Genomic DNA, 57,671 nt, shown 5'->3' on the forward strand with positions numbered 1-57,671 from the left:
GGCGCGCGAGCTGCACTGGCACACGCCGTTCACGCAGGTGCTCGACTGGTCCAACCCCCCGTTCGCGGAGTGGTTCGCCGACGGCGAGCTCAACGTGGCCTACAACTGCCTCGACCGGCACGTCGAGGCCGGGAACGGCGATCGCATCGCGCTGCGGTGGGAAGGCGAACCCGGCGACCAGCGCAACGTCACCTACGCGGAGCTCACCGACGAGGTCAAGCGCCTCTCCAACGTGCTCCTCGACCTCGGCGTCGAGCGCGGGGACCGCGTCGCGCTCTACCTGCCGATGATCCCCGAGGCCATCGCCTCCATGCTCGCCGTCGCCCGTATCGGCGCCGTGCACTCGGTCGTCTTCGGCGGCTTCTCGGCCGACAGCCTCCGCGCACGCATCGACGACGCCGGCGCGAAGGTCGTCATCACCGCCGACGGCGGCTGGCGGAAGGGGAAGGTCTCCCCCCTCAAGCCCGCGGTCGACCAGGCCCTCTCCGACCGCAACGGCTCCGGCATCCAGGAAACGGTCGAGCACGTGCTCGTCGTCAAGCGCGGCGAGAACGAGGTCGAGTGGAACGCCGACCGCGACATCTGGTGGCACGACGCCGTTCCGCAGGCCTCCGCCGAGCACGATGCCGAGGCGTTCCCCGCCGAGACACCGCTGTTCATCCTCTACACCTCGGGCACGACGGGGAAGCCGAAGGGCATCCTGCACACCTCCGGCGGCTACCTCACGCAGGCCGCGTTCACGAACCGGGTCGTTCACGACGTGCACCCCGAAACCGACGTCTACTGGTGCACCGCCGACATCGGCTGGATCACCGGGCACACGTACGTGACGTATGGTCCACTCGCCAACGGCGCGACTCAGCTGCTGTACGAGGGCACGCCCGACACGCCTCACCCGGGTCGCTGGTGGGAACTCATCCAGAACCACGGCGTGACCGTCTTCTACACCGCCCCGACGGCGATCCGGTCGTTCATGAAGATCGGGCGAGACGTGCCGCAGAGCTTCGACCTGTCGTCGCTGCGCCTGCTCGGCTCGGTCGGTGAGCCCATCAACCCCGAGGCGTGGGTCTGGTACCGCGAGATCATCGGCGCCGACGAGACGCCCATTGTCGACACGTGGTGGCAGACCGAGACGGGCGCGATCATGATCTCGGCGCTGCCCGGGGTCACCGAGACCAAGCCGGGGTCGGCGCAGGTGCCCCTGCCCGGCATCTCGATCGCTGTCGTGGACGATGCCGGCGAACCCGTCGGCAACGGCAGCGGGGGGCTGCTCGTGGTCACCGAGCCCTGGCCCAGCATGCTGCGCGGAATCTGGGGCGATCCGGACCGTTACCGCGAGACCTACTGGGAGAAGTTCGCCGAGAAGGGCTACTACTTCGCCGGCGACGGGGCCCGCCTCGACGACGACGGCGACGTGTGGTTGCTCGGCCGGGTCGACGACGTCATGAACGTGTCGGGGCACCGTCTCTCGACCGCCGAGATCGAGTCGGCCCTGGTCGGGCACGAGGGCGTGGCCGAGGCGGCCGTCGTCGGCGCATCGGACGAGACCACGGGCCAGGCGGTGGTCGCTTTCGTGATCGTCAAGAGCCGCTACCTGAAGCAGAACCCCGTCGAGGGCCTCGGCGACGAACTGCGCAAGTGGGTCGGAGAGCAGATCGGCCCCATCGCGCGCCCGCGCGACGTCTACATCGTCGGGGAGCTGCCGAAGACCCGCTCCGGCAAGATCATGCGTCGCCTGCTGCGTGACGTCGCGGAGGGACGCGAGGTGGGCGACACCACGACCCTCGCCGACACCGCCGTCATGAGCGTCATCAGCGCCCAGGTGAAGTGACACTCCCCGGCCGGGGATGCCGCGTCCGCGGTGTCCCCGGCCGGCCCTTCCTCCGAGGCGGCGCCCCCGGGCCCCCGCGCGTCGCGCGTCAGACCACCCGGCGCGCGCGACGGCGTCGCATCCCTGCATCCACCCTCGCGACCGCCACCGCCCATCCCCCGCGCACGGCCGGGAACACCCCCGCCGCCCAGACGAGGGATGCCACCGCGTCGCCGAGGTAGTGCACGCCCTCGATCACGACGGCGGCGGTCATGCCCGCGACGAGGACAGCGCCCATCGCGATCACGAGCGAACGCCACCGGGTCCCCCATGCCAGACACACGCATGCGGCGACGAAGGCCGCGGTGAAGGCGACGTGACCGCTCGGGAAGGAGGCGTCGGCGGCCCGTCCGATGGTCGCCATCGCCGCCTCGCTCATCCCCGGTCGCGGACGGCCGACTACGACCTTGACCGCCTCGGCCGAGCCCCACGTCGCCGCGACCGCTCCCAGGAAGACGACGGCCGGCCGCCACGAGCGGGTCAGACCGACCACCGCGGCCGTCGCCGCGAGCATGATGATCGCCGCGGGCATCGGCTTGAGGGCGAGATAGAACGCCTCCGCGGTCGACCGGAGCGCACCCTCTCGGAGGTGGTGGAGGGCCGCCGACGCGGCGACATCGATCTCGGTCAGGCGCAGCAGGAAGCCGACCAGGACCAGGCCGACGATGGTCGCGACGGCGACCGCCGCCTGCCGCCGCAGGCGTGCGGGAGGGTGCGTCAGCACGGAACCGGTCACCGCGAAAGGAGGAGTCACGAGGGCGATCGTCCTCCTCGCTCCTTCTGAATCAGCCGAGTCACCCGTGGTGCCGGACCCGCCTCGCCGCACCGAAGCGGCCGCAGGAACGCCGGAGGGCCGTGGACGTCATCCGCGTCCACGGCCCTCCACGATCACGTCGTCAGGCGACGGTGAAGATCACCTCGACCTCGACCGGGCTGTCCAGCGGCAACACGGGCACGCCGACGGCCGATCGCGCGTGCGCGCCGGTCTCGCCGAACACCTCGCCGAGGAACTCGCTCGCTCCGTTGATGACTCCCGGCTGCCCGGTGAAGTCGGGGACGGATGCCACGAACCCGGTCAGCTTCAGGACGCCGGTGAGGTTGTCGACACCGCCGACGAGGGCTGCCGCGGCCGCGATGGCATTGAGCGCGCACTGTCGGGCGTAGCCCTTGGCATCCATCGGGGTCACCAGACCCTCGGATTCGCCGACCTTGCCGGTCGCCGGCAGCGCGCCCTGCACCATGGGCAGCTGACCCGAGGTGTAGACGAGGTCGCCGTGGCGCTTCGCGGGGATGTACGACGCCACCGGCGGGACGACCGAAGGGACCTCGACGCCCAGAGCGGCCAACCGCTGGCTGACGCTCACTGCTGCCCCTCGAACTGACGCGCTGCCGCCTCGGCGGCACCCAGACCGGCGTTGGCGCTTCCGCCGCCGACGGGGCGCTTGAAGTAGGCGACGAGACCGCCCTCGGGGCCGGTCACCACCTGCACGAGCTCCCAGCCCTGCTTGCCCCAGTTGTTCAGGATCGCGGCGGTGTTGTGGATCAGCAGCGGCGTGGTGAGGTATTCCCACGTGGTCATGTGACGGCTCCCCGGCGGTCGCCGCGCGCGTGGATCTCGCGCGCGGAATCGGATACGTGCGCGCGCGAGCGCACGCCTTCGAGGCATCGCCCAGCAACGTCGCTTAGCATCAACCCTATGCCCGAGAACAAACGAACGGCTAGCGGTGCCCTCGGCGGCATCGTCGGCCTCGTCGGCCTGAGCGCGGTCGCCGGACTCCTCGTCACCGCCGCCGTGACGCCGGCCATCGCCGTCTCCGGCGCGGCCGCGTCGAGCGCGATCACGATCTTCGACAAGATGCCGAGCTACCTGCAGCCCGACGAGCTCATGCAGCCGACGACGCTGATGGCCGGCGACCAGGTGCTGGCGAAGTTCTTCGACCAGAACCGCTCCCCCGTCACCTTCGACCAGGTCAACCCCGTCATGTACGACGCGATCCTGTCGTCGGAAGACCCCCGCTACTACCAGCACGGCGGTGTCGACCTCATCGGAACGACGCGTGCCCTGCTCAGCAACGCCTCGGGCGGCGAGACCCAGGGCGGATCCTCGATCAGCCAGCAGTACGTGAAGAACGTGCTGGTCCAGCGCTGCGAGCGCGACGCGAAGGCCGTCGAGGCGACCGACACCACGCCCGCCATGACGCGCGACGAGGCCCTGCAGAAGTGCGCTCTCGAGGCGATCCAGTCCGACGGCGCCGCGGGCTACCAGCGCAAGCTCCAGGAGATGCGCTACGCCGTGCAGCTCGAGAAGGAGTACACGAAGGACCAGATCCTTCTGGGCTACCTCAACATCGCCAACTTCGGCGGTGTCACCTACGGCATCGACGCCGCGGCCAAGCGCTACTTCAACGTCCCGGCCTCGCAGCTGAACGTCGGGCAGGCCGCGGTGCTCGCGGGCATGGTGCAGAACCCCAACCGGTTCCGTATCGACATCCCCGAGGGCTCGATCAACGACGGCACGACCGCGTGGAACAAGGCGCCCGACGGGTCGATCGACGACGTCGACCAGGGCACCATCCAGGCGCTGTACACGCTCCGCGACAACGGCGAGATCACGCAGGAGCAGCTCGTCAACGCCGCCGACGGCTACAGCGAGACGAAGGGCCGTCAGCTCTACGTGCTCAGCCGCATGGAGGCGGACGGCAAGATCACGCACGAGCAGTACGTGCAGTTCGCGATCGAGCCGATCACCCCGCAGATCACCTCGACCGACCAGGGCTGCGTCGTCTCCGCTGCGCCCTACTTCTGCCAGTACGTCGTCGCGACGATCCTCAACGACCCCGCCTTCGGAACCGAGACCGACGATCGCGTGCGGGCTCTCCGTCAGGACGGTCTGACCATCCAGACCACCCTCGACTGGCGTGTTCAGGATGCCGCGCAGCAGGCGATGAACGACAACGCGCCCGCCATGTACGCCAACATGGACTTCGGTTCGACGGCGGTCAGCCTCGAGGCCGGCACCGGCCGCGTCCTCGCGATCGCGCAGAACACGAAGTTCACCCAGGACCCGGCCCAGGCCGAAGCCGACCCGTCGTACAACTCGATCGTGTTCGCCGGCGACAGCACCTACGGCGGCTCCGACGGCTTCAACGCCGGATCGACATTCAAGTTGTTCACCCTGGTCGATTGGGTCGAGAAGGGGAAGTCGCTCAACGAGAACCTCAACGGTCGTCTGGGCCCCGTGCCGAACATGACGAACTCGTGCACCGGCGACTGGATCAACTTCAACAAGAAGGACATCATCCAGAACTTCGGGAACAGTCAGGGATACGTGGGTACACCGCTTCGCTTCACGCGGGACTCGCTCAACACCGGGTACCTCGCGATGGCCTCCGAGCTCGACCTCTGCGACATCGCCAAGACGGCGAAGAAGCTCGGCGTCACGCGCGGCAACGGCACCGACATCGACATGGCGGTCGCGAACAACGTCATCGGCAACGACCCGGTGTCGCCTCTCGCGATGGCGGGTGCCTACGCCACGGTCGCCAACGGCGGCACGCACTGCCAGCCCAAGGTGATCGACAAGGTCACCGACAGCGACGGCGCCGAGCGGCAGGCCCCTGTGCGCGAGTGCTCGCCCGCCCTCACCTCCGACGTCGCCGCCTCGGTCGGCTACGCCCTGCAGGGCGTCATGGCCAGTGGCGGTACGGGCTCCTCGGCGAACCCGTACGACGGCACCCCCGTGCTCGGCAAGACGGGTACGCACGAGGGCTGGAACACCTGGATGATCGAGTCGTCGACCAAGGTCACCACGGCGGTCTGGGTCGGCAACTGGCGCGGTATCGAGACGCTGTTCGGAAAGTACTGGAACGGACAGCAGCTCTCCGACATGCGCTACTCGATCGCCCGGGCGACCCAGAGCGCGGCCGACGAGTTCTACGGCGGCGACCGCTTCCCCGACCCGCCCTCGAACGCCCTGCGCACGCAGCAGCGCGATCTGCCGAACGTCGTGGGTCAGTCCATCGACAGCGCTCGCTCGACGCTCGAGAACGCGGGCTTCCGCGTCTCGGTCGGCGACCCGGTGGACGCCGATTTCGGTAACGACCGTGTCGCGGCGCAGAACCCCGGCGGCGGATCCGCCCCGGCCGGTTCCGTGATCACGCTCAGCCCCGGCAACGGCCAGGGCGGAACCGTGCCCGACGTGGCCGGCCAACCGGTGAGTTCCGCCCGCGCGGCGATGCTCTCGGCGGGCTACGGCACTGTCTCCATCGGTTCGTGCTCGAAGGACGAGAAGGCGCCCGCAGAGGGACAGGTCGTCTCGACCAACCCCGCCGGCGGCTCCTCCGCGAACAAGAGCACCAACATCGCCCTCACGATCGTCGCCAAGGACTGCCCCTCGTGACCGGTCCGGTGATGAAGGCCGCCCTCGCGCCCCTCGGGGTCGCGGGGGCGGCCGCCGTCGGGGCAGCCGTGTGGGGAATGGGTGTCGAGCGGTACCTCTTCACGGTGCGCTACCACGCCCTGCGCGTGCTCCCCAAGGGTGCGGAGCCGCTCCGCATCCTGCACGTGTCCGACGCGCACATGGCGCCGTGGCAGCACCGCAAGCAGGAGTGGATGGCACGACTCGCGGAGCTCTCGCCCGATCTCGTCGTCAACACCGGCGACAACCTCGGACACCGCGACGGTCTGACCGGTATCCGCGCGGCCCTCGCCCCTCTCCGCGGTGTCGCGGGCCTCGTCGTGCACGGCTCGAACGACTTCCAGGAGCCCGCTCCTCGCAATCCGCTCCGTTACTTCCTGGGCCCCTCGGGCAACCTCCCCGCCCACAAGCACCTCGACGTCGACGCCCTCGATCGGTTCTTCACCGACGATCTCGGCTGGAGCATTCTGGATGACACCGCTGTGTCGGTCGAGGTGAAGGGCCTGCGGGTCACCGCCTTCGGCGTGAACGATGCCCACCGGAAGTGGGACAAGCCCGAGCTCATCCCGCCGGTGCTGGCAGCGCTTCCCGCCGCCGACCTCACGCTGGGGGTCATGCACGCGCCCTATCGCCGAACCCTGGACACCTTCGTCGAGTTCGGCGCCGACGTGCTGTTGGCCGGGCACACGCACGGCGGTCAGGTGAGGATCCCCTTCAGCAGCAAGGCCCTCGTCTCCAACTGCGATCTCCCCCTCGATCAGGCGCGCGGTCTGAGCGAGTGGACCGCGGCGGGGCGTACCGTCCCGCTCAACGTCAGCGCCGGCCTCGGACACTCGATCTACGCCCCGGTGCGCTTCGCCTGTCGACCGGAGGCGAGCCTGCTCACGCTGCTGCCGCGCTGACCTTTCCTCCCCACCCGGAGAAGGGATCGATCCGTCCACGGATCGGTCCCTTTCTCGTGCGCACGGGCGGGGGATTCCCAGACGATCGAACTCCTCGATCGAAGGGAATCCCTCATGAACCATCCGCCTCCGTCGTTTCGTCGTCTGCCGGCCGCACTCGCCCTCCTCGCGGTCCTCCTCGGCAGCCTCGCCGTCGCACCCGCCGCTCAGGCCGCCGAGCGCGGCACGGGCTTCGGCACCTGGGCGCCGCTCTCACGCACCGGCTGGCACGGATCCATGCGCGTCGGAGATGTGCACACGTACTGCATTCATCCGGGCCTGCCCGTGGCCACCGACGCGACGACCGATCACGGCACATCGAGCGACGTCAACGGTCTCTCGCCGCAGCAGCTCGCGTCGATCAACCATCTCGTGACCACCTATGGCCAGACCGACGACCCCGTGCAGGCCGCGAGCGTCGGCTGGGCCGTGAAGGCGATCGTCGACCGGCAGACCACTCTTCACTCGTGGGGGTACGAGGGAGACGACCTGCCCGGCGCCATCGACTGGATCATGCGCCGCGCCAGCCCCGAGAACAGCGGTGCGATCCAGGAGCGGACGATGCGGTACCTCGCCGAGGCCGAGGCCGTGCCCGTTCCCCGCGTCGGTGGCACCCTCGCGCTCGGGACCGACGAGGCGGACCCGACCCGTGGTTCCCTCACCGTCGACGTCGATCCCGCCGCGACGGGCACGGTGCGGCTCGAGAACGCGGTCTTCGCCGACACGGGAACCTCCGTTCACGAGAACGTCCACGGCGGTGAGGTCCACCCGATCATCGCCCCCGCCTCGTCCTCCGACGATGGGCGTCCCTACACCGTTCACGCGACGGGTTCCTTCACCGTCCCGGCGGCAGCCGTCCGCTTCTACTCCACCCCCGGTCAGCAGGAATCCGCGGGACCGGCAGATCCCGAGCGGTTCGACCTCTCGGCGGCGGATGCCACGCCGCGACCGGTGCAGTTCTCGCCACGCCTCGAGACGACCGCGCAGGTCGCGGAAGGGCGGTTCGTCGACGAGGTCACGGTGTCGTCCCCCGAGGGGGTCTGGCCTCGGCGCGGCGACGGGTCGTTCGTGCCGATCACCGCGACGGCCGATATCTATCGCACCGGCGCCTGGCCCGCCGAAGCCGCTGAGGTTCCCGCCCATCTCACCCCCGTCTCGCACCTCAGCCTGACGACCGACCCCGCGCTGGGCGCCGGCACCTACACGGTGCGAAGCGCCGAGCTGCCCGGCCCCGGCGTGTACACCGCCGTTTGGAGGATCGATCGGGAGGCGCAGGATGCCGCCGTCTCGCCGCACCTCCCTCGGGGCTATGTCTGGGTGGAGCGTTTCGCCTCCCCCACCCAGACGGAGCAGGTCGCACCGCCCGCGCCGCCCACGGCGTCAACCGCTCCGACTCCCCCGCCCGCCGGGACCCCGCCGCTCCCCCCGTCGGCCCCGGCCCCGCTCGCCTCCCTCGCCGCCACGGGGACGCCCGCGACGGCGCTCCCTGGCGCGATAGGGGTCATGACGACGGCAGGGGGACTCGCGGCCGTCGCCTGGGCGTTCGCGCGCCGGCGTCGCACCCTGCGCCCCTGACGACACCGGGCGGCGGTCCGCCGGGGGCGAGCCGCCGCCCGCCCGTCGCTCGCTCGCCGATCGCGGCGGGCGAGCGACCGGCCCGCAGAGAGCGGCGCGCCCGAAGGTCCGCGTGGTTCGGAGCATGGCCCGCGGCAGGGTAGACTTTTCAAGTTGCAACGGGGTGTGGCGCAGCTTGGTAGCGCGCGTCGTTCGGGACGACGAGGCCGCAGGTTCAAATCCTGTCACCCCGACCATCGCATCATTGAGAAGGGCTCCCGCCCAGCGGGGGCCCTTCTTCTTTCTCTCACGACGGGGCCTGCGGGGTACCGGTGCTGCGAGTCCGTCGCAGCTGGACCCTGGTCCCGTATGGAGAGGCGCGTTCACCCGCCGCCTGAGTCCCGACGCCGCCTGAGCGCAAACGCCGCCGGAGCGTCCACGCCACCCGGCCGAGACGCGCCACTCGGCCGACACGCGCCATCCTCTCGATAGGCGCCGCGCTGCCGAAATGCGCGTGTCGACGTTCAGCGCAGTGATCGGATGCGGCGCAGTGTCCCCATGCGGAATTGTTCCGCAGCGCAGCGCAGTCTCCACATGCAGCGCTGTACCGAAATGCAGCGCAGTCTCCACATGCAGCGCTGTACCGAAATGCAGCGCAGTCTCCACATGCAGCCCTGTTCCGAAATGCAGCGCTGTTCCGACGCGCGGCGCACTACCGACAAGCGACGCACGACCCGAAGCTCCGCTCGCACGAAAAAAACGCCCCCGGACCTTCCGAAACGGGAAGGCGCCGGGGGCGCTCACTCAGGGATGCTCAGCGCACGGAGCGACGCACCTTGCGGTAGCCGAGGGCACCGAAGCCACCCAGCATGAGGGCGAAAGCGCCCCACGCGAGGGGAGCGACGTCACCCATACCGGTGTTGGCGAGGCCGCCACCGTTGCCGCCGCCGGGGTTGCCACCGGGAGCAGGGGTGCCGCTGGGCGAGGGAGCCGGAGCGGGAGCGGCGGTGACCGAGAAGCTCACCGAAGCGGAGCTCGACACACCGTCGACCGTCTGCGTGGCGACCACGGCGTAGTCACCGGCGGCCAGAGCGTCCTTGAGCACGACCGACCACTTGCCGTCCTTGACGACCGTCTCGCCGACCTTCGCGTCGTTGATGGTCACCGTGATGTCGGCGCCCGTCAGACCCGTGCCCGAGATGGCGGTGGGAACCGCGGCGCCGCTGTACGACTCGCCGTCCTGGATGCCGGTGATCACCGGAGCCGACGGGGCGACGGTGAACTCCACCGTGGCTGCTGCCGACGTCTGGCCGTCACGCGCCTGGGTGGCGGTGACCGAGTACTGGCCGATGCCCAGGTCGGTCTCGACCGACCAGGAGCCGTCTTCGGCGACCTTGGCGGAGCCCTTGACGTCGCCCGTGAGGGTCACCGTGGCGCCGGCGAGGCCGGTGCCCGAGATCGCCGTGAGCTCGTTCTCGACCGTGGAGCCGTTGGCCGGCGTCGTGATGACCGGAGCCTCGGCCTTGACCTCGACGGAGGCGTCGACCGTGGTTGAGGTGTTGTACCCGCTGACCGAGGTGAGCGAGAAGGAGTAGGTACCGAGCTTGTCGGGAGCGGGGAAGCTCCAGTTGCCCGAACCGTCGACCGTGACCTCGAAGGAGTCCCCGGAGGACGGCTTGACCTTCAGCGTGGTGCCCACCTGAGCGGTACCCGAGATGACGCCTCCGACGCCCACCGAGCCGCCGTCAGCGGGGGTGGTGAGGGCGGGAGCGTCGATCTTGAGGGCGACGGTGTAGCCGTCGGTCTGCGCGAGGCCGGCCTGGAGGTCGGCGGCCCACAGGAAGTCACCATCCTGGCTGCCGCCAGACACGACACCCACCGCGGTGCCGCCCTGGAAGACGGCTCCGCCCGAATCGCCCTCGTTCACGATGCGCGAGTCGCTCTCGATCGCGAAACCATAGACCCATCGGAAGGTCAGGTCACGCTTCGAGACCTTGGACCAGCCCTGGACAGCAGTCACCGTGCCGGTCGTGAGCCCGGTGGTGCGGCCCGACTTGGAGGCGGGCTGGCCGACCTGAGCCGAACCCACGGCCCTGACGTCGGTCGTCGACTTCGAGAGGTCATCGCTGGATGCCGTGGTCCAGTCGGTGATCTCGGGGTGCAGCTTGAGGGAGTCGTTGGTGATATCGATCGTCGCGATGTCGACCGACGTCACGTCGCCCTCGGAACCTTCGGTGCTGCCGGGGCCACCGAACTGCGTGAACGCGAGCGTTCCGAGCTCGTCCGTCACGTCTACGGTGGGGCTATCCGGTGCCCCGCCGCCGGCAGGGTCACTGGAAGGGCGCGTCAAGAAACTCGCGGAGTACAGGCCGTCTTCATTGCAGTGACCGGCGGTGATGACTGCCGGATCGCCCTGCGGGCTCCAACCCGTGAACCCGATAGAGCAGGAACCTCCGGGGCCCGGATTCGCGGGGTTCGTCGAGAAATACCCGGCACCGGCGACGATGTCCGTCTCGGCGAGCGCCTTGATGGGACTGTCGATGACCTTCACCTTGACGTTCGACTTCGACTCGACGAAGGTCTTCGCGTCTCCCTCGAGAGCGGCTTCCTCGGCCGTGGTGTAAACGACGACATTGCCGTTCCCGTCCTTCGCGACGGCCTGGACCTGCTCGTCGCTGCTCAGCAGCTGCTTGGCCGTGGCGTCGAATTCGGGGCCCGACGTGGGCGCGACCGACTGGTCGTCACCGGCGAAGGCGACCGCGGGGGCCAGCAAGCCGGACGCGGTGAGCGCGAGAGCGGCGGACGCACCGGCCCACCCCATACGCTTCATGTTTCGTGTCATCGTCTCATCTCGTGTCGTTAGTGGAAAAACGCACCCATGAGGAGGGCAGGAACCAGTGACAGGGCCCCCACCCATCTCTCAGCGTCGCCGCTTACCTTACGACAACCTGAGCGTTGGATAAGAATGTTTTTCGCATTCCGTCAGAGATGAGGAGATTCTCATGATCCGCAGGTGGAAGGCCGTTTCGGCAATTGCATTCATCGGCATTGGAATGATCGCTCGGGGCGGGAGCTCCGAACCCCCGTTCACCGGCGACCGGTGGGTCGGCGGTGGCACCGAGCACCTCACCCTTCGTGACGGCGAGGTGCGCGGAAGCGACGGATGCAACGGCATCCTGGGTAGCTACACCGACGACGGTGCACGACTGTCCTTCTCGCTCGGCATCGCGACGCTCAAGGCGTGCCCGGGTGTCGACACCTGGCTGCGCGGCATCCGATCGGCGGAGATCACGGGCGACACGATGATCGTCTTCAACCGGCACGGCGAGAAGATCGGCACCCTCGCGCGCGAGGAGTGACCGCCCTCCTCACCCGACGACACCCCGCGGGCAGCGCGCAGCACCCCCGGTAGAATCGGTCTCTCCCGCGCGGTATCCCGAGGATGCCGATCGACATCCGTCCGCGTGCCGCGCGCGACCATCACCTTCCCTAGGAGCCCCGTGTCCGACACCTCGCCCCGCCTCGTCGCCTTCGACCTCGATGACACCCTCGCCCCGTCGAAGTCGGCCATCGATCCGCGGATCGGCGAACTCCTGCTCGCCCTCGCCGCGCGCGTCGAGGTGGCGATCATCTCCGGCGGACAGCTGCAGCAGTTCCGCACGCAGGTCGTCGAGCGCCTGCCCGAGGCGGATCCGCAGCTTCTGGCCCGGTTCCACCTCATGCCCACCTGCGGCACGCAGTACTACCGCCTGACGCCCGACGGCATCGAGACCGTCTACGCCCATTCGCTGACCGACGACGAGAAGCAGCGCGCCCTCTCGGCCGTGCGCGAAGAGGCCGAACGCCTCGGGCTCTGGGAGGCCGAGCCGTGGGGCGACATCCTCGAAGACCGCGGTTCGCAGATCACATTCTCCGCCCTCGGCCAGTCGGCCCCGCTCGAGGCGAAGATGGCGTGGGATCCGACGGGCGAGAAGAAGAACAGCCTGCGCGAGGCGGTGGCCGCGCGCATCCCCGACCTCGAGGTGCGCTCGGGCGGCTCGACCTCGGTGGACATCACCCACCGCGGCATCGACAAGGCCTACGGCATGGGCAAGCTCGCCGACACCACGGGCATCCCGCTCGACGACATGCTCTTCGTCGGCGACCGGCTCGACCCCGACGGCAATGACTACCCGGTGCTCGCGATGGGCGTCGACTGCCACGCAGTGCATGGCTGGGAGGACACCGCCGGCTTCCTCGAGCAGCTCATCCCCACCCTCCCGGAGAAGGACCAGTCCTGACCTGCCGAGTTCGTCCACGTCCGGACGGGCGCGGCCGAACGAGAGGCGCGCGAGCCGAGAGCCGAGGGCGCTCGAACGACAGGAGCATCGACGCGCCCCCGAGCCCCCGCTCGCCTCAGAGGATCTTCCCGATCGGTTCGCGCTTTTCGGCCTGGAACCGGTCCTCGGTCCGGCCGTAGGCCCAGTATCCCGAGAGCGACACCTGCTCGCGTCGGAGCCCCCATCGGGTGAAGACGATGTCGCGAAGGGCCTTCATCGCCTCGCGTTCCCCGTGCGCGAAGACCTGGCCGCGCCCATCGAGTGGATGCCATGCCCCCACCGTCTCGGCCAGCACCGGCGTCGAACCGGCCGGGGCCTCGCCCCGGTGCACCCAGGTCACGGCCACGCCGGCGGGAACCGTGAGGGGCACATGCTCGTCGGCGCTCTGCACCTCGAGGAACGCCGCGCCGACGGCATCCGGGGCGAGGGATTCCAGCGCGGCCGCGATCGCCGGCAGTGCCGACTCATCGCCGGCGAAAAGGTGCCAGTCGGCCGACGGGTCGGGCGCGTATCCGCCCCCGGGTGACGAGACCACGAGGCGGTCGCCGGGCTGAGCGTGCGCCGCCCAGGGACCCGCGAGTCCCTCCTCACCGTGGACGACGAAGTCGATGCTCAGCTCGTCGCCGTCGACCGCGCGCACGGTGTAGGTGCGCGTCACCGGCAGGTCGTCCGCGGGAAGGGTTTCCCGAAGCACCGCCAGGTCGTAGGGCGGCTCGAGGCCCAGCTCGGGCTTCGCGAACGTGATCTTCACGTATGCGTCGGTGTGGGGACTGTCGCGGAACGCCGTCAGGTCGGTTCCCCGAGCGCGCACGCGTACCAGGTGAGGGCTGAGCCGCTGCGTGGCGACGACGTGGAGCACGTGCTGCGGGCGCGGCGGGCGCGCGGGGCGATCGGTCACGAGGTTCCTCTCACAAGGTGGCCGACGCCCGCACGGCTGCGCGCACGGCGTTACCGACCGCGTCGTCGGCGGTGTCGGAGGGGCTCAGGGCCTGTGCCACCTCGGTGTAGTAATCGGTGATGTGTGCGCGCACGCGCTCTCGCGCGCTGTCGGCATCTCCGCGGGACACGGCGTCGACGATGTGCCGATGCTCCGCTCGGAGCCGGTCGGAGGTCGCCGTCCACGAGTCCAGGCGAGCGGCTCCCGCCTGCGTGTAGGCCTCGATCGAGCTGCGGAGCCCTGCCATCATCGCCGACACGACGGCGTTGCCGGACGCCTCCGCCAGTGCTTGGTGGAAGCGCGCGTCCAGGGCGAGGAACTCGACGGGGTCGAGGGACTCGGCATCCATCGCCTCGAGGATGCCGGCGATCTCGGTCAAGTCGGCGTCGGAGCGCGCGAGCCGCTCGGCGACGTCGCACTCGAGCACGACGCGGGTGCGCACCACGTCGCTCAGGGGGAAGCCGTTCGCCGCCACCTGCAGGCGCAGGAAGGCCGCCAGGCCCCCGCGAGGGGTCGTGACGATCATCGCCCCGGCAGAGGGACCCGAGCCGGTCGCGGTGCGCACGACACCGAGCACCTCGAGCACCCGTACGGCTTCGCGCACGCTCGAGCGGCCGACGCCCAGCTGAGCGGCCAGTTCACGCTCGGGCGTCAGGCGGTCGCCCGGGCCGAGTCGGCCGTCGCGGAGGTCGCCCTCGATCCGCTCGAGCACGACCTGCCAGGCGCGCGGTGCACTGTCCGGCATGAGGCTCCCCCTTCGCCCGGCGCAACGATGTGGCCGGACCACATCACCCTACGCGCGCGGGATCACTCCGGGGCGGACGTCGCGTATCCGGCGGGGTTCGTCGTCTGCCAGTTCCAGTAGTCGCGGCAGGCGTCGTCGATCGTGAACCGCGTGCGCCACTTCAGCACCTCGGCGGCCTTCGCCGGGTCGCAGTAGGTCGCCGCGACATCGCCCGGGCGGCGCGCGAGGAACTTCTTGGGCAGCTCGCGGCCGACGGCCTTCTCGAACGAGGCGACGAGCTCGAGGACGCTCACCGGACGCCCCGTGCCGAGATTGAACACCTGATGCCCGGGCTGCGCCTGCTCGAGAGCGGCGACGTGCCCCTCCGCGAGGTCGACGACGTGGATGTAGTCGCGCAGGCCGGTTCCGTCGGGAGTGTCGTAGTCGTCGCCGAAGACGCCGATCTCGTCCAGGGTGCCGATCGCGACACGCGAGACGAAGGGCATGAGGTTGTTCGGGATGCCGGCCGGGTCTTCGCCGATGAGACCCGACGCGTGGGCACCCACGGGGTTGAAGTAGCGCAGGACCGTGACGTTGAGCTCGGGGTTCACCCGGGCCACGTCCGCCAGCACGACCTCGTTCATGCGCTTCGACTTGCTGTAGGCGTTCGACAGGTCGATGCTCGTCGTCGACTCCTCCGTGAACGGCAGGTCGGCCGGGTCGGAGTAGACCGTGCCCGTGCTCGAGAAGACGAACGATCGGATGCCGCGGGCGATGCCGACCTTCAGCAGCGCGAACGTGGTGTCGAGGTTGTTGGAGTAGTAGGCCAGCGGCTTCTGGGTGCTCTCCCCCACGGCCTTGAACGCCGCGAGATGGATGATCGCGTCGATCGGGCCGTGTTCGTCGAAGACGGCGGTGACGACGGACTCGTCGGCGGCGTCGCCGACGACCAGGGGCGCAGGCTTGCCGGTGATGCGCTCGACCCGCTCCGCGGCGACGGCGTGCGTGCCGGACAGGTCGTCGAGAAGGACGACGTCGTGGCCGGCCTCGAGGAGGGCGACGGCCGTGTGGGTTCCGATGTAACCGGCACCGCCGGCGAGGAGGACGCGCATGCCTCCAGGCTATCGGTCGACGCCGACACCGCCGTCCGCGCCCGCGGCAAGCAGGGCTGCGCAGAGCGCCGAGACGGCACCGCGCGGACAACTCGGCGACGTCCCGCGACCGAGGTGTCAGCCTGATGCCGTCTCGCGGTCCGGATGCCGCGGAGGCGCCTCAGCGGCCGTCGAGCCGCCCGCCGGACTCCCGCAGGTAGCAGGCCGCGCACATCGACTCGTAGGTGACCTCTCCGGCGATCTGGCCCTCGTCGATCGCGACCTGGTCGCCGTCGAAGACGAAGCGGCCGCCGACGAGGCGGGCGTTGAAGATCGCTTTGCGCCCGCAGCGGCAGATCGTCTTGAGCTCCTCCAGGCTGTGCGCGATCTCCATCAGGCGCGCGGATCCGGGGAACGCCTCGGTGCGGAAGTCGGTGCGGATGCCGTACGCCAGCACGGGGATGCCGTCGAGCACGGCGATGCGCAAGAGGTCGTCGACCTGGCCCGCGGTGAAGAACTGGGCCTCGTCGACCAGCAGACAGGCGACCGGGGCGTGGCCCGCCGTCGCATGGAACGTCGTACGCAGATCGTCGTCGGAACCGACGAGGAAGTCGACCGGTCGGGTGACGCCCAGGCGGCTGTCGATCTGGTCGGCGCCCTTGGTGTCGATCTCGGGCTTGGCCAGCAGCACGCGCTGGCCGCGCTCCTCGTAGTTGTACGCCGCCTGCAGCAGCGCGGTGGACTTCCCGGAGTTCATCGCGCCGTAGCGGAAGTACAGCTTCGCCACGCGGGACTCAGGGGTTGATCGCGAGGGCGCGAGCCGTGGCATCCAACTCTTTGCGAGCGGCCTCGGGGTGCGTGTTGAGCGACTCGCCGTAGCTGGGGATGAGGTCGCGCAGGCGCGGCTCCCACTGCGGCATGCGCTCGGGGAAGCAGGTCTTGATCAAGCCCAGCATGATCGACACGGCCGTCGACGCGCCCGGAGAGGCACCGAGGAGACCAGCGATCGAGTGGTCGGCCGACGTGACGACCTCGGTGCCGAACTGCAGCACCCCGCCCTTCTGCTTGTCGCGCTTCATGACCTGGGCGCGCTGACCGGCGTCGAGCAGCTCCCAGTCCTCGTCCTTGGCCGTCGGCATGAAGTCGCGGAGGCTGTCGACCTTCTTCGAGTGCGTCTTCAGCAGCTCGCTCACGAGGTACTTGATGAGACCCGGATTGTCGACGGCGACCTTGAGCATCGGACCGATGTTGTGCGGGCGCACCTGCGTGACGATGTCGAGCATCGACCCGTTCTTGAGGAACTTCGGGCTGAAGGTGGCGAACGGGCCGAACAGCAGCGACGACTCGCCGTCGATGACGCGGGTGTCGAGGTGCGGCACCGACATGGGCGGGGCGCCGACCGAAGCCTGCGAGTAGACCTTCGCGCGGTGCTTCGAGACGATGTCGGGGTTGGAGGTCTTCAGCCACTGTCCGCCGATCGGGAAGACGCCGTAGCCCTTGATCTCGGGGATGCCGGAGCGCTGCAGAAGCTTCAGCGCCCACCCGCCCGCGCCGACGAACACGAACTTCGCGTTGATCGAGCCGGGGGTTCCGCCGATCACGTGGCGGTACGAGACCTCCCAGGAGCCGTCCTTCTGCTTCTTCAGCTTCTTGACGTCGTGGTTGGTGACGACCTCGACGCCCTTCTCGCGGAGGTTCGCGAAGAGCTGTCGCGTGAGGGAGCCGAAGTCGACGTCGGTGCCGGCGGGCACGCGCGTCGCCGCGAACGGCTCGCCCTTGCGGCGCTTCTGCATGAGCAGCGGCGCCCACTGGTTGATGACGCGGGAGTCCTCGCTGTACTCGATGCCGGCGAACAGCGGCTGCTGCTTGAGGACCTCGTAGCGCTTACGGAGGAAGGCGACGTCCTTCTCACCGCGGACGAAGGTCATGTGCGGGGTGGCGTTGATGAACGTCGACGGCTCGTCGAGCACGCCCTCGGCCACGAGCGAGGCCCACAGCTGACGGCTCTGCTGGAACTGCTCGTTGATCGCCACCGCCTTGGCGGGGTCGATCGAGCCGTCCTTGCCCTCGGGGGTGTAGTTCAGCTCGCAGAGCGCCGCGTGACCGGTGCCGGCGTTGTTCCACGCGTTGGAGCTCTCCTGCGCGACGTCGCTGAGTCGCTCCAGCACCGCGATCTTCAGATCGGGCTGGAGGTCCTTCAGCAGCGTGCCGAGGGTGGCGGACATGATGCCGCCACCGATGAGGAGAACATCGACGTTTTCAGTCACCCGTCGATTCTAGGTGCGGGCCGTGAGGTGTCTCGACATCGAGAGATCGGTCGGTTCGATGTCGAGACAACCCCGCGCCCGCGGCATCCGGATGCCGGAATCAGACGGTCGCGGCCCGCTTCTGCGCGACGATCTCGGCGATCTGCACCGCGTTCAGCGCCGCGCCCTTGCGCAGGTTGTCGTTGCTGATGAACAGCACGAGGCCCTTGCCCTCGGGGGCCGACTGATCGGCGCGGATGCGGCCGACGTAGCTGGGGTCGGTGCCCGCGGCCTGCAGCGGCGTCGGGACCTCTTCGAGCGTCACGCCGGGGGCGTCGGCGAGGAGCTCCCGCGCGCGCTCGGGCGAGAGGTCGCGGGCGAACTCCGCGTTGATGCTGAGCGAGTGGCCCGTGAAGACGGGGACGCGCACGCAGGTCCCGGCCACGCGGAGGTCGGGGAGCTCGAGGATCTTGCGGCTCTCGTTGCGCAGCTTCTTCTCCTCGTCGGTCTCGTTGAGGCCGTCGTCGACGAGGTTGCCGGCGAAGGGGATGACGTCGAAGGCGATCGGGGCGACGTACTTCTCGGGCTCGGGGAAGTCGAGCGCCGAACCGTCGCGCACGAGCCGTTCGACGTCACCCTGCGCGAGGACGCCCTCGACCTGGCCGAGGAGCTCCCGCGCGCCGGCGAGACCGGAGCCGGAGACGGCCTGGTAGGTGCTGACGATCAGACGCTCGAGCCCCGCTTCGGTGTCGAGCACCTTGAGCACCGGCATCGCGGCCATCGTCGTGCAGTTCGGGTTGGCGACGATGCCTTTGACGGCCTGATCGATCGCGTGCGGGTTGACCTCGCTCACGACGAGGGGGACCTCGGGGTCCATGCGCCACGCGCTGGAGTTGTCGATGACCAGGGCGCCCGCCTCGGCGAAGCGGGGGGCGTGGGCGCGCGAACCGGTGGCGCCGGCGGAGAAGAGCGCGACCTCGACGCCGGAGGGGTCGGCCGTGGCGACGTCCTCGACGACGACCGAGTGGCCGCCGAACTCGACCGCGGTGCCCGCCGAACGGGCCGTGGCGAACAGGCGCAGCTCGCGAATCGGGAACGACCGTTCGGCGAGGATCTCGAGCATGACGGTGCCGACCTGGCCGGTGGCGCCGACGACGGCGAGGGAGATTCCGGAATCGGAGATGCGGGTCATGCGGGTACCTCGGTGGTTCGGGTGATGGATGCCGCGGAAGCGGCGTTCGGGTCAGGGTAGCGCGCGCCGCGGTGGGACGACCGACGGCCGGGAGCCCTCGCAGGAACTTTGACGGCTACGCGTCGATGAACGGCCGGATCCCGTCGGCGAGAGCGGAGACGACCGGAAAACTCCTGCCGCACGTTCGGACGCCGAGGCGGCGTCCGGCCCGAGTCGGGGAGGGTGGCTCAGCGACCGGTGCCGGCGTGGACGGTCGCCTCGGCGTCGCCGTCGAGACCGTACGCAGTGTGCACGAGGCGCGCGGCCTCGGCGAGGTCGACGCCGCGAACGACCACCGAGATCCGGATCTCGGAGGTCGAGATCATCTCGATGTTGACGCCGGCCATGCTGAGCGCCTCGAAGAGCGTCGCCGAGACGCCCGAGTGCGTGCGCATTCCCGCACCGACGACCGAGAGCTTGCCGATCTGGTCGTCGTGCACGAGGCTCTCGAACCCGACCTCGGACTGCTCGCCGGCGAGCGCCTTGAGCGCCGTCGTGGCATCGGTCTTGGGGAGAGTGAACGAGATGTCGGTGCGGCCGGTGGCGGCAGCCGACACGTTCTGCACGATCATGTCGACGTTGGCGCCGGACTTGGCGACGATCTTGAAGATGTCGGCGGCCTTGCCGGGCACGTCGGGCACGCCGATGACGGTGATCTTCGCCTGGCTGAGATCGGTGGCGACGCCGGCGACGATGGGCTCTTCCATGGCTCCTCTTTCGGGGACGAGTGCGGAGGTCTTCGAGGCGTCGAGCACCCAGGTGCCCTCGCTCGCGCTGAATGTGGAACGCGCGTGGATCAGCACGCCGTGACGGCGGGCGTACTCGACCGCGCGGATGTAGAGCACCTTGGCGCCGTTGGCCGCGAGCTCGAGCATCTCCTCGCTGCCGACCCGGCCGAGCTTGCGCGCGAGCGGGACGACGCGGGGGTCAGCGGTGAAGATGCCGTCGACGTCGCTGTAGATCTCGCACACATCCGCCTCGAGCGCCGCGGCGAGCGCGACGGCGGTCGTGTCGGAGCCGCCGCGGCCGAGCGTGGTGATGTCGCGGGTGTCGCGGTTGAAGCCCTGGAAACCGGCAACGATGACGATCGCGCCCTCGTCGAGGGCCTCGCGCAGGCGCACCGGCGTCACGTCGACGATGCGGGCGGCCCCGTGCGTGGCATCCGTGATCATGCCCGCCTGGCTGCCGGTGAAGGAACGGGCCTCGAAGCCCATCGAGTGGATCGCCATGGCCAGCAGCGCCATCGAGATGCGCTCACCGCTGGAGAGCAGCATGTCGAGTTCGCGGGGAGCGGGGATCGGGGCGACCTGACCTGCGAGGTCGAGCAGTTCGTCGGTGGTGTCGCCCATGGCGCTGACCGCGACGACGACCTCGTGACCCGCACGACGGGTATCGACGATGCGCTTGGCGACGCGCTTGATGCTCTCGGCGTCGGCGACGGACGAACCGCCGTACTTCTGGACGATCAGAGCCATGAAAAGAACTCCTGGAGGGGTCGTGCGTCGGGATGTCACGGCGCCGGCGCTCGAGCCGCGCCCGTGGATCATCCTAGAGGCGCGTGCATAACCGCTCCGCCATGCGTCTTCGCGGACTCCGCGAGGGCGGCGCGGATAGGATCGACGGGTTCCACCCCTCCCCCCTCCTGGAGCGATCGGATGCCGCCCACCCCCGGCCGCTGGCTGTCGTCGCTGCGACGACTCGTGCACACCGACGATGCGACGTCGCTCGACACCACGCTGCTGCCCGTCATCGACGAGGCGCTCGCCTCGCGCATCCTCGATCTCGCGATCCGCATCGGCGAGACCATGCTCGTCGTCGGAGCTCCGGCGAACGAGGTGACGCTGACCATCGTGCGCGTATGCGGCGCGTACGGACTCGACCCCGTCCACGTCGACGTCACCTACAACTCCATCACCATCGCGCACAGCCGCCCAGGCGCCTCCCACCCCACGACCCTTCTGCGCGTCGTGCGAGGGTCGGTCCCCGACCACGCGAAGCTGCAGCGCCTGCAAGCACTCGTCACCGAGATCACCGGCGGCCTCGCCCTCGACGACGCGATCGCCCGTTGCCGGGCGATCCGACGGCTACCGTTCCGCTATCGCCCCGCGATCGTGATCGCCTCCCAAGCCACCCTCGCCGCCGGGGTCGCGATCATGTTCGGGGCCAACTGGCTCGCGCTGGTGCTGTCGTTCATCGCCGCCGCACTGGCCGCGACGACGCAGTACGTCATGGCCCGTGCGCGCGTACCGTACTTCTTCGCGCAGATCGCCGGCGGGTTCGTGCTCACCGTGGTCGCCGCGCTCTCCCCTCTGCTGCAGTACACCGGCATCGAGGCGGCCGCCGCGATCAGACCGTCGGTGATCGTGGCATCCGGGATCGTGCTCATGCTCGCCGGTCTCACGGTCGTAGGAGCAGCGCAGGATGCGATCGACGGCTTCGCGCTGACCGCGACCGGGCGCATCCTCGAGCTGACGACGCAGACGCTGGGCGTGGTGCTCGGGATCCTCGCGGGCCTCGAGACGGTGCGGGTGATCGGACTGGGGATGTCACCGCCGTCGAACGCCCTCCCCCTCGGACCGGTCGTGTTCCAGTTCGTGGGCGCCGCGGTGATCGCCGTCGCCGTCGCGGTCTTCAACGGCGCGGGGGCGCGCATCATCGTCGTCAGCGCCGCGTTGAGCCTGGTCGCGTGGGCCGGTTACGTCGCCGCGACCGGACTCGGTTTCGAGGTCGCGGCCGCGAGCGGCGTGGGCGCGTTCATCGGCAGCTTCGTCGGCATCGTCGTGGCCTACCGGCTGCACGTGCCCTCGGTCGCCATCACCACCGCGGCGATCCTGCCGCTCGTGCCCGGAGCCGCGGTCTTCCGCGGTCTGCTGGGCATCGTGGAGTCGGGCGACGACCCCGCCGTGCTGATGACCGGTGTCACCACCCTCGCGGGCGCGGCGACGATCGGCATCGCCCTGGCGGTGGGCGCGTCGCTCGGCATCTACCTCGGGCAGCCGGTGCGGGCGACGTTGTCGAGCGTGACGCGGGTGCGGGCGCGGGCGCGGGGATAGAGCTCTCGCGGCGGGTTCGTCTCGGGTGGGGGCACGCTCCCGTCTGGTGCGCGTCTCACCGCGCGGAGCTCAGAGGGTGCGGCGTCCCTCGAACGCGCGCCCGAGCGTCACCTCGTCGGCGTACTCCAGGTCGCCGCCGACCGGCAGGCCCGACGCGAGTCGCGTGACACGGATCTCGAGGGTGTGCAGCAAACGGCTCAGGTAGGTCGCCGTCGCTTCGCCCTCGAGGTTGGGGTTGGTGGCGAGGATCACCTCTTGCACGGTCCCGTCGGCGAGGCGCTGCATGAGCTGCGTGACGCGCAGATCGTCGGGGCCGATGCCCGCGATCGGGCTGATGGCCCCACCGAGCACGTGGTACAGACCGCGGAACTCGCGCGTGCGTTCGATCGCCGCGACGTCTTTGGCGTCTTCGACGACGCAGATGAGGGTCGCGTTGCGACGCGGGTCGCGGCAGATCGAGCAGCGCTCCTGTTCGGAGACGTTGCCGCAGATCTCGCAGAACTTGACCTTGTCGCGGATCTCGCCGAGGAGCGTCGACAACCGCGAGACATCGAACGACGGCGACTGCAGGATGTGGAAGGCGATGCGCTGCGCCGACTTCGGGCCGATCCCGGGCAGGCGCCCGAACTCGTCGATCAGATCTTGGACGATGCCGTCGTACATCAGCTGAACCTCGTCGGGGGCTCGTAGGGTTCGTCACGCACGTAGGTGGCGCCGAGCATCTGCCGCACCACCGCTTCACCGTAGCGCTGCACACCCCCGCGGAGCGGTGCCATCCGGGGCACGACGACGGGCGGCAGCGGCGCCTCGGTCTCGTCGGCGGGCGGGATCACGTCGTCGTCGTCGACCTCGTCGGGCGCCGGGACGGACGGCGCGACCTCGCGCGGCGGCAAGACCGCACCGGAATGCGGGGCGGTCTGTGCCGGCTCGATCACGGCGTCGTCGGGTTCATCGTCGACGGCCAGAGCGGTGGGGGCACCGTCCGACGACGGGATGGGGGCGACCGCCCATTCCGTCACCGACGACGCGTAGGGCGCCGAGGTGGAGGCCGAGCGCGAACCGGATGCCGGGGGAACCGGCCCTCGCGAACTCGCCGGTCCGGACGACGGCGCGTCGGCCGGGCGCCGAGGTGATCCACCGGACCCCCCGTCGCCGTCGAGGCGGGCGAGGTACTTCACGCGCACGCCCAGGACCGCCTGGATCGCCTGACGCAGATCTTCGCTCGGGCCGCCCTCGGGGGTACGGGTCTTGAACGCCGTGAGATCCGCCGTGGTGCGGAAGGCCAGGGTGAGCACGTCGGCGTCGAACGCGGCGACGGTGGCCGTGGACACCACCAACCACGACGACCTGCTGGCGACTTCGAGCTGGCCGAGCACCTCGGGCCAGGCGTCTCGCACGTGTCCCAGTTCGATCGGGCCGACGGGGATGGCGGGCGGGGTCGGGGCGACCGGCTCGAGGGGCGTCGGGTCGTCGGCGGGGGCGTCCGCACCCGTCGTCGCGGACGACGTCGAGGGAGCGGATGCCGCACCGGCGGGCGCGGAAGGAGCGATCGGCTCCGCCGCCGCGGGGCCGTCGGAGCGTTCGCTCGAAGGGCTCGGTGTGCTCGTCGGCGTGGGGCCGGCGGGCGCAGGCTCGACGGTGGCGGGAGTCGCCTCGGTCGGGGTGCGCGCCTCGGACGGGCGAGCGGGCGGGGTCGGTGTGTCCGAGGGGGCGCTCGACGCGGCCTCGCCGGCCGGGGCCTCGCTGGTCCGCGCGTCGCCGGTCGGGGGCTCGCTGGTCGGCGTTGCGGGGCTCGGCGGTACGCCGTCCTCCGTCGGGACGGAAGCGCTCCTCGCCGAGGAAGGGCTCGACGCGACGTCTGGGCCCTGGGGCGGTGCACCCTCCGCCACAGAGCTCGATGCGCCGGGGGCCGACGTCGTCGGCCTCTCGGAGCCGGGCATAGGGGCGGTGTCGAAGGGGTGGGCGTCGCCGTCGTCGTCGAAGGGCGGCGGGGCATCGTCGTCGGTGAACGGCGGTGGCGCATCGTCGTCGGCGGGGAGCGGGGACCCGGGTCGGGCCGACGACCCGGACGCGTTCTGCGGGCCGGCGGAGCCCGGCTGAGCGATGCGCGAGGTCGTCGCCGCGGACGAGGGGGCATCCGCCTGCGATCGGGACGAGGACGCGCCGGGGTCGGCGATGCCGGGAGCGGCCACCGGCGTCGACACGGGCCGCGCGGGACCGGGGGACGCGACGGTCGGCGCGACGCCCGGTGATGCCACGGTCGGTGCCGCTGCAGGCGACCCCGTCGGCGCGGCGCCCGGTGATGCCACAGCGGGCGCGGCCGCGCCGGGCGAGGCCACGGGCGGTGCAGCGACGCCGGGGGCGGCGATGCGGGGCGCACCCGGCGACGCGATGGCGGGCGATGCGATCGACGGCGATGCGACCGGGGGCGATCCGGCCGCGGGGGCGGCGATGCGCGGCGCGCCCGGCGCCGACCCCCCGTCGCGCGAGGCGGCGACGCCGGGCGCGGCGATGTCGGCGGCGGGCGAGGCCGGGCGCCCCGTCGCGGGAGCGACGGGGGCGGAGGCTCCCGCGTGCGCGACGTCGAGGTCGTGGGCGGTCGCCGGGGCGGTGCCCTGCGGGACGCCGGCGTGGGTGAGCACACGGGCCACGAGCAGCTCGAGCTGCAGACGCGGAGAGGTGGCCCCCGTCATCTCGTCGAGCGCGGCGACGACGAGGTCGGCCGTCCGCGACAGGCGGTGCACACCGAAGGCGGTGGACTGCCGGGCCATGCGCTCGAGTTCGTCGTCGGGGACGCCGCGCAGCACGGCCGAGGCTCCCGCGCCGGTGGCGGCCACCACGATCAGGTCGCGAAGCCGTTCGAGCAGGTCGTCGACGAAGCGGCGCGGGTCTTGACCGGTCTGCACGACGCGGTCGACCGCGGCGAACGCCCCTCCCCCGTCGCCCGCGGCGAACGCGTCGACGACCTCGTCGAGGAGCTCGGAGTGGGTGTAGCCCAGCAGCGCCACGGCCCGCTCGTAACGCACGAGCACATGCCCCGCGGCATCCGCGTCGCTGCCGGCGATGAGCTGGTCGAGCAGTGACAGCGTGTCGCGCGGAGACCCTCCCCCGGCGCGCACGACGAGGGGCAGGACTCCGGCCTCGACGCCGACGCCCTCGCTCTCGCAGAGCTCCTGCACGTACTCGAGCATGGCCGCGGGCGGGACGAGACGGAACGGGTAGTGGTGGGTGCGCGAGCGGATGGTGCCGAGCACCTTCTCGGGCTCGGTGGTGGCGAAGATGAACTTCACGTGCGCCGGGGGCTCTTCGACGAGCTTGAGCAGGGCGTTGAAGCCCTGCTGGGTGACCATGTGGGCCTCGTCGAGGATGAAGATCTTGAAGCGGTCGCGGGCGGGCGCGAAGATCGCGCGCTCACGCAGATCGCGGGCGTCGTCGACGCCGTTGTGGCTGGCCGCGTCGATCTCGACCACGTCGAGCGACCCGCCGCCGCCGCGGCCGAGCTCGACGCAGCTGTCGCACACGCCGCACGGGGTGTCGGTGGGGCCGGCTGCGCAGTTGAGGCAGCGGGCGAGGATGCGGGCGGACGTGGTCTTACCGCAGCCGCGCGGACCCGAGAACAGATAGGCGTGGCCCACGCGGTCACTGCGCAGGGCGGTCATGAGCGGCTCGGTCACCTGCGACTGCCCGATCATCTCGCCGAACGCCTCGGGGCGGTATCGGCGGTACAGGGCTGTCGTCACCCCACCAGCCTACGGCGTCCCTCCGACATCGCTTCCGTGACCGGCTCCGACCGGGTCGCCGCCGCCCGAGCTCGCCGATGTCGAACCCCGCGCGAGCCCCCGACGCGCTCCCGAACAGGGGATGCCACCGGGACAGGCCGATCTCCCGGCATCCGCCCTGTTCTCGGCGGTTCCCCTGTTCTCGACGACCCACGCACCCCCGCAACGACGAACGCGGCGACACCCCGGGAGGGATGCCGCCGCGTTCGAGCAGGATCAGAAGCCGCCGTCGAGGCCCACCGCGATGGGCGACTCGTCGTCGCTCACGAGCGGGATCGCCGCGGTCACGATCGGCACCGACGCCGACAGCAGCGTGCCGTCCTCGCGCACGGATCCCTCGAGCTGGCGGATCGAGGGGCGCCCCGGACGCACCGGACCCTGGCCGTGCAGCGCCACGCGCACGGTCTCGCCCGGCGCCACCGTGTAGTCGACGTCGCGCACCGCGAACGCGACGGGGCCGCCCTCTCCCCCGGCCCGCAGCGTCAGCGCGGTGGCGGTGAGGGTGACGTCGAGGCGGGTGCCGTGCCAGTGCAGCACGTACGACAGCTCGGGCCAGTCGGCGGGCAGGCGCGGATCGAAGGTCAGGCGGCCGAAGTGGTCGCGCATGCCGCCGAAACCGCTCACGAGCGCCGTCCACACGCCGCCGGCCGATGCGACGTGCACGCCGTCGGAGGCGTTGTGGTGCAGGTCGCCGAGGTCGACGAACGCGGCCTGACGGAAGTACTCCAGCGCGAGGTCCTGATAGCCCACCTCGGCGGCCAGGATCGACTGCACGACGGCCGACAGCGTGGAGTCGCCCGTGGTCAGCGGGTCGTAGTACTCGAAGTCCGCGAGCTTCTCGGCATCCGTGAAGTGGTTGCCCTGCAGGAACAGCGCGAGCACCACGTCGGCCTGCTTCAGCACCTGGTACCGGTAGATCACCAGCGGGTGGAAGTGCAGCAGCAGGGGGCGCTGGTCGGGCGGGGTGTTCTCGAGGTCCCAGATCTCGCGCTCGAGGAACACGGCGTCCTGGGGATGGATGCCGAGGGCCTCGCTGAACGGGATGTGCATGGCCTCGGCCGCCTTCTCCCAGCCCTCGGGCTCCGAGGGGTCGAGATTCATGCGGTCGGCCATGTGGGCGTAGGCGTCGGGGTCGTGCTCGGCGAGGTCGCGCACCGTGCGCGCGGCGAAGCGCAGGTTGAAGCGCGCCATGACGTTGGTGAACAGGTTGTCGTTCACGACCGTCGTGTACTCGTCGGGCCCCGTCACGCCGTGGATGTGGAACGAGTCGTGCTCGCCGTCGGCGGCGGCGTCGCTGGAGCGCCAGAAGCCGAGCGTCGACCACAGGCGCGCCGTGTCGACGGCGATGTCCACGCCCTCGCGGGCGAGGAACTCCTCATCGCCCGTCGCCCGGACGTACTTGGCGAGCGCGAAGGCGACGTCGGCGTTGATGTGGTACTGCGCGGTGCCGGCGGCGTAATACGCCGATGCCTCCTCGCCGTTGATCGTGCGCCACGGGAACAGGGCGCCCGCCTCGTTGAGCTGGTGCGCGCGCTTGCGGGACGCGGGGAGCATGAGGTACCTCATGCGCAGGGCGTTGCGCGCCCACAGCGGCGACGTGTACGCGAGGAACGGCAGGACGTAGACCTCGGTGTCCCAGAAGTAGTGGCCGCTGTAGCCCGACCCCGTGACGCCCTTCGCGGGCACGCCCTGCCCGTCGGCGCGGGCGGCGGCCTGCGCCAACTGGAACAGGCACCAGCGGGTCGCCTGCTGCAGGTCGCCATGACCGCCGATGCGCACGTCGGAGCGATCCCAGAAGTCGGCGTACCAGGCGATCTGCTGCTCGACGAGGCGGTCGATGCCCGTCTCGACCGCCCGGTCGAGGGTGCGGCGGCAGCGGTCGAGGAGCTCGCCCGTGGGCACACCGCGCGAGGTGTGGTAGCTCACCAGCTTGGTGATGGTGGTCGGAACGCCGGCCCGCGCGTGCACGCGGTAGACGTTCTTCGCGATGTCGGGCTCGATGAGACGCCGCGAGGTGTACTCGTTCTGCGTGTCGACGAGGTGGTCGGCGATGACGGCGAGGGTCATGCCCGATTCGCTGACCTCGTAGCTCAGCGCCGAGCGTTCGCCGTCCTGCCAGTACTCGCGCGGCTGCAGCACGCGGTCGCTGAGCTTCTCGGTCTTACGCGGGTCGAATCCGGACTGCGTGGATGCCATCGGCGAGCCGCCGTAGATGCCCTCGCCGTCCTGGCGGTTGAGCAGCTGGCTGCTGACCGTGACGGGCGCGTCGGAGTCGAGGACGGTGACGGTCAGACGCAGCACGGCGAGGTGCTTCTCATCGAACGACACGAACCGCTCGTCCTGGATGCGCACGCGCTTACCCGAGGGCGTCACCCACAGGATGTCGCGACGGAGGATGCCCTGGCGCATGTCGAGCACGCGCTCGTACTCGCGCACGTCGGCGACGTCGAGCGAGAGCGGCTCGTCGTCGACGTAGACGCGCATGACCTTGGCATCCGGTGCGTTGATGATCGTCTGGCCGACCTCCGCGAAGCCGTACGCCTGCTCGGCGTGACGGATCGGGAAGGTCTCGTGGAAGCCGTTGATGAACGTGCCCTGCTCGAGGGCGAAGCGCCCCTCGATGGAGTTACCGCGCAGGCCCAGGTAACCGTTGCCGACGGCGAAGAGGGTCTCGGTGACCCCCACGTCGTCGAGGGAGAACTGGGTCTCGACGAGTCGCCACTCGTCGATGGGGAAGCGATCGCGATCGATCATCGGGCGGGCCTTCCGGTGGCGGGTTCGGGTCGGCACGAGCGGACGGCATGCCGCTCGGGCGGGTGAGGTTCGGGGGCACCGTCCGCAGACGGAGCGAGGGACGCCGCGCGCAGGCGACGGCTCAGTCTACGAACGCGGCGAGGTCCTCGACGACCACCGTCGCGCCGGCGGTGGAGAGGTCGTCGGCGCCGACGCCGCGGTCCACGCCGACCACCACGCCGTAGCCGGCCGCGACGGCCGAGCGCACGCCGCTCAGCGCGTCTTCGACCGCGACCGATCGCGCGGGATCGACGCCCAGCATGCGGGCGGCCTCGGCGAACACGTCGGGGGCGGGCTTGGATGCCAGATGGTCGCGCTCGGCGACCACGCCGTCCATCACGACGGGGAACCGGTCGCGCAGCCCCGCGGCCTCGAGCACCTCGACGGCGTTCTTCGAGCTCGACACGACCGCGATCGGGGTGCCGGCGGCCTGGAGCACGTCGAGGAGGGCGACGGACCCCGGATAGGGACGGATGCCCTCGCTGCGGAGGATGCGGGAGAACACCTCGTTCTTGCGGTTGCCGACGCCGCACACGGTGTCTTCGCGGGGGTCGTCCGACGGGTCACCCCACGGCACCTCGACGTCGCGGCTGCGCAACAGGCTCGCGACCCCGTCGTAGCGCTTCTTTCCGTCGACGTATTCGAAGTAATCGCGGTCGGTGTAGGCCGGTTCGATCTTCCACGCCGCGAACAGCTCGTCGAACATCGTCTTCCACGCGCGCATGTGCACCTCGGCGGTGGGGGTGAGAACCCCGTCGAGGTCGAACAGCACGCCGTCGAACGAGGTGAGGTCGGGCAGGTCGGGGCTGTCGGTCACGGCGTGCTCCAGATCGGGGTGCGGTGGCGCGGGCGCCCGGAGCGCCGCCCCTCCAGCGTAGTGGCGGGGCGACGCGGCGAGGGGCTATCGCGCGGTGACCGAGAGGGCGCGTCCGCCGATCCACACCTGGGACGGATGCCAGTCGGCATCCCACTGCACGAGATCGGCCGCCGCCCCCTCGGCGACGTGACCGATGTCGGTGCGCCCCAGCGAGCGCGCGGCGTTCTCTGTGCAGGCCGACAGGACGGCGGCGGGGTCGAGCCCCGCGGCGATCATGCGGCACACGCCCTCATCCAGCACGATGCCGGCACCGGCGATCGTGCCGTCTCGTCGCCGGCCGAGCCCGTGGGCGTCGTTGGCGACCGGCTGACCGCCGAAGTCGCACCACCGGTCGGTCTCGAGCCCCGCGGTGACGATCGCGTCGGTGACGCCGACCGTGCGTCGAGCGGCGGAGGCGAGCACGAGCGAGACCACGCTGGGGTCGAGGTGCTGCCCGTCGATGATCGTGCCGACGAAGAAGCGATCGTCGGAGAGCACCGCGCCGGGGACCCCGGGTTCACGCGGTTTGAGGGGGCGCTGGGCGTTGAAGACGTGGGTCGTCATCGTGGCGCCGGCGTCGCCCGCCGCGTGCACCTGCGCGGCGGTGGCGTCGCTGTGCCCGACCGCGACCACGTAGCCCTCCCCGGCGAGACGGTGGACGGCTTCGAGCGCGCCGGGGAGCTCCGGGGCGAGGGTGACGGTGCGCAGCGCGGCGCGGGCCGCGGGGCGCTCGAGCAGGGTGTCGAGGTGCTCGCGGGCGGGGGCGAGCATGAGGTCGGCGCGGTGCGCGCCCTTACGGGCGGGCGAGAGGAACGGGCCCTCGAGGTGCGCGCCTAGGACACGGGCGACGGGTTCGTCGGCGAACCGCTCCTTCGCCCGTCCGACGCGCTCGAGGGCGGCGACGGTGTCGGGCAGGGGCGCGGTGATGACGGTCGGCTCGATCCCGGTGACCCCGCGCGCGGCGAGCCCGGCGAGGAGAGTTCGCCACCCCGCCTCGTCGGCGGCCGCCACGTCGACTCCGAACGAGCCGTTGACCTGGAGGTCGAGCATGCCCGCCGTCACGACGCCGTCGACGACGTCGTGATCGACGCTCTCGTCCCCCGTCGCCGGGCGGATGCGGGTGATCCGCCCCGCGGCGATCTCGAGGACGACGGGGCCCACGAACGATCCCCCGATCAGCGCCCGCGCGGCACGCAGGCGCATCACAGCCCCTGCCCCGCCGGCTTCCCGGCGTAGGTGGTGCGGTAGTAGTCGACGAAGGCGAGCTGGCTCGCGGCATCCTCGTCGACGACGACCGTCGCGTGGGGATGCAGCTGCAGCACCGAGGCCGGCCACCGCGCCGACACGGGTCCCTCGACCGCCTCGCGCACCGCTTGCGCCTTGCCGCGGCCGAAGCCGAGCATGATCGCGTGACGGCTGTCGAGGATCGTCGCCAGCCCCTGCGTGAGGCAATGGGTGGGGACCTGATCGATGTCGCCGTCGAAGAACCGGGCGTTGTCCTGCCGTGTGCGGGGGGTGAGGGTCTTCAGTCGCGTCCGACTCGCGAGGCTCGACATCGGCATGTTGAAGGCGAGGTGACCGTCGGTTCCGATCCCGAGGATCTGCAGATCGATGCCTCCCGCGTCGCGGATGCGCTGCTCGTACGCGGGACCGGCCTCCAGCGGCGGGACCTCGAGGTCGCCCGGGCCGAGGATCGCGTCGGGGGCGAAGTCGACGTGCTGCTCGAGCTCGGTGCGGATGAACTCGCGGTACCGCTCGGGGTGACCGGCGGGCAGCCCGACGTACTCGTCGAGCAGGAACGCCCGCACCCGCGCGAAGCTCAGGTCCCCGTCCCGGTGACGGCGCGCGAGCTCGCGGTACACCGGAAGGGGCGTCGAGCCCGTGGCGAGGCCGAGCACCGCCGACGCAGTGGCGTGCAGCAGGGCGGTGTAGGCGTCGGCGACGACGCGGGCGGCATCCTCGGAGGTGGGGACGACGACGACCTCCATCACCGTCCCCCTCTCGCTCGGGCGCCGAGGGCGCGGCATCCGTTCGTCATCACAGCACCTCGAGGATGTCGTTCTTGAGCATCTCGGCGCGGGGGCCGAAGACGGCCTGCACGTTGTCGCCGACCTCGAGCACCCCGGCGGCGCCGAGCTGCTTCAGTCGTGCGTGGTCGACGAGTGTGCGGTCGGCGACCTCCATGCGCAGGCGTGTGATGCAGGCGTCGACGTGCTTGAGGTTGGCGCGGCCTCCGAAGGCGTCGATGAGCTGCTCGGCGGTGGACCCGGTGGGAGCCGGGGCGGGCGCAGCGGCTGCGGCAGTGTCGGTGGCGGTGGCGACGGCCGGCGCGGACGGGGCGATCGGCGTTCCGGCGGCGGGGTCGGCGTCGGCGTCGACCGCGGGGGCGTCGCTCGTCGGGGCGGACAGGTCTTCGCGGCCCGGGGTGCGCAGGTTCCACTTCTTGATGACGAGGCGGAACAGGAGGTAGTAGACGCCGAAGTAGATCACGCCCATCACCACCAACAGCCAGATGTTGTTCGCCGCCGGCGCCGTGCCGTACAGGAGCAGGTCGAACAGTCCCGCGGAGAACGAGAAACCGAGGTGGATGTCGAGCAGGTAGGCGACGGCGAGCGAGATGCCGGTGAGCACCGCGTGCACCACGTAGAGCGGGAACGCGACGAACATGAACGCGAACTCGAGCGGTTCGGTGATCCCGGTCAGGAACGCCGTGAGGCCGGCGGCGCCCAGGATGCCGATCGCGGCCTTGCGCTGCGCGGGATTGGCCAGGTGGATCATGGCGAGCGCGGCGGCGGGGAGACCGAACATCAGGACAGGGTAGAAGCCCGAGGTCAACGCACCCGCGGTGGGATCGCCCGCGGCGAAGCGGGTGAGCTCACCGGTGACGACGCTGCCGTCGCCCTTCGTGTACGAGCCCTGCAGGAACCACACGTAGGAGTTGAGGATGTGGTGCAGCCCCACGGGGATGAGCATGCGGTTGGCGAATCCGTAGACGAAGGCGCCGATCGCGCCCGTGCCGCCGATGAAGGCCCCGAGGCCCGTCAGGCCGGTGTCGAAGATCGGATAGAAGTAGCTGAGCCCGAACCCGACGACGAGGCTCGCGAGCGAGACGACGATGGGAACGAACCGGCGCCCACCGAAGAATCCCAGGTAGGACGGCAGTTGAATGGTGTGGTACCGGTCGAACAGCCACGCCGTGAGCAGGCCGATGACGATGCCGCCGAACACGCTGTAGTTGATCTGCACCTGATCGCCCGCGGCCGTCGTCTGCCCGGCGAGCACCACCGGCGACATCGCCTTGAACACGTTCGCGAGCACGAGGTATCCGACGACGGCCGCGAGCGCCGTCGATCCGTCGGCCTTCTTCGCGAAGCCGATCGCGACACCGACCGCGAACAGCAGCGCGAGGTTGTCGAACAGCGCACCGCCGGCCGCGCTCATGGCCTGGAAGAAGGGGCCGATGACCGGCAGGTCGATCTGGCCCAGCAGGTCGGGCTGACCGAGACGGAGCAGGATGCCGGCGGCCGGCAGCACCGCGATGGGCAGCATGAGGCTCTTGCCCAGGCGCTGCATCTGCGCGAAGCCCGGGATTCCACGGCGGCGCGCGGTGGGGACGGTGGTGGCCATGACGGTTCTCTCTCGACGGTGACGGAACGGATCAGACGGACAGAAGGGGGGTACCGGGGGTGATCTCGGCGCCCTCGGCGGCGTGCAGGGACACGTCGTCGGCGGAGCGCTCGAGGACGACCACGGGGACGACGCTGGCGAGGCCCGCCGCGCGGATCGCCGGCACGTCGTAGGCGATGACCGGGGTGCCCGCCGCAACCCGATCGCCCTTGGCGGCATAGGCCGTGAAGCCCTCGCCCTTGAGCTGGACCGTGTCGAGCCCGAGGTGCACGAGCACGCCCACCCCCTCGTCGGTCACGACGACGAACGCGTGCGGGAAGACCTGCAGCAGCGTGCCCTCGACCGGCGAGACGACGTCGACGATCTCGAGAGGCGGCTCGACCGCGACGCCCGGACCCATCGCCCCCTGGGCGAACAGCTGATCGGGTACGTCGGCGAGCGGCAGGACGACTCCGACGAGCGGGGACAGGATGACGGTCACGGGGACTCCTCGGGGGCGGCGGTTCGACGGTACGCACCAGCGACCGTCGCTTAGGTTGGGGAAGATCAGATCGTCTTCGCCCGCGCCGACCACGTGGCTCGTACTGGTACGTACCAGTGAAGCTACTGGTCGCCGTCGGGCGTGTCAACACCGAAAGTCGACGCCGTCATGCCCCGTCTCCGCGATGCCGACACCCCGCCCGCCGTCACCGCCGGCCCCATTCCCAAGCACGCCCAGTTGCGCGCGATCCTGCTGTCGGACATCGGCAGCACGTGGCCGGCCCACGCGGCCATCCCGTCGGAACGCGAGCTGTCGACCCGCCACGGGGTGAGCAGGGCGACCGTGCGCGAGGCGCTGCGGCAACTGATCGACGAGCAGAAGCTGTACACGGTGCAGGGGAAGGGCACCTTCGTCGCCGGCGAGCGCGTGCAGTCCCAACTGCACCTCGCGTCGTTCACGGAGGACATGCGTCGACGGGGCATGGTCGCCACGACCCTCGTCCGCCGCGCCGAGAGGGCGATTCCGCCCCTCGACGTGCGCGCAGCCCTCGGCCTCGATGAGGACGAAGAAGCCTGGTCGATCGAGCGTCTGCGCCTGGCCAACGGCATCCCGATGGCCCTCGAGACCGGCTGGTACTCACCGCGTCTCGCCGACGACCTCGGCGAGCAGGACCTCGGCACGTCGATCTACGGCCTGTTGGCCGAGAGGTACGGCGTCCGCATCGACGCCGCCGAGCAGACGGTGTGGACGGAAGCGGTCGAGGATGACGTCGCGACGGCGCTCGCGGTGCCTCCCGGGTCGCCGGTCCTGGTGTTCCGGCGCACGTCGCGCTCCGGCGGTCGCGCCGTCGAGCACGTCACGTCGTGGTACCGCGGGGATCGCTACCAGGTGCACATGGCGCTGGCCGGAGGCTGAGTCGACCTCAGGCCGTGACCGACAGCGTCTGCCGGGCGATCTCGAGCTCCTCGTCGGTCGGTACGACGAGCACCTCGACGAGCGAGGCATCGGTGGAGATGCGACGGATGCCGCGCTCGCGCGCCGCGTTGCGCGCGGGGTCGATCTCGACGCCGGCGAAACCGAGGGTGGCCATCGCCTCCGCGCGGACCGCGGGGGCGTTCTCCCCCACCCCCGCCGTGAACGAGATGACATCGACCCCGCCGAGCTGGGCGAGGTAGGCCCCTGCGTAGGCGCGCAGGCGGTGGATGTAGACGTCGAAGGCGAGCCGCGCCGCCGGGTCGCCGGCATCCCGTCGCTGCTGGATGTCGCGCATGTCGGAGACGCCGGCGATGCCGAGAAGGCCGGACCGCTTGTTCAGCAGCGTGTCGAGATCGGCAATGGACATCTCGGCGCGACGGGCGAGCTGGAGGAGCACGGCCGGGTCGAGATCGCCCGAGCGCGTTCCCATGACGAGACCCTCGAGGGGGGTGAGCCCCATCGAGGTGTCGACCGAGCGGCCACCCTCGATCGCGGCCACGGACGCACCGTTGCCGAGGTGGAAGACGATCTGCTTCAGCTCACCGAGGGGGCGCCCGACGAAGGCGGCGGCGGCCTCGCTGACGAACTTGTGGCTCGTGCCGTGGAAGCCGTAGCGACGGATGCGGTGCGCCTCGGCGACCTCGCGATCGATGGCGTAGGTGTACGCCTCGGGAGCGAGGGACTGATGGAACGCGGTGTCGAAGACCGCGACGTGCGGCACGGTCGGAAACGCCTTCTTGGCGGCGACGATGCCGGCGAGGTTCGCGGGGTTGTGGAGCGGCGCGAGCACCGACAGCTCGTCGATGTTGATCTCGACGAGGGGGGTGACCACGGTCGGCGCGAAGAACCGCGCGCCGCCGTGGACGACGCGATGGCCGACCGCGACCGGCGGGTGCTCGTCGAGCGAGGGTCCGTGCGCGGCGAAGGCCTCGAGCATGACGGCGAAGCCGGCGGTGTGGTCGGGGATCTCGCGCTCGATGGTCGAGGTCGCGTCGGTGACCGTGGGCGCCGGGCCCTCGGGCGAGGCGAGGGCCGCCGCCTTCACCGTGTGCCGCGCGACCCCGGTCGACTCCCCGATGCGCTCGACGAGGCCGCTCGCCAGGACTTCTTCGCGCGCCATGTCGAGCAGCTGGTACTTGAACGACGACGATCCGCTGTTGACGACGAGCACGACGCTCATTCGGGGCTCCCCTGGGCCTGGATCGCGGTGATCGCGATGGTATTGACGATGTCGTCGACGAGCGCTCCGCGCGACAGGTCGTTGATGGGCTTGTTCAGCCCCTGCAGGACCGGTCCGATCGCGACGGCGCCGGCCGAACGCTGCACCGCCTTGTAGGTGTTGTTGCCCGTGTTGAGGTCGGGGAAGACGAACACCGTGGCGCGTCCGGCGACCTCCGATCCCGGCATTTTGGCGCGTGCCACGGCCGCGTCGGCGGCGGCGTCGTATTGGATGGGTCCCTCGACGAGGAGCTCCGGAGCGCGCTCGCGCACCAGGGCGGTCGCCGCGCGCACCTTCTCGACGTCGGCACCGGTGCCGGACTCCCCCGTCGAGTACGACAGCATCGCCACGCGCGGGGCGATGCCGAACTGCTCGGCCGTGGCCGCCGACGACACGGCGATGTCGGCGAGCTGCTCACTGGTCGGATCGGGGATGACGGCGCAGTCGCCGTACACGAGCACGCGATCGGCGAGCGCCATGAGGAACACGCTCGACACCACCGAGACGCCCGGGGCGGTCTTGATGATCTCGAACGCCGGACGGATGGTGTGCGCCGTCGTGTGCGCAGCACCCGAGACCATGCCGTCGGCCAGGCCCAGGTGCACCATCAGGGTGCCGAAGTACGACACGTCGGTCACGGTGTCGGCGGCCTGCGCGTAGGTGACGCCCTTGTGCGCCCGGAGCCGGGCGTACTCGGTGGCGAACTTGTCGACGTGCACGGCGTCGAAGGGGCTGAGCACCTCGGCATCGCGGATGTCGATACCCAGCTCGATCGCGCGCCCGCGCACCTCGATCGGCTCGCCGAGGATCGTCAGGTCGGCGATGCCGCGCGAGAGGACGGTGGCCGCCGCCCGCAGGACGCGGTCGTCGGTGCCCTCGGGCAGCACGATGCGGCGCTTGTCGGCGCGGGCCCGGTCGACGAGGCCGTACTCGAACATGAGCGGGGTGACGACGCTCGGGCGGGCGACGCCGAGCTCGCGCGTGAGCAGCTCGGTGTCGACGTGGCGCTCGAACAGTGCGAGTGCGGTGTCGTAGCGGTGCTGGGAGTCGGCGGCCAGGCGACCGCGCGTGTTCATGATGCGCACGGCGGTGTCGTACGTGCCGAGGTCGGTGGCGATGATCGGCAGCGGCGAGCCGAGGCCGTCGATGAGTCGCACGATCGAGTCGGGCAACTCGAACCCGCCGTTGAGCACGATGCCCGCCAGCGACGGGAAAGTGCCCGACGCGTTGGCGAGCAGCGCCGCGAGCAGCACCTCGGTGCGGTCGGCCGGGATCACCACGACCGCGGACTCCTTCAGTCGCGGCAGCACGTTGACCATCGACATGCCCGCCACGACCACGCCCAGCACCTCGCGCGTGAGCAGCGCCGGGTCGCCCTTGATGAGCTCGCCCTCGACCGAGCGCAGGACGCCGCGGACCGACGGCGCGATGAGGAAGCGGTCTTCCGGAAGCGCCCACACGGGAACGGTGCGGTCCTCTCCGGCGACCGGAGCGGCGTCGACGACCTGGCGAACGGATGCCACGATCTCGTCGAGGTGGTCGGCATCGGCGCGGTTGGCGATCACGGCGAAGAGCGCCGCACGCTCGTGCTGCAGCTCTGAGATGGCGAGGGAGGCGATCTGACCGACCTCCTGCGGGGTGCGCGCGACCGACAGACCGAGGGTCTCGCTGTGCCCCTGCTGCGCGCGGCCACCGAGAACGAGAAGCACCGGGGCACCGAGGTTGGCGGCGATGCGCGCGTTGTAGGCGAGCTCGGCGGGGCTGCCGACGTCGGTGTAGTCGCTGCCGATGATGACCACGGCGTCGCACTGCGCCTCGACCGCCTTGTAGCGCTCGACGATGCGCGCCAGCGCCGCATCGGCGTCGTCGCGCACGTCGTCGTAGGTGACGCCGACGCAGTCGTCGTACGCCAGGTCGACGCTGTCATGGTCGAGCAGCATCTCGAGCACGTAGTCGCGTTCGGCCGTCGAGCGCGCGATGGGGCGGAACACCCCCGCGCGCGGCGTGACGCGGCTGAGGGCGTCGAGGACGCCCAGAGCCACGGAGGATTTGCCCGAATGACCTTCGGCCGACGTGATGTAGATGCTCTGCGTCACGCGTCCAGCCTAGAGCGGGCCCCCGACACCGCTTCGGGGTTGCTTCGGCGTCGAGTCATCAGGACGACCCGGCAGCACTATCGTTCCGAATCATGAACGATGCGCGTCCCGGCACCACCGTCCCCGACCACCGCGGTCGCACCGGCCTGCACCTGACCGGTCTCGGCCTCGACCGCAACCCGCGCGTGGCCGTCGAAGACGTCGAGCTGCTCGCTGCGGGCTGGCACGTGCTGCGCGCGACCACGTTCCGCTACCGCGGCGACGACGGCACCTGGAGCACGCAGACGCGCGAGACCTACGATCGCGGCAACGGCGCGACGGTCCTGCTCTACGACCCGGCCCGGCGGACCGTGCTGCTCACCCGGCAGTTCCGCTACCCCGTGTACGTCAACGACCACCCCGACGGCATGCTGATCGAGACCGCGGCGGGGCTGCTCGACGACGATGACCCGGTGACCGCGATCCGCCGGGAAGCTGAGGAGGAGACCGGGGTGCGGGTCGACGAGGTCGAGCCGGTCTTCGAGGTGTACATGAGCCCCGGATCGGTCACCGAGCGTCTGCACTTCTTCTCCGCCGCTTACGACGGCTCCGCGCGCCACGGCGATCGCGGGGGCCTCGCCGAAGAGGACGAGGAGATCGAGATCCTCGAGTACGACATCGACGACGCCCTGTCGATGATCCGCGACGGGTCGATCCAGGATGCCAAGACGATCATGCTCCTGCAGTGGGCGGTGCTGGACGGGCCGTTCTCCCCCGGCCGCTGACGCGCCGGTGCGATCACGGTCGCGGGGCGCCGTCAATCTTGGCGAAATCTGGGAGGACCGGTTCTCCCGTCGACTGCGTCGGCGCTCCCGCTCCGGCACGGGCGGCCCGTTCCGCCCCGGACCGGAGGATCACGCCGCATGCTCACCGCCCTGAATCCCTTCGACGCGGCATCCGTGCTGCAGGCCTTCGGGCCCTTCGTCCTCGCCGGGATCGCCCTCCTCGTCTTCATCGAGTCGGGGGTGCTCTTCCCCTTCCTTCCGGGCGATTCCCTGCTGGTGACGGCGGCGATCCTCAGCGACCCTCTCGGCATCGCTCCGTGGCAGGTGGCTGTCGTCGCGTCGCTCGCCGCACTCGCGGGTGATCAGGTCGGATTCTGGCTCGGCCGACGCTTCGGCCGGCGACTGTTCCGCGACGACGCGCGCCTGCTCACGACGGCACGTCTGGCCGAAGCCGAGGCCTTCTTCGCGCGCTGGGGCGGCCTCTCGCTCGTGGTCGGCCGGTTCGTCCCCATCGTGCGCACCTACGTGCCCCTCGTCGCGGGCGCTGCCGACATGCCCTATCGCCGGTTCCTGCTGTGGAACGCCGTCGGCGCCATCGGCTGGTCGTGCGCGATGACCCTGGTGGGGGTGCTGCTGGGCGGCATCCCGTTCATCGCCCACAACATCGACGTGCTCGTCATCGTGATCGTCGCGGTGTCGGTCCTGCCCGTGGTCATCGCGGCGGTGCGGCGACGTCGAGCGGGCGGCGGGACCGGGCGGTCGGTGGAGGGCCGCCGCTGAACCGTCGGAGAGTGACCACCCGTTTCCGGGCAAAGAAAAGACCCTCCGCGCACCCGGTAGAGCCTGGTTACCCTTGCTACGTTTCCGTCCTGGGGGAGTTGGCCTGGATGCCGCCACGCGGAGAGCCGAGTACAGCTTACCCGACCGGCGGGGCCGCTCTCGCCCGCGACCCCTCCCGCAGACGACGACGCGGCCGGGGTGCTTATCGCACCCCGGCCGCGTGTCGGTCGGATGTCAGCGCGACAACCGCACCGTGACGAGCTGGAACGGACGCAGCTCGAGATCCAAGACGCCGCCCTGCACAGTGGTCACCGCTGCGGCGTCCACGACACGCTCCAGCAGGTCGGTCTCGCTCACGCGGGCGACGTCGAAGCCGGCCTCGAGGCGCGCCTGCGTGCGCTCTCCCAGCGCTTCGTAGAGACGGACGACCACGTCGCCCGATCCGTCCTGGGCGAGCTTGACGGCCTCGACGACGACGCCGGGAGCATCGATCGCCACCAGGGGTGCCACGGAGTCCTCCCCGGCATCGGTCACCACCCGCGCGGGCAGGTTGGTGCGGTAGCCCTCGGCGACGGCGTCGAGCACGTCGGCCCCCACGACGATGCCCACCTCGAGGTGGTGCGCGCCCTGGTCCTGCCCCGGGTCGGGGAACATCGCCGACCGGATGATCGACAGGCGCACGAGCGAGAAGGTCCCCCCGCCGTCGCGCTCGTGGCGGGTGATGTCGTGGCCGTAGGTGGAGTCGTTGGTCACGGCGACGCCGAAGTCGGGCTCCGCGACCCGCACCCAGCGGTGCGCGGCGGTCTCGAAACGTGCCGAGTCCCACGACGTGTTCGTGTGGGTCGGGCGCACGATGTGTCCGAACTGGATCTCGGATGCCGCCCGGTCGGTGTGCACGTCGACGGGGACGCCCAGCTTGAGCAGCTTCTGCTGCTCGTGCCAGTCGACGTCGAGCGACAGCCGCACGGTGCGCGCGCCCGCGGCGAGCGCGACGCGCGTGACGATCGTGGACTCGCCGATCGAGCGCTCCACGACGACCGCGTCTCCGTCGACACGCACGGCATCCGCGGTGTCGAGGGGTGTCGCGTGCCGGCGGTAGGTCTCGTCGATGTCCCACGCGTCCCACTGGGTGGGGGTGTCGCGGAAGACCTCGAACAGCCCCGCCACCTGGCCCGCCGGCACGACCTCGCGCCCCGACACCACGTCGACGAGCGAGATGAGAAGTCCTCGGGCGTCGATCACCGCGTGGACGATGCCGTTGTCGAGCACGAAGCCCGAGCCCTCGGCGCGCGGGGTGACGTCGCGCGCACCCGGTGCGGCGGCGATGCCCAGCGCCGGCGCACCGGCGCGGGCGTGCGGCGCGGCGTTGACCAGCAGCGTGCGGTCGCCCTCGCCGACGAGCGCGCGGAGGCTGTCGGCGATGATCTGCTCGAGCTCGGTGGCGATCGCTTCGTAGTTGCGCTCGGCATCCCGGTGCACCCACGCGATCGAGGTGCCGGGGAGGATGTCGTGGAACTGCTGCAGCAGCACCAGGCGCCACAGGCGCTGGAACGCGTCGGCCGGGTAGGCGGCGCCCGTCCGCACGGTCGCGGTGGCCGCCCACAGCTCCGCCTCGCGCAGCAGGTGCTCGCTGCGACGGTTGCCCTGCTTCGTGCGCAGCTGGCTGGTGTAGGTGCCCCGGTGGAACTCGAGGTACAGCTCCCCCGCCCACACGGCCGGGTCGGCGTACTCCGCCTCGGCGGTCTCGAAGAACTCCCGCGGCGTGGAGTGCTTCACGACCGGCGCGCCCTCGAGGGAGTGCGTGCGGGCGATGGTCGCGGTCATCTCACGCGTGGGCCCGCCGCCGCCGTCGCCGAAGCCGTACGGCAGGAGCGAGGTGCGGGCCCGGCCCTTGTCGGCGAAGTTGCGCTCGGCGTGGGCGAGGTCGGCCGCGGTGACCTCGGAGTTGTACTTGTCGACCGGCGGGAAGTGCGTGAAGATGCGCGATCCGTCGATGCCCTCCCAGCGGAAGGTGTGGTGCGGGATGCGATTGGTCTCGTTCCACGAGATCTTCTGCGTCAGGAACCACCGGGCGCCGGCGGCCTTCATGATCTGCGGCAGCGCGCCGCTGTAGCCGAACGAGTCGGGCAGCCACACCTCTTCGGTGTCGATGCCGAACTCCTCGAGGAAGAACGACTTGCCCTCCACGAACTGGCGGACCATGGCCTCGCCGCCGACCATGTTCGTGTCGGATTCGACCCACATGCCACCCACCGGGACGAAGCGTCCCTCGGCGACGCGCGCCTTCAGCCGCTCCCAGAGCGCCGGGTAGTGCTCCTTCATCCACGCGAACTGCTGCGCCGATGACGACGCGAAGACGAACTCGGGGTCTTCGTCCATGAGCGACAGCACGTTGCTGAACGTGCGCGAGACCTTGCGCGCGGTCTCTCGCACCGGCCACAGCCACGCCGAGTCGATGTGGGCATGACCGACCGCGTGCAGCACGTGGGCACTGGATGCCGCGGGCGCGGCCATCAGCGGGGCGAGGACGTCGCGGCCGGCCTGTGCCGTCCCCGCGACGTCTTCGGGATCGACCGCGTCGATCGCGGCATCCATCGCCTCGACCAGGGTCGCGCGGCGCGCGGAGGTCGCGTCGAGCTCGGCGATGAGGCCGTGGAGCAGACGGAAGTCCTGCAGCAGGTTCCACACCGCGAGGTCGCGGAGGCCGATCGACATCTCGCGGAGCACATAGAGAGGAGCCTCGCCCGCGGTCGCGGGGTCGCCGACCGGGGTGGGCTCGAAGGTGAAGAGGCTGCCGACATCGGGATTGGATGCCGCCTCGACGAGCACGTCGACACGACCGTCGGCGTCGACCGCGGCCGGGCTGGCGTTGTTGAACGGCGAGACGCCCTTGATGGGCGCTCCCTCGCGGTTCCAGACGAGCGCCTCGCACTGGAAGCCGCTCTGACCGGCGGTGAAGCCGAGGTCGATGACGAGCTCGGCGACGGTGCCCTCGGGCAGGGCGCCCGCGGCGTCACGCCACGCAGCGGGGATCTCCCCCGACACGGCGAACCAGGTGGTCCCCCACGCGCGGCCCCACGGCGTCCCGATCGCGAACGGGCGGTAGGCGGCATCCCGCGCCTCGGCGAAGGTCACGGGCTCGCCCGGGGCCTCCCACGCCTGGATGTCGAGGGGCTGGCGGGCGCGGTAGACGGCGGGGGCGAGACGCTCCCGGGCGAAGCGTTCGATGCGCATCTCGATGAGCGCGGTGCGGTCGTGCATGGGATGTGTTCCTTGTCTGGGGGGACGGGTCAGCCCTTGACCGCGCCGGCGAGGGCCGACGGGCCGCCGAGTCCGCGCTGTACGAGCACGTACAGGCCGAGGACCGGGAGGGAGTAGACGATCGAATAGGCCGCGAGCTGGCCGTAGGCCACCGCTCCGAACGACCCGAAGAAGTTGAAGATGCTGACCGCGGCCGGCTGATAGTCGGGGCTGAGCAGCAGCACGAAGGGGACGAAGAAGTTCCCCCACGCCTGGATGAACGTGAAGATGAACACCACCGCGATACCGGGACGCATGAGCGGCAGGACGATCTGCACGAGTGTGCGCATCGATCCCGCGCCGTCCATCCACGCCGCGTGCTCGAGCTCGACGGGGACGCCGTCCATGAAGTTCTTCATCATCCAGATCGCGATCGGCAGGGCGCTCGCGGTGAGGAAGAGGATCGTGCCGCCGACGGAGTCGATGAGGTTCAGCTGGACGAACAGGCTGTAGACCGGCACCATGATCGCCGTGATCGGCAGACACGTTCCGAACAGCACCGCGTAGAGGAAGGGCTTTCCGACGCGCATCTTGTAGCGGGACAGCGGGTAGGCCGCGAGAGAGGCGAGCACCACGGTCGCGATCGCGGTGCCGCCCGCGAGCAGCACGCTGTTCCAGAGCGGGAGGAACAGCAGGTCGGGCTTCATCACCGCGGCGAAGTTGTCGAGGGTGATGACCTCGGGCATCTTGATCGCGAGGGTCGGCTGCGCGTCGAGGGACGCGGTGACCAGCCACACCAGCGGCACCACGAACAGGAAGCCGATGACGATCATGAGCGTGTTCGACAGCACGCTCAGCGCGCGCGTGCGCGGAGACGAGAGCGAGGCCTTCGTGCGCGTCGGGGAGGGCGCGGCCGACCGGGCGCGGCGGCCCGTGACCTCGGGGAGGGTGGTGGTGGCGCTCATGACGAGACCTCCTCGCGCAGGGCGCGGACGTAGAAGAACGAGAAGACGGCGCCGATGACGAGCATGATCGTGGCGATCGCGGTGCCGTAGCCGAGCTCGCCGAACTTCAGCCCCTGCTGGTACGCGAGGATCGGCAGCGTCGTGCTCTTGTTGCCGGGGCCGCCGCCGGTCATGACGAAGATGAGTGTGAACACCGACAGCGTCTGCAGGGTCACGATCATGGAGTTCGTGCCGATGGTGGAGCGGATCATCGGGATGGTGACGTGGATGAGGCGCTTGAAACCGCTGGCTCCGTCCATCTCCGCCGCCTCGGTGATCTCGGGCGGCACATCGGCCAGCGCGGCCGAGTAGACCATCATCGAGAAGGCCGTGCCGCGCCAGATGTTGGCGAAGATCACCATGAGCACCGGCAGGGTGAACAGCCAGCTGACGGGCTCGACGCCGAAGACGGCGAGGACGGCATTCAATGTTCCGTTGTCGCGGAAGAACGCGTATGCGGCGAACGCCGCGACGATTTCGGGGAGAACCCACGCGGTGACGACGATCGTGCCGACCACGGCCGTCACGATGCGGTTGCCGGAGCGCATCATCAGCGCCAGGGCCAGGCCCAGGACGTTCTGTCCGATCACGGCCGAGAAGAACACGAAGACGATCGTGTTGATCACCGCGACGGGGAAGTCGGGGGCCTTGAACAACTGGACGTAGTTGTCGAAGCCGACGAAGTCGCTCGCGACGGCCGTCGATCCCGACAGCGTCGCGTTCGTGAGCGAGCCCCACAGCGACACCACGATGGGGCCGAGCAGGAACACGGCCAGCAGCAGGGCTGCCGGCAGGAGAGGGAGCGCCCGGGCCGACGACCGGAGGCCGCGCGTCTTCACGCGCGACCCCCGGCCGGTTCCGGTCGCCCCGGGGGTAGCCAGGGCGGTCACGATCAGCCCTGCTGGGTGTTGTCTTCGCCCACGATGCCGATGACGGCCTGGTCGTAGGCGGCGGCCGCGTCGTCCACGCTCGACTGACCGGTCATGACGGCTTCCATCGCGACCTGGATCTGGTTCGAGATCTTGTCGTAGTCCTCGGTCGCCGGGCGGAAGTGGGTGGTGTCGACGAAGCTCGAGAAGGTCTCGAAGCTCGGGTTGGCGTCGAGGTACTCGCTGGACTGGGCGACGTCCGCGCGCACGGCGATCTGGCTGTTGTCGATGCCGTAGGCGGTGGCGTTGTCCTTATTCACGGCGGTGGAGAGGAAGTCCCACGCGGCGTCGGCGTTCTTGGTGTTCTTACCGATCGCGAGGGTCCATCCCCCCGACATGCTGGTGGTGCCGGGCGCCTGGCCGTCCTGCGTCGGCATGGCGGCGATGCCGAGGGCGTCGCTCCACTCGGGCCACGCGGCGGTGCCGCCGTCGACCCACGCGGCCGACTGCCACGAGCCGTCGAGAGCGATGGCGAGCTTCGACGAGGGCAGCCAGTCGGCGGTCACGCTGGTGAAGATGTTGGGGTCGAGCGCCTGCTGCAGCGACGGTCCGAGGCCGCCCTGGTAGACGTCGCTGACGAACTGCAGCGAGTCCTTGAAGCCCTGGCTGCCGACGACCCACTTCTTGCTGTCGGTGTCGTAGAGGGTGTCCTCGGTGCCGTACATGAGCATCTCGAGCCCCTGCATGGATGCCGCCTCGCCGGCGGTCTTGCCCGAGTAGACGTTGATCGGGATGACGTCGGGGTTGGAGGCCTTGACCTTCTCGGCGGCCGAGAGGATGTCGGCCCAGGTCTTGGGCTGCCACGGCACGGAGATGCCGGCGGCCTCGAAGAGGGCCTTGTTGTACCAGAGGCCGCGGGTGTCGGTGCCGAGCGAGACGCCGTAGGACTTTCCGTCGGGGCCGAGACCGGCCTGCTTCGCGCCCTCGGCGAACTGCGACCAGTCGTCCCACTTCGCGAGGTAGTCGTCGAGCGGCAGGAGGTAGCCGGCCGCGGCGTCGGACTGGATCTTGAACGTGTCTTCGTACTGCACGTCGGGAGCGGTGCTGGCCGACTTGTTCATCAGCGCGAGCTTCGTGTAGTAATCAGCGCCCTCGGCCTGGATCGGGACGAGCTCGACCGTCATGCCCTCGTGCGCGGCCTCGTACTGCTTCTTGGCGTTCTCCATCAGCGTCTGCATCTGGTTGAACGTCGCCGTGGTCTGGTACGCGACTCGGATCGTCTTCGAGTCCGCCGCGTCGCCGCTGCCACCGGAGCAGCCGGCCAGAGCCACGGTCAGGGCGGTGGCGGTCAGAAGACCGGTCGCCATCGTCAGTTTCTTCATGGAAGCTCCCTTGCTCGGGTGGAGACACCGCGTCGCCAGAACCTTTTATAAATCAAATGGACTAACTCGGCAAGTCAGGGCAGCCGCAGCGAGGTAACGATCGCGACACGCCCCGCTATGAACGGTCCGGGCCGCGTCAGAGCGCGATCATCATGCGCGCCGGTCGGGCCGCGAACGCGCCGTCCAGCATCAAGCACGCGGCTCCCACGGCCGCCACATCGAGCCCGACCACCGAACGCCGCACGATGATCGGCAGCGTCGCCGTCGACGCGGGATCCGAGGCGACATGCTCCGCGACGATGTCGGCGAGCACCCCGGAAAGGCGTTCCCACGCGGGACCGCCGAGCACGACCTCGTCGACGTCGAGGAGATTGTTGGTCACCACGAGAGCCCGCGCGATCCGCTCCCCCGCCCGCCGCAGCACTCCCGCGGCCGCGTGCCGGGGATCCGCCGCATCGCGCACGAGACGGTCGAGGCCCGAGCGCGGGTCGGCGTCGATGTACCCGGCCTCGGCGATGAGCACGCGCGGTTCGATCGACACCCCCAGGCATCCTCGCGACCCGCACGCGCACAGAGGTCCGTTCGCATCCACGACCACGTGCGCGATGCCCCCGGCGTTGCCGGTCCGCCCGCGCACCGGAGCGCCCGCCACCGCGAGCCCCATGCCGACGCCGGCGCCGTAGTACAGGAACATCGCGTCGCTGAGCACGTCGGAGCGGTCGAACCACATCTCGCCGACCATCGCCGCGGTGACGTCCTTCTCCACGATGACGGGCAGCCCCGTCGCCGCACCGAGGTCTTCGCGCACGTTCACGTTGTGCCACTGCGGCAGCAGCGGCGGATCGAGAAGGCGTCCGCCACGGGCGTCGAACGGCCCGGGGGCGGCGACGCCCACCCCGAGAACGAGCTCGCGCGGCACCCCCGCACGCTCGACGATCGCGTCGACGGCCGCGCCCACGGCCGCCACCAGGGCTTCGGGAGCGACCTCGCGGAGCGCGGGGATCTCGTCGTGCGCGATGACCTCCCCCGCCATGTCGACCACGACGATCGTGTCGACGACGGGGTCGAGGTGCACCCCCACGGCGAACCGCGAGCGCGGCTCGAGCTTGAGCAGCGTCCGCGGCTTGCCGGGGCCGGAGATGACCTTGCCCGCCTCGATGATGAGACCGTCATCGGCGAGACGGCGGGTGACGTTGCTGAGCGTCTGCGCGCTCAGACCGGTGCGCGCCGAGAGCTCGACACGACTCAACCCCTCCGGCGAGCGACGGATGAGGTCGAGCACCAGCGTCTGGTTGTACTCGCCGACGGCGGGCAGATTGGAACCCGTACGCATGTTCCCCGCCCTCACTCGTCGGCCCGCGGCGCGGTCCTCGGTCTCAGGGTAGACCCGGCCTCAGGACTGCAGCGCGAGCGCTGCCGCCCCCAGGAGGGGGCCGTCGCCGTCGAGACCCGAGCCGACGATGCGGCACCGGCGCGCGTAGGCGTGCAGCGCCGCCGCCTCGGCGGCCGCGCGCACCTGGTGGACGTAGTCGGGGGCCACCTGCGAGAAGCCGCCCGCGATGGCCACGGCCTCGAGATCGCACAGTGTCGCCGCCGCTGCGATCGCCTGCCCGACGGCGATGGCCGAGCGGCTGACGGCGGCGATGGCGATCGCGTCCCCGGCCGCGTGGGCGGCGGCGAGGTCGAGCCCCGTCTCACCCTCCCACCCGTGCGCCTGCGCCCAGGCGACGGTCCCGGGGCCGGCCGCGACGGCCTCGAGGGTGGATGCCACGACCTCGTCGCCCTCGATGGTGCGCACGAACGTCTGGCCCAGGTGACCCGCGTTGCCGCTGGCGCCCGGAACGGGCCGACCGCCCAGGATGAGTCCGCCGCCCACGCCGGTGGACACCACGATCGCCATCGCGTCGTCGCAACCCACGAGCGCTCCGCGCCAGTGCTCGGCGAGAGCGATGCAGGTGCCGTCGAGGGCGAGGCGGATCGGGCCGTCCACGAGCCCCCCGAGCACCTCGTCGATCGGGAGACCGGCGGCGAGGGGCAGGTTCAGGGGCGAGACCGAGCGGGAGGGCAGGTCGACGGGGCCGGCACTGCCCACACCGATCGCGCCGACGCGGGCGCCGTCGACGGCGGCGAGCGCCGCGGTGGCGGCCTCGCGGATGTTGCGGGCGATCTCGTCGCGGTCCGCGGCCCTCCCGGTCGGACGCCGGGTCACGCTCGCCCGCTCGACCTCGCCGGCGAGCGAGACGAGGGCGGCATCCACCTTCGTCCCGCCGATGTCGACGGCGAGCACGTGCGTGACGGCGGGCAGGGACGGGGTGGTGTGCGACATGCGCGGGCTCCTCGGGTGGACCAACGCTCCCCGATCCTAGGGGCCCGAGCATCCGCCGAGTGACGCCTGTGTGCCGCGTCGTTTCGGGCCCCCGCCCATGCCGAGCGGGTTACGATCAGGTCACGGCGGCGACGACGCGCCTCCACCCCGCGACGCAAGGGATGCCATGGACGAGACGGTCACGCCCGAGGCGGCATCACGACTCCGCCGCCCCGACACCACCGCCCGGCCCGCGGCCGACGCGCCCCTCGACGCAGAGACGTTCGCCCGTCTGACCGGGGGAATCCTGGCATCCGTGTCGCAGGTGATCGACGGCAAGCCGGAGGCGGTCCGAAGCGCCCTCATCGCCCTCCTCGCGGAGGGGCACCTGCTGATCGAAGACGTGCCCGGGGTCGGCAAGACGATGCTGGCGCGGGCCCTCGCGGCCACGATCGACGCCGACGTCCGTCGCATCCAGTTCACCCCCGACCTGCTTCCGGGCGACATCACGGGCGTGTCGGTGTTCAATCCGGTGCAGCGGCAGTTCGAGTTCACCCCCGGCGCGGTCTTCGCCCACATCGTCATCGCCGACGAGATCAACCGCTCCTCGCCGAAGACGCAGTCCTCTCTGCTCGAGGCCATGGAGGAGCGGCAGGTCACCGTCGACGGGCGCACGCACGTGCTGCCCTCCCCCTTCCTCGTGGTCGCCACGCAGAACCCGTACGAGATGGAGGGCACGTACGCCCTGCCCGAGGCGCAGCGCGATCGTTTCCTCCTGCGCATCTCGATGGGATACCCGGATGCCGCGGCCGAGGCGCTCATGCTCCGCCAGCGCGACGCGGTCAACCCGCTCGACGGGCTCACCCCCGTCGTCTCGGCCCGCCAGGTGACCGCCATGATCGCCTGGGCGCGCGGGGTGCACGTCGCCCCGGCACTCGAGGAGTACGTCGTGGCGCTCGCACAGGCGACGCGCAGTCACCCCGACATCCGGCTCGGCGCGAGCCCCCGGGCGACCCTGCAGCTCGTTCGCGCCGCCAAGGTGCGGGCGGCCCTCGACGGCCGGTCGTACGTGATCCCCGACGACATCACGGCCCTGCTGGCGCCCGTCTTCGCCCACCGCCTGATCGCCAACCGGTCCGCGGCCGGAGGCAAGGCGGGGGCTGCGGTCGTGGCAGACGCCCTCGAGCGGATCGCCGCGAGCGTGCGCGTACCCCTCGCCGCCCGACCGTGAGAGCCCGGGTGAGGCGGTTCTGGCCGTTCACGGTGCGCGGCACGGGGGCGCTGCTGCTCGCCGTGGCGGCCTTCGTGATCGCCCAGCGCGCCGGCATCCCCGAGCTGCTGTACTTCGCGACGCTCCTGGCGGCGCTGCTCGTCGCGTCGGCGGTCGCTCTGCTGCTGACCCGCGGATCGGGCGCCGTCACGCGTGTCGTCTCGCCCGAGGTGCCGGAGGTCGGGGGGCCCGCGAGCGTGACCGTTCGCGCGGGTATCCAGAGCGCACTGCCGACAGCTCCGGGCCGGTGGCGGGACGCGCTGCCGGCGGGACTGACGGGGACGGCCGAGGGGGCGTCGCCGACGATCTCGTCGAGCCTCAGCGGTGCGGCCTCCACGATCGAGGTGCGCTACGACGTGACGGGGGCTGCGCGGGGGGTGCACGCCCTCGGACCGTTCGAGGTCACCACCACCGACCCGTTCGGGCTGGTGCGCCGGCGCATCGCCCTCGGCCGCACCACCGCCGTGACCGTGGCGCCGACGGTGCGCGATCTCGCGGCCCTCCCCGTCGCCGCGGGCGAAGCGGGCGGATCGCGGCAGACCACGACGCTGCAGATCGGCCAGGGCGCCGACAACCTCGTCGCCCGCCCGTACGCGCCCGGCGACTCGATGCGCCGCATCCACTGGCGGGCCACCGCGCACCGCGACACGCTCATGGTGCGTCAGGAGGAGCAGGAGGCGAGCCCCGCGGCCACGATCGTGCTCGACCGCGCCCTGTCGCGTTGGTCTCCGGTGGCCGCCCACGCCCCCGGCGGCGACGCGGCCTTCGAGACGGCCGTCTCGGCATGCGTCTCGGCGGTCGCACGGCTCGTGCACGAGGGGTACACGGTCGACGTCGTGGACAGCGACGGTCAGCTTCTGGCCGATCCGGTGGAGGGCGGCGACGACGCCGACGCCCGTGCGACCGCGGCGGCCTTCGCGAGCCTGCGTGCGCGCCCGGACGACGCGGCACGTCGTGTCGTCCCCGCCACGGCGGCGGGCCTCACCGGCCCCCTGATCGTGATCACCGGGGCCTTGCAGGCAGACGACTTCGAGGCCCTCAGGGCCGTGGCCCAGCGCTCCGCCCTTCCGATGCTGCTGGTCGTGGCCGAGCGCGCGGATCTGGACTCGTTGCGCGCGGGCGGCTGGCGCGCGGCGCAGGTGCATCCCGGTGGCGATGTGGCCGCGGCATGGGACGACGCGATCGAGCAGGGGTACGCCCGTGTCGGTCGCTGACATCACGCAGTTGCGCACCGCTCGGCGGCGGCGCGACGCCGCGCTGCTGGCGGCGGGACTGTACGTCGCGATCATCGCGGCGCTGCTGCCCGCGTTCTCGGTGATCGCCCCCGGCGCGTGGGTGGCCGGCGCGGCGGCCCTGTCCGCCGCGGTGCTCGGGGCGGGGCTGCTCGTGCGGCTCGCGCACCTCCCCGCCGTGGTCGCCACCATCATCGAGGCGGCGGTCTGGATCGTGGGGCTCACGTTGCTGTTCGGTCGCTCGACCGCCCTGCTCGGCGTCATCCCCACCCCGGCGACCTTCGCGACGGTGCCGGGGCTGCTCTCGGGCGCCTCCGAGGAGATCCGCCTCGGGGTGGCCCCCGTGCCGCCCGAAGCCGGGCTGAGCTTCCTGCTCGTCGCGGCGGTCGGCGCCCTCGCCCTCGTGCTCGACCACGTCGTGCTGACGGCGCGCATGCCGCTGCTCGCGGGCGTCGGCCTGGTCGCGGTCTCGCTCATCCCCACGATCGCGATCCCTTCCGACGTCGACGTCGCCGGTTTCGTGCTGCTGGCCGCCTCGCTGCTCTTCCTGCTCCGCATCGATACGCGGGCTCGCGCCGCAGCTCCCGCGCCGCGGCGGCCCTCCGCCCGCGCGCCCGGTCGACTGGGGGTCTCGGCGACGGCCCTCGCCGTCGCCGTGGTCGCCGTGATCGTCGCCGTGGTCGCCACCCCGCTCCTCCCCCAGCCCGGCCTGCGCTTCGCCACCGGTGGATCGGGCGGCACGGGCACGACCATCAACCCCAACCTCGAGCTCGGCAACGATCTGCGCCAACCGCGGGAGGTCGACGTGCTCACCGTGCGGACGACGGCCCCGACGGCGCCGTACCTGCGGGCCGTGACCCTCTCCCGCTTCGACGGAGCGGTCTGGTCGCCCGACAGCTCCGACACCGTGCCCGTCCCGGGCGACGGAGCGGTGTTCAGCCCGGTCGAGACCGACGCCGACATCGCCCGCGTCGACTGGACCACCGACGTCACCGTCGACGCCCTCGACAGCCCCTGGTTGCCCGTGCCCTACCCCGCCGCGACCGTCACCGGGCTCGACGGCGAGTGGCTCGGCATGCCGCAGAACCGCACGGTCGTCACGCGCGCGGGTTCCACGCGCGATCAGCAATACGAGGTGCAGGCGAGTGTGCCGCGACCGACGCTCGAGCAGATCCGCAGCCGCTCGGTGGGCGACCCCGGCCTGAGCGCCGATGTCAGCGCCCTGCCCGCCGATGTGCCTTCGGTCATCGGCGACACGGCCCGCGAGGTGACGGCCGGGACCTCGACCCCCTATGACGCCCTGCTCGCGATGCAGACGTGGTTCCGCAGCAGCGCGTTCCGGTACTCGCTCGATGCACCGGTCGACGCAGGCTTCGACGGCGCGGGACTGGACGCGGTCGCCGATTTCCTGCAGGTGCGCGCGGGATATTGCGTGCACTACGCCTCCGCGTTCGCGGTGATGGCGCGCTCGCTCGGCATGCCGTCGCGCATCGTCGTCGGATACCTGCCGGGAACGGCTTCCAGCATCCCCCAGCAGGGTGGCACCGAGTACACCGTCACCTCGAGCCAGCTGCACGCGTGGCCGGAGGTCTACTTCCAGGGCATCGGCTGGGTGCCCTTCGAACCGACGAACAGCCTCGGGGTGCCGACGAACTTCGCATCGGGATCGACCTCGAACGGCGGCGCCACGCCTACCACCCCCGAACAGGATGCTGCTGCCCCCGACGCCCAGCCGTCATCGGCGCCCTCGTCACCCGACCGCGGCGACGTGGGGGCCGTGGACGCCGGCGCCGCGGCGACGAGTGCGCGTCCGGGCGCCGCCTGGGTGCCCGTCGGGATCGTGGTGCTGGCGCTGCTCGTGGCCGCCTTCGTGCCGGCGCTGTTGCGTGTCGTCCGGCGCCGCCGACGTCTGAACGCCGCGGGCGCGGGGGATGCCGTGGCCGCGTGGACCGCGCTGCGGGAGGACGCGGTGGATCTCGGCATCCCGGCCCCCGGCGCCGAATCGCCTCGCGCCTTCGCCGCGCGATTGGTCGAGGAGCACGGCGTCGCCGCCGACGACGCCGACCTGCTGCGGGAGGCCCTCGAGCGCGTCAGCTATGCCGGTGACGCGCCCGACCCCGCGCACGGACCGGCGCTGGCCGCGGCGGTCGATCGCGTCCGAGCGGGCCTGCTCGCGAGGGCGACCCCGGCCCGCCGCGCGCTCGCGCGAGTGCTGCCCCGCTCGCTCGTGGTGCGCCCGGGGGCGGTGGATGCCGAGCGCGAGAGCGCGAGCGTGGGCTGAACACCGAAGAGCGCCACCCTCGATCTCGAGGATGACGCTCTTCGTGTGGCGGAAGTGACAGGATTTGAACCTGCGAGGCGAGTTACCCCGCCTACATGGATTCCAGCCATGCTCCTTAGGCCGCTCGGACACACTTCCAACAGGAAAGCTTACACGGCTGCCGAGCCCGCCCGAGTCACGGGCCGCGTCCGACCGCGCGAGGCGGGTGTCGGGACCAGCTCCCGCCCCGCGCGGCGCGAGCCCGCGCGCACGCCGCAGCCGCGGCGCTCGCCCGGTCGCGTCAGAGCGCGTCCTTCGGCAGCCGGTGCAGCGTCACCGCCCCGACCGCGCGGAAGGGGTGCAGGGGGTCGGGGGCCGTCGACCCCGTGGGCCCGCCCAGTTCACTGTGGACGACCGCGCTCATCACGGCGTAGGCGTCCATCGCGTCCCACCCGTGTGCGCCGACGAGGGTGTCGAAGACGTCCTCGTATCCGCGTCGGATGCTCTCCTGCACCGGGTCGCCGAGACCGACGAAGATCCACTCGTCGGCGGTCTCGACGCGCGGCGCGCGGTAGCCGGCATCCTTCACGAGATCGATCGAGACCACCGCGACGCCGGCGGCCTCGATCGCCACGAACGACGACTCGCCGCGGGCCATGACGGCGTGGATGTCGCCGATCGACAGCAGCGCACCCTCGACCTCGACGGGCAGGTAGACCGTGGCGCCGGGGGCGACGTCGGTGAGGTCCATGTTGCCGCCGAGCGACGTCGTCGGCATGACGGTCGAGTTCACGCCCGCCGCGGGTGCGGTGCCGATGCACCCGATCATCGGACGCGCTGCGACCACGTGGCGGTCGGTGAGGTGCACGCCCTCGGCGTCGATCGGGATGCGACGGCTGACGACCCGATCGGGCATGCGGTGCTGCAGGGCGCCGGCCCCCGGCAGGCTCTGCGACCAGCCGTACGGCCCGAGGCGGATCTCGTGCACGTGCACCGCGAGCGCATCGCCGGGCATCGCGCCCTCGACGTGGACGGGCCCGGTGACCGGGTTGATCGGGGCGCGCAGGGCGGCGAGATCCCCGTGCTCGTGCAGTTCGGCGTACACGGCGTCGTCGGTCTCGAAGGAGATCGTCTCGCCCGTGCCGGGGGTGACGCGCAGGACGGGTGCGACCGCGGCGTCGAAGCCCGGACGGCCGAGCTCCTTGCCGAGCGCGTGGGTGACGCTCGTCACGAGGCCACCTCGCCGCCGCCCTCTCCGGCCGTCGCGGTGGCGTGCTCGGGCAGGGGCCCGGTGGCGCCACCGTTCCTGCGGGCGAAGACGGCGTACACGACGCCGCCCACGACCAGCCACAGGATGCCGCCCACCTTGGCGGCGATGTCGGCGTTGAGCAGCACATAGCCGATGATGAGGAACCCGATCACCGGCACGACGAGGTGCAGCAGGTAGTTCTTCGACTTCTTCTTACCGAGGTAGTACACCGCGACCGAGACGTGCAGCAGCAGGAAGCCGAGCAGTGCGCCGAAGTTCACCAGCGACGAGATGACCGCGATCTGGCCGACGAAGAACAGCACGAGCACGAGCGAGATCGCGCTGACCGACAGGATCGCGGCGAGCGGCACCTGGCGCGCGTTCACCTTCGACAGGAAAGCGGGAAGGCGCCGGTCGCGGCTCATCGAATACAGCAGTCGAGAGGTGGCGGCTTGAGCGGCGACGGCGTTGGCGATGCCCACCGCGACGACGTTGACGGCGAGGAACGCCGTGGCCCAGCCGGATCCCGCAGCCTGCGCGACGAGCAGGAAGAAGGCGTTGTTGACGTCGTCGTCCGAGAACGCGATCGTTCCGGCGGCCAGGGCGCTGGCGAACCACGTCTGCGTGACGAACAGCACGGCCACGACGAGGAGGGCGATGATCATCGCGCGGCCGCCCGACTTCCGGTCGCCCGTGGACTCCTCGGCCATGGTCGAGATGCCGTCGAAGCCGAGGAAGCTCAGGACCGCGATCGACAGGGCGGTGGCGATGAGCGCGGGGTTGACCTTCTCGGCATCCCACACCGGGGCGATCGAGAACTCGGCCCCGGGGATCGCCCCGGAGGAGAGGGCGACCATGGCGATCACGACGAAGATCACCACGAAGAGGAGCTGGATGCCGAGCATGACGCGGTTCGCGAGCTTGATCGAGCCGATGCCGAGCACGTTGATGACGGTGTTGATGATCACGAACGCGACGGCCCAGATCCACTGCGGCACGTCGGGGAAGATGCCGGCCATCGACGACGCCGCGAACACGTAGAGCAGGGTGGGGACGAGCAGGTAGTCGAGCAGGATCGCCCACCCGGCGAAGAAGCCGACGGTGGGGTGGATGCCGCGACCGACATAGGAGAAGACCGAACCGGCGATCGGGAAGGCCTTCGACATCTGCGCGTAGGCCAGCGCGGTGAAGATCATGGCCACGACGCCGGTGATGTACACCAGCGGCACCATTCCGCTCGCGGCGTTGTAGACCACGCCGAAGATCGCCCAGGGGGCGATCGGCACCATGAAGACCAGGCCGTAGACGACCAGGTCGAGAGTGGACATGGAGCGCTTGAGCTCCTGCTTGTAGCCGAAGGATTCCAGCGATTGCTGGGCTTCGGGGGCGGACTTCGACATCGGGGCTCCTGATTCGGGTTCGGGTGGGGCGGGTGCGGTGGGGGCGGGACGTGTTCGCTCGGGGCGCGTCAGGGAAGGGGGGCGAGGAAGTCGGCGATGACGCCGCGGAAGACGTCGGGCATCTCGAGGTGCGTGCAGTGGCTGGCTCCCGCGAAGACGTGGGAGCGGGCGCCGGCGATGCGCTCGACGAACGGCGCCCACGTCTCGGGCGTGGCCTCGTCGTACTCCCCCGCCACGACGAGGGTGGGCACCGCGATCTGCGGCAGGCGGTCGATGATCGTCCAGTCGCGGCCGGTGCCGACGACGTGGAACTCGTTGGGACCGTTCATGGTGTGGTACACCGTCGGGTCGGCGAGCATCTGCGCCTCACTGTCGACGAAGTCCTGCGGCATGGGCGTGATGCGGCAGACGTGACGCTCGTAGAAGACGCGGGTGGCCTCGACGTAGTCGGGGTGGTCGAGCGTGTCGTCGGCCTCGTGGCGATCGAGGGCCTCGCGGTTCTCGGCGGGCAGCTCGGACCGCAGGCGTGCGGCGCCCTCGAGCCAGAGCTGCATGGATGCCGGGGAGTTGCAGATCATCAGGCCCTGAAGCCCCGCCGGCCGGCGCACGGCGATCTCCGCACCGAGCATGCCGCCCCAGGACTGCCCGAGCACGTGATACTCGTCGAAGCCCAGCGCCCCGCGCAGATGGTGGAACTCGTCGACGAAGAACTGCGGCACCCACTGCTCGACGGGAGCGTCGGGATGGTGCGAGCTGCGTCCGCAGCCGATCTGGTCGTAGTGCACGACGGTGCGGCCGGTCATCTCGGCGAGGGCGTCGAGGTTCTTCACGTAGTCGTGCGCCATACCGGGGCCGCCGTGGAGGACGAAGAGCGGCGCGCGGCCGGTGGGTTCTGCGGGCTCGGTCAGGCGGGCCCAGGTGAATCCGTCGTGGAACGGAACGGTGATCTCGCGTTGCATGGAGTCATCGTGGACCCGTTAAAGGTGCGTTGGCAAACCTTTTCTGCGGATTTAACATGGGGGAAACGACGGGAGCCCATGGCCGAGACCGACGACGCCTCCCTGGTGGAGCGCGTGACCGAGCGCCTCATCACCGCCGTCGCGGTGGGCGAATTCCTGCCCGGCACGCGGCTGCCGGCCGAACGCGACCTCTCGCCCCTGCTCGGAGTGGGCCGCACGACGGTGCGCGCCGCCCTCGACGACCTCTCCACCCGCGGGCTGATCGAACGCCGCCGGGGCCGCAGCGGAGGGACGTTCGTGGCGCAGCACTGGCCCGACTCGGTGGTCGTCGGGGTCGACCGGTGGTTCGAGGAGCGCTGGAGCGACCTCGTCGACGCCTGCACGGCGAGCTCGATGCTCCACTCGTCACTGGCTCGGCTTGCGGCCGAACGACGCACGGATGCCGACATCGCCACGATGCGCGACCGCCTCGCCGCCTTCCACGCGGCACCCTCGGGCGACCCGAAGCAGCGGGCCGACAGCCTGCTGCACCTGTCGATCATCGACGCGGCCCACAACACGGCCCTGCGCGACATCCTGCTCGAGCACGAGCGCCATCTCTCGCTCTCGGCCCCCGCCCACCCGTGGGGCGACCGCGAGAGCCATCGACGCATGGAGTCCCGCGCCGCGCGCGAGCACGACGCGATCGTCGACGCGATCGTCACGGCCGCCCCCGACGAGGCGGCGGAGCTCGCTCGCCGTCACGTGC

Annotated in this window: 44 protein-coding genes, 2 tRNA genes and 1 other RNA gene (2 of these 47 cut by a window edge); 15 read left to right on the plus strand and 32 right to left on the minus strand. The window is 70.8% G+C overall.

What is annotated here, in order from left to right; translation table 11 throughout:
• Positions 1 to 1,831: the 3' portion of an acetate--CoA ligase gene (gene acs / locus AB0230_RS07535; protein ID WP_366374943.1), read on the plus strand. Its footprint begins 137 nt before the window's first position; only the last 1,831 of its 1,968 coding nucleotides appear in the window; the start codon falls outside the window, past its left edge; the stop codon is at positions 1,829 to 1,831.
• An 88-nt stretch (positions 1,832 to 1,919) separates the two neighbouring features.
• Here the strand turns inward: acs and AB0230_RS07540 are convergent, their stop codons facing one another.
• The 3 genes from AB0230_RS07540 to AB0230_RS07550 form a co-directional block, all read right to left on the minus strand.
• Entirely contained in the window at positions 1,920 to 2,624 is a 705-nt protein-coding gene (locus AB0230_RS07540) for a phosphatase PAP2 family protein (RefSeq protein WP_366374945.1), read from the minus strand.
• 142 nt (positions 2,625 to 2,766) lie between these two features.
• On the minus strand, positions 2,767 to 3,234 hold the full coding sequence (locus AB0230_RS07545) for a RidA family protein (RefSeq protein WP_366374947.1): 468 nt from the start codon (positions 3,232 to 3,234) through the stop codon (positions 2,767 to 2,769).
• Positions 3,231 to 3,449: a hypothetical protein gene (locus AB0230_RS07550; protein ID WP_108317699.1), complete on the minus strand. Its 219-nt coding sequence runs from the start codon at positions 3,447 to 3,449 to the stop codon at positions 3,231 to 3,233. Before AB0230_RS07550 ends, AB0230_RS07545 begins: the two co-directional genes overlap by 4 nt.
• Before the next feature lie 117 nt (positions 3,450 to 3,566).
• On the opposite strand from AB0230_RS07550, the gene AB0230_RS07555 reads away from it, so the two are divergent.
• From AB0230_RS07555 to AB0230_RS07570, 4 genes are all read left to right on the plus strand, one after another.
• Positions 3,567 to 6,269, plus strand: coding sequence for a transglycosylase domain-containing protein (locus AB0230_RS07555; RefSeq protein ID WP_366374949.1), 2,703 nt, complete (start codon positions 3,567 to 3,569; stop codon positions 6,267 to 6,269).
• Positions 6,270 to 6,280: 11 nt separating this feature from the next.
• Positions 6,281 to 7,189, plus strand: coding sequence for a metallophosphoesterase (locus tag AB0230_RS07560; protein WP_366375482.1), 909 nt, complete (start codon positions 6,281 to 6,283; stop codon positions 7,187 to 7,189).
• Between the two features lie 114 nt (positions 7,190 to 7,303).
• Positions 7,304 to 8,803: a hypothetical protein gene (locus AB0230_RS07565; protein ID WP_366374951.1), complete on the plus strand. Its 1,500-nt coding sequence runs from the start codon at positions 7,304 to 7,306 to the stop codon at positions 8,801 to 8,803.
• Positions 8,804 to 8,962: 159 nt separating this feature from the next.
• Positions 8,963 to 9,039: transfer RNA gene (locus AB0230_RS07570), tRNA-Pro, on the plus strand.
• A 557-nt stretch (positions 9,040 to 9,596) separates the two neighbouring features.
• Here the strand turns inward: AB0230_RS07570 and AB0230_RS07575 are convergent.
• Positions 9,597 to 11,624: a hypothetical protein gene (locus AB0230_RS07575; RefSeq protein ID WP_366374953.1), complete on the minus strand. Its 2,028-nt coding sequence runs from the start codon at positions 11,622 to 11,624 to the stop codon at positions 9,597 to 9,599.
• 160 nt (positions 11,625 to 11,784) lie between these two features.
• On the opposite strand from AB0230_RS07575, the gene AB0230_RS07580 reads away from it, so the two are divergent.
• Together AB0230_RS07580 and AB0230_RS07585 are read left to right on the plus strand one after the other, a co-directional pair.
• The gene (locus AB0230_RS07580) at positions 11,785 to 12,141 is read left to right on the plus strand and encodes an META domain-containing protein (RefSeq protein ID WP_366374955.1); all 357 of its coding nucleotides are present in this window, start codon (positions 11,785 to 11,787) and stop codon (positions 12,139 to 12,141) included.
• 141 nt (positions 12,142 to 12,282) lie between these two features.
• Complete coding sequence (locus AB0230_RS07585) at positions 12,283 to 13,062, plus strand: HAD-IIB family hydrolase (protein WP_315994883.1); 780 nt, start codon at positions 12,283 to 12,285, stop codon at positions 13,060 to 13,062.
• A 115-nt stretch (positions 13,063 to 13,177) separates the two neighbouring features.
• Here the strand turns inward: AB0230_RS07585 and AB0230_RS07590 are convergent, their stop codons facing one another.
• From AB0230_RS07590 to AB0230_RS07620, 7 genes are all read right to left on the minus strand, one after another.
• On the minus strand, positions 13,178 to 13,999 hold the full coding sequence (locus AB0230_RS07590; protein WP_363390024.1) for a siderophore-interacting protein: 822 nt from the start codon (positions 13,997 to 13,999) through the stop codon (positions 13,178 to 13,180).
• Between the two features lie 10 nt (positions 14,000 to 14,009).
• Positions 14,010 to 14,783, minus strand: a complete 774-nt coding sequence (locus AB0230_RS07595; RefSeq protein ID WP_315994885.1) for an FCD domain-containing protein — start codon at positions 14,781 to 14,783, stop codon at positions 14,010 to 14,012.
• 62 nt (positions 14,784 to 14,845) lie between these two features.
• Positions 14,846 to 15,874, minus strand: coding sequence for a UDP-glucose 4-epimerase GalE (gene galE, locus AB0230_RS07600; RefSeq protein ID WP_315994886.1), 1,029 nt, complete (start codon positions 15,872 to 15,874; stop codon positions 14,846 to 14,848).
• Between the two features lie 160 nt (positions 15,875 to 16,034).
• The gene (locus AB0230_RS07605) at positions 16,035 to 16,640 is read right to left on the minus strand and encodes a thymidine kinase (RefSeq protein ID WP_315994887.1); all 606 of its coding nucleotides are present in this window, start codon (positions 16,638 to 16,640) and stop codon (positions 16,035 to 16,037) included.
• Positions 16,641 to 16,647: 7 nt separating this feature from the next.
• Positions 16,648 to 18,078, minus strand: a complete 1,431-nt coding sequence (gene mqo / locus AB0230_RS07610) for a malate dehydrogenase (quinone) (protein ID WP_315995267.1) — start codon at positions 18,076 to 18,078, stop codon at positions 16,648 to 16,650.
• A 142-nt stretch (positions 18,079 to 18,220) separates the two neighbouring features.
• Positions 18,221 to 19,291, minus strand: coding sequence for an aspartate-semialdehyde dehydrogenase (locus AB0230_RS07615; RefSeq protein ID WP_315994888.1), 1,071 nt, complete (start codon positions 19,289 to 19,291; stop codon positions 18,221 to 18,223).
• Positions 19,292 to 19,518: 227 nt separating this feature from the next.
• Positions 19,519 to 20,805: an aspartate kinase gene (locus AB0230_RS07620; RefSeq protein ID WP_315994889.1), complete on the minus strand. Its 1,287-nt coding sequence runs from the start codon at positions 20,803 to 20,805 to the stop codon at positions 19,519 to 19,521.
• A gap of 180 nt (positions 20,806 to 20,985) precedes the next feature.
• On the opposite strand from AB0230_RS07620, the gene AB0230_RS07625 reads away from it, so the two are divergent.
• Positions 20,986 to 22,383, plus strand: a complete 1,398-nt coding sequence (locus AB0230_RS07625; protein ID WP_315994890.1) for a threonine/serine exporter family protein — start codon at positions 20,986 to 20,988, stop codon at positions 22,381 to 22,383.
• A 69-nt stretch (positions 22,384 to 22,452) separates the two neighbouring features.
• Here AB0230_RS07625 and recR read toward each other — a convergent pair whose 3' ends face one another.
• The 8 genes from recR to AB0230_RS07665 all read right to left on the minus strand — a co-directional run bounded on the left by recR (position 22,453) and on the right by AB0230_RS07665 (position 33,919).
• A complete protein-coding gene (gene recR / locus AB0230_RS07630; protein WP_315994891.1) occupies positions 22,453 to 23,046 on the minus strand; it encodes a recombination mediator RecR in 594 nt (197 codons plus the stop codon).
• Positions 23,046 to 26,123, minus strand: a complete 3,078-nt coding sequence (locus AB0230_RS07635; protein ID WP_366374960.1) for a DNA polymerase III subunit gamma and tau — start codon at positions 26,121 to 26,123, stop codon at positions 23,046 to 23,048. The genes recR and AB0230_RS07635 overlap by 1 nt, the downstream gene beginning before the upstream one ends.
• 255 nt (positions 26,124 to 26,378) lie before the next feature.
• Positions 26,379 to 28,916 carry a glycosyl hydrolase family 65 protein gene (locus AB0230_RS07640; RefSeq protein ID WP_315994893.1) on the minus strand — a complete coding sequence of 846 codons (2,538 nt, stop codon included), beginning with the start codon at positions 28,914 to 28,916 and terminating at the stop codon, positions 26,379 to 26,381.
• Positions 28,917 to 29,037: 121 nt separating this feature from the next.
• A complete protein-coding gene (locus AB0230_RS07645) occupies positions 29,038 to 29,772 on the minus strand; it encodes a beta-phosphoglucomutase family hydrolase (RefSeq protein WP_366374962.1) in 735 nt (244 codons plus the stop codon).
• Positions 29,773 to 29,856: 84 nt separating this feature from the next.
• Positions 29,857 to 31,014: an amidohydrolase family protein gene (locus AB0230_RS07650; RefSeq protein ID WP_363578643.1), complete on the minus strand. Its 1,158-nt coding sequence runs from the start codon at positions 31,012 to 31,014 to the stop codon at positions 29,857 to 29,859.
• Complete coding sequence (gene nagB, locus AB0230_RS07655) at positions 31,014 to 31,799, minus strand: glucosamine-6-phosphate deaminase (RefSeq protein ID WP_366374964.1); 786 nt, start codon at positions 31,797 to 31,799, stop codon at positions 31,014 to 31,016. Before nagB ends, AB0230_RS07650 begins: the two co-directional genes overlap by 1 nt.
• A 49-nt stretch (positions 31,800 to 31,848) precedes the next feature.
• Positions 31,849 to 33,438 carry a PTS transporter subunit EIIC gene (locus tag AB0230_RS07660; protein WP_315994896.1) on the minus strand — a complete coding sequence of 530 codons (1,590 nt, stop codon included), beginning with the start codon at positions 33,436 to 33,438 and terminating at the stop codon, positions 31,849 to 31,851.
• A gap of 31 nt (positions 33,439 to 33,469) precedes the next feature.
• Positions 33,470 to 33,919 (minus strand): PTS glucose transporter subunit IIA, encoded by a 450-nt coding sequence (locus tag AB0230_RS07665; RefSeq protein ID WP_366374966.1) that lies wholly within the window; start codon positions 33,917 to 33,919, stop codon positions 33,470 to 33,472.
• A 168-nt stretch (positions 33,920 to 34,087) separates the two neighbouring features.
• Between AB0230_RS07665 and AB0230_RS07670 the strand changes: the two genes are divergently transcribed.
• Complete coding sequence (locus tag AB0230_RS07670) at positions 34,088 to 34,834, plus strand: GntR family transcriptional regulator (protein WP_366374968.1); 747 nt, start codon at positions 34,088 to 34,090, stop codon at positions 34,832 to 34,834.
• 7 nt (positions 34,835 to 34,841) lie between these two features.
• Here the strand turns inward: AB0230_RS07670 and AB0230_RS07675 are convergent, their stop codons facing one another.
• Positions 34,842 to 36,074 carry an acetate kinase gene (locus AB0230_RS07675; protein ID WP_366374970.1) on the minus strand — a complete coding sequence of 411 codons (1,233 nt, stop codon included), beginning with the start codon at positions 36,072 to 36,074 and terminating at the stop codon, positions 34,842 to 34,844.
• On the minus strand, positions 36,071 to 38,209 hold the full coding sequence (gene pta, locus AB0230_RS07680; RefSeq protein WP_315994900.1) for a phosphate acetyltransferase: 2,139 nt from the start codon (positions 38,207 to 38,209) through the stop codon (positions 36,071 to 36,073). Before pta ends, AB0230_RS07675 begins: the two co-directional genes overlap by 4 nt.
• A 92-nt stretch (positions 38,210 to 38,301) precedes the next feature.
• On the opposite strand from pta, the gene AB0230_RS07685 reads away from it, so the two are divergent.
• The gene (locus AB0230_RS07685) at positions 38,302 to 38,973 is read left to right on the plus strand and encodes an NUDIX domain-containing protein (RefSeq protein ID WP_366374972.1); all 672 of its coding nucleotides are present in this window, start codon (positions 38,302 to 38,304) and stop codon (positions 38,971 to 38,973) included.
• Positions 38,974 to 39,111: 138 nt separating this feature from the next.
• Entirely contained in the window at positions 39,112 to 39,753 is a 642-nt protein-coding gene (locus AB0230_RS07690) for a DedA family protein (RefSeq protein ID WP_363578428.1), read from the plus strand.
• A 33-nt stretch (positions 39,754 to 39,786) separates the two neighbouring features.
• Here AB0230_RS07690 and ffs read toward each other — a convergent pair.
• The 7 genes from ffs to AB0230_RS07725 all read right to left on the minus strand — a co-directional run bounded on the left by ffs (position 39,787) and on the right by AB0230_RS07725 (position 48,574).
• An RNA gene (ffs, locus tag AB0230_RS07695) (signal recognition particle sRNA small type) lies at positions 39,787 to 39,883 on the minus strand.
• Between the two features lie 104 nt (positions 39,884 to 39,987).
• Complete coding sequence (locus AB0230_RS07700) at positions 39,988 to 43,014, minus strand: glycoside hydrolase family 38 C-terminal domain-containing protein (protein ID WP_366374974.1); 3,027 nt, start codon at positions 43,012 to 43,014, stop codon at positions 39,988 to 39,990.
• A 29-nt stretch (positions 43,015 to 43,043) separates the two neighbouring features.
• The gene (locus AB0230_RS07705; RefSeq protein WP_315995269.1) at positions 43,044 to 43,826 is read right to left on the minus strand and encodes a carbohydrate ABC transporter permease; all 783 of its coding nucleotides are present in this window, start codon (positions 43,824 to 43,826) and stop codon (positions 43,044 to 43,046) included.
• A gap of 128 nt (positions 43,827 to 43,954) precedes the next feature.
• Positions 43,955 to 44,887 (minus strand): sugar ABC transporter permease, encoded by a 933-nt coding sequence (locus tag AB0230_RS07710; protein ID WP_366374976.1) that lies wholly within the window; start codon positions 44,885 to 44,887, stop codon positions 43,955 to 43,957.
• A gap of 2 nt (positions 44,888 to 44,889) precedes the next feature.
• Positions 44,890 to 46,248, minus strand: coding sequence for an extracellular solute-binding protein (locus AB0230_RS07715; RefSeq protein WP_363390077.1), 1,359 nt, complete (start codon positions 46,246 to 46,248; stop codon positions 44,890 to 44,892).
• Positions 46,249 to 46,384: 136 nt separating this feature from the next.
• On the minus strand, positions 46,385 to 47,581 hold the full coding sequence (locus AB0230_RS07720; protein ID WP_366374978.1) for an ROK family protein: 1,197 nt from the start codon (positions 47,579 to 47,581) through the stop codon (positions 46,385 to 46,387).
• A 60-nt stretch (positions 47,582 to 47,641) separates the two neighbouring features.
• Complete coding sequence (locus AB0230_RS07725; RefSeq protein WP_366374980.1) at positions 47,642 to 48,574, minus strand: ROK family protein; 933 nt, start codon at positions 48,572 to 48,574, stop codon at positions 47,642 to 47,644.
• Positions 48,575 to 48,740: 166 nt separating this feature from the next.
• Here AB0230_RS07725 and AB0230_RS07730 point away from each other — a divergent pair, with 166 nt between their 5' ends.
• The 3 genes from AB0230_RS07730 to AB0230_RS07740 are packed head-to-tail and all read left to right on the plus strand — an operon-like array spanning position 48,741 to position 53,336.
• A complete protein-coding gene (locus tag AB0230_RS07730) occupies positions 48,741 to 49,784 on the plus strand; it encodes a MoxR family ATPase (protein ID WP_315994908.1) in 1,044 nt (347 codons plus the stop codon).
• 8 nt (positions 49,785 to 49,792) lie between these two features.
• Positions 49,793 to 51,037 (plus strand): DUF58 domain-containing protein, encoded by a 1,245-nt coding sequence (locus AB0230_RS07735; protein ID WP_366374982.1) that lies wholly within the window; start codon positions 49,793 to 49,795, stop codon positions 51,035 to 51,037.
• A complete protein-coding gene (locus tag AB0230_RS07740) occupies positions 51,024 to 53,336 on the plus strand; it encodes a DUF3488 and transglutaminase-like domain-containing protein (RefSeq protein ID WP_366374984.1) in 2,313 nt (770 codons plus the stop codon). Before AB0230_RS07735 ends, AB0230_RS07740 begins: the two co-directional genes overlap by 14 nt.
• Positions 53,337 to 53,382: 46 nt before the next feature.
• Here the strand turns inward: AB0230_RS07740 and AB0230_RS07745 are convergent.
• From AB0230_RS07745 to AB0230_RS07760, 4 genes are all read right to left on the minus strand, one after another.
• Positions 53,383 to 53,474, minus strand: a tRNA-Ser gene (locus tag AB0230_RS07745).
• A 142-nt stretch (positions 53,475 to 53,616) separates the two neighbouring features.
• Positions 53,617 to 54,546: an acetamidase/formamidase family protein gene (locus AB0230_RS07750; protein ID WP_366374986.1), complete on the minus strand. Its 930-nt coding sequence runs from the start codon at positions 54,544 to 54,546 to the stop codon at positions 53,617 to 53,619.
• Positions 54,543 to 55,964, minus strand: coding sequence for an APC family permease (locus AB0230_RS07755; RefSeq protein WP_366374988.1), 1,422 nt, complete (start codon positions 55,962 to 55,964; stop codon positions 54,543 to 54,545). Before AB0230_RS07755 ends, AB0230_RS07750 begins: the two co-directional genes overlap by 4 nt.
• Positions 55,965 to 56,032: 68 nt before the next feature.
• Positions 56,033 to 56,923 (minus strand): proline iminopeptidase-family hydrolase, encoded by an 891-nt coding sequence (locus tag AB0230_RS07760; protein WP_366374990.1) that lies wholly within the window; start codon positions 56,921 to 56,923, stop codon positions 56,033 to 56,035.
• 78 nt (positions 56,924 to 57,001) lie between these two features.
• Here AB0230_RS07760 and AB0230_RS07765 point away from each other — a divergent pair, with 78 nt between their 5' ends.
• Positions 57,002 to 57,671, plus strand: the 5' portion of a protein-coding gene (locus AB0230_RS07765) for a GntR family transcriptional regulator (RefSeq protein WP_315994914.1). It continues 74 nt past the right edge of the window; only the first 670 of its 744 coding nucleotides appear in the window; its start codon is at positions 57,002 to 57,004; its stop codon lies beyond the right edge, outside the window.

Origin of the sequence: Microbacterium sp. NPDC089190 (genome assembly GCF_040701795.1) — a bacterium.
GTDB classification, from domain to species: Bacteria; Actinomycetota; Actinomycetes; order Actinomycetales; family Microbacteriaceae; genus Microbacterium; species Microbacterium galbum.

What these genes read in the sequence shown, in the direction of transcription:
- galE (WP_315994886.1), bottom strand. Translation starts at nt 15,874, where the DNA reads ATGCGCGTCCTCCTCGCCGGCGGTGCCGGTTACATCGGAACCCACACG.
- AB0230_RS07660 (WP_315994896.1), bottom strand. Translation starts at nt 33,438, where the DNA reads ATGGCCACCACCGTCCCCACCGCGCGCCGCCGTGGAATCCCGGGCTTC.
- AB0230_RS07550 (WP_108317699.1), bottom strand. Translation starts at nt 3,449, where the DNA reads ATGACCACGTGGGAATACCTCACCACGCCGCTGCTGATCCACAACACC.
- AB0230_RS07580 (WP_366374955.1), top strand. Translation starts at nt 11,785, where the DNA reads ATGATCCGCAGGTGGAAGGCCGTTTCGGCAATTGCATTCATCGGCATT.
- AB0230_RS07690 (WP_363578428.1), top strand. Translation starts at nt 39,112, where the DNA reads ATGCTCACCGCCCTGAATCCCTTCGACGCGGCATCCGTGCTGCAGGCC.
- nagB (WP_366374964.1), bottom strand. Translation starts at nt 31,799, where the DNA reads ATGGAGGTCGTCGTCGTCCCCACCTCCGAGGATGCCGCCCGCGTCGTC.
- AB0230_RS07625 (WP_315994890.1), top strand. Translation starts at nt 20,986, where the DNA reads ATGCCGCCCACCCCCGGCCGCTGGCTGTCGTCGCTGCGACGACTCGTG.
- AB0230_RS07650 (WP_363578643.1), bottom strand. Translation starts at nt 31,014, where the DNA reads ATGCGCCTGCGTGCCGCGCGGGCGCTGATCGGGGGATCGTTCGTGGGC.
- AB0230_RS07715 (WP_363390077.1), bottom strand. Translation starts at nt 46,248, where the DNA reads ATGAAGAAACTGACGATGGCGACCGGTCTTCTGACCGCCACCGCCCTG.
- AB0230_RS07640 (WP_315994893.1), bottom strand. Translation starts at nt 28,916, where the DNA reads ATGATCGATCGCGATCGCTTCCCCATCGACGAGTGGCGACTCGTCGAG.
- AB0230_RS07725 (WP_366374980.1), bottom strand. Translation starts at nt 48,574, where the DNA reads ATGTCGCACACCACCCCGTCCCTGCCCGCCGTCACGCACGTGCTCGCC.
- AB0230_RS07705 (WP_315995269.1), bottom strand. Translation starts at nt 43,826, where the DNA reads ATGATCGTCATCGGCTTCCTGTTCGTGGTGCCGCTGGTGTGGCTGGTC.
- AB0230_RS07755 (WP_366374988.1), bottom strand. Translation starts at nt 55,964, where the DNA reads ATGTCGAAGTCCGCCCCCGAAGCCCAGCAATCGCTGGAATCCTTCGGC.
- AB0230_RS07555 (WP_366374949.1), top strand. Translation starts at nt 3,567, where the DNA reads ATGCCCGAGAACAAACGAACGGCTAGCGGTGCCCTCGGCGGCATCGTC.
- AB0230_RS07560 (WP_366375482.1), top strand. Translation starts at nt 6,281, where the DNA reads ATGAAGGCCGCCCTCGCGCCCCTCGGGGTCGCGGGGGCGGCCGCCGTC.
- AB0230_RS07615 (WP_315994888.1), bottom strand. Translation starts at nt 19,291, where the DNA reads ATGACCCGCATCTCCGATTCCGGAATCTCCCTCGCCGTCGTCGGCGCC.
- AB0230_RS07675 (WP_366374970.1), bottom strand. Translation starts at nt 36,074, where the DNA reads ATGAGCGTCGTGCTCGTCGTCAACAGCGGATCGTCGTCGTTCAAGTAC.
- AB0230_RS07700 (WP_366374974.1), bottom strand. Translation starts at nt 43,014, where the DNA reads ATGCACGACCGCACCGCGCTCATCGAGATGCGCATCGAACGCTTCGCC.
- mqo (WP_315995267.1), bottom strand. Translation starts at nt 18,078, where the DNA reads ATGTCCGCCACCCTCGGCACGCTGCTGAAGGACCTCCAGCCCGATCTG.
- AB0230_RS07620 (WP_315994889.1), bottom strand. Translation starts at nt 20,805, where the DNA reads ATGGCTCTGATCGTCCAGAAGTACGGCGGTTCGTCCGTCGCCGACGCC.
- recR (WP_315994891.1), bottom strand. Translation starts at nt 23,046, where the DNA reads ATGTACGACGGCATCGTCCAAGATCTGATCGACGAGTTCGGGCGCCTG.
- AB0230_RS07730 (WP_315994908.1), top strand. Translation starts at nt 48,741, where the DNA reads ATGGACGAGACGGTCACGCCCGAGGCGGCATCACGACTCCGCCGCCCC.
- AB0230_RS07760 (WP_366374990.1), bottom strand. Translation starts at nt 56,923, where the DNA reads ATGCAACGCGAGATCACCGTTCCGTTCCACGACGGATTCACCTGGGCC.
- AB0230_RS07720 (WP_366374978.1), bottom strand. Translation starts at nt 47,581, where the DNA reads ATGCGTACGGGTTCCAATCTGCCCGCCGTCGGCGAGTACAACCAGACG.
- AB0230_RS07565 (WP_366374951.1), top strand. Translation starts at nt 7,304, where the DNA reads ATGAACCATCCGCCTCCGTCGTTTCGTCGTCTGCCGGCCGCACTCGCC.
- AB0230_RS07575 (WP_366374953.1), bottom strand. Translation starts at nt 11,624, where the DNA reads ATGACACGAAACATGAAGCGTATGGGGTGGGCCGGTGCGTCCGCCGCT.
- AB0230_RS07685 (WP_366374972.1), top strand. Translation starts at nt 38,302, where the DNA reads ATGAACGATGCGCGTCCCGGCACCACCGTCCCCGACCACCGCGGTCGC.
- AB0230_RS07595 (WP_315994885.1), bottom strand. Translation starts at nt 14,783, where the DNA reads ATGCCGGACAGTGCACCGCGCGCCTGGCAGGTCGTGCTCGAGCGGATC.
- AB0230_RS07670 (WP_366374968.1), top strand. Translation starts at nt 34,088, where the DNA reads ATGCCCCGTCTCCGCGATGCCGACACCCCGCCCGCCGTCACCGCCGGC.